At 69.6% G+C, this 56,564-nt stretch carries 52 protein-coding genes, 3 tRNA genes and 1 pseudogene; 13 read left to right on the forward strand and 43 right to left on the reverse strand.

From position 1 onward, the window contains the following. Positions 1-173: 173 nt before the first annotated feature. Positions 174-662, reverse strand: coding sequence for a hypothetical protein (locus tag IF188_RS06955; RefSeq protein ID WP_191171076.1), 489 nt, complete (start codon positions 660-662; stop codon positions 174-176). A gap of 78 nt (positions 663-740) precedes the next feature. Then, positions 741-1,349, reverse strand: a complete 609-nt coding sequence (locus IF188_RS06960; protein ID WP_191171077.1) for a TetR/AcrR family transcriptional regulator C-terminal domain-containing protein — start codon at positions 1,347-1,349, stop codon at positions 741-743. A gap of 42 nt (positions 1,350-1,391) precedes the next feature. Here IF188_RS06960 and IF188_RS06965 point away from each other — a divergent pair, with 42 nt between their 5' ends. Further along, a complete protein-coding gene (locus IF188_RS06965; protein WP_191171078.1) occupies positions 1,392-1,799 on the forward strand; it encodes a nuclear transport factor 2 family protein in 408 nt (135 codons plus the stop codon). A gap of 100 nt (positions 1,800-1,899) precedes the next feature. Here IF188_RS06965 and IF188_RS20115 read toward each other — a convergent pair. The 15 genes and pseudogenes from IF188_RS20115 to rplU form a co-directional block, all read right to left on the reverse strand. Next, positions 1,900-2,354 (reverse strand): annotated as a pseudogene (locus IF188_RS20115) (DoxX family protein). A 102-nt stretch (positions 2,355-2,456) separates the two neighbouring features. Further along, complete coding sequence (locus tag IF188_RS06970) at positions 2,457-3,425, reverse strand: hypothetical protein (RefSeq protein ID WP_191171079.1); 969 nt, start codon at positions 3,423-3,425, stop codon at positions 2,457-2,459. Next, complete coding sequence (locus IF188_RS20355; protein WP_263575370.1) at positions 3,418-3,552, reverse strand: hypothetical protein; 135 nt, start codon at positions 3,550-3,552, stop codon at positions 3,418-3,420. The genes IF188_RS06970 and IF188_RS20355 overlap by 8 nt, the downstream gene beginning before the upstream one ends. 529 nt (positions 3,553-4,081) lie before the next feature. Continuing rightward, positions 4,082-5,278, reverse strand: a complete 1,197-nt coding sequence (locus IF188_RS06975; protein ID WP_191171080.1) for a site-specific integrase — start codon at positions 5,276-5,278, stop codon at positions 4,082-4,084. Positions 5,279-5,349: 71 nt separating this feature from the next. Then, positions 5,350-5,583 carry a helix-turn-helix transcriptional regulator gene (locus IF188_RS06980; RefSeq protein ID WP_191171081.1) on the reverse strand — a complete coding sequence of 78 codons (234 nt, stop codon included), beginning with the start codon at positions 5,581-5,583 and terminating at the stop codon, positions 5,350-5,352. A gap of 157 nt (positions 5,584-5,740) precedes the next feature. After that, positions 5,741-5,816 (reverse strand) — tRNA-Ala (locus IF188_RS06985). Between the two features lie 71 nt (positions 5,817-5,887). Further along, on the reverse strand, positions 5,888-6,268 hold the full coding sequence (gene rsfS / locus IF188_RS06990; RefSeq protein ID WP_191171082.1) for a ribosome silencing factor: 381 nt from the start codon (positions 6,266-6,268) through the stop codon (positions 5,888-5,890). Beyond that, positions 6,265-7,542 carry a hypothetical protein gene (locus IF188_RS06995; protein ID WP_224751595.1) on the reverse strand — a complete coding sequence of 426 codons (1,278 nt, stop codon included), beginning with the start codon at positions 7,540-7,542 and terminating at the stop codon, positions 6,265-6,267. The genes rsfS and IF188_RS06995 overlap by 4 nt, the downstream gene beginning before the upstream one ends. Further along, positions 7,539-8,135 carry a nicotinate-nucleotide adenylyltransferase gene (gene nadD, locus IF188_RS07000; RefSeq protein ID WP_191171083.1) on the reverse strand — a complete coding sequence of 199 codons (597 nt, stop codon included), beginning with the start codon at positions 8,133-8,135 and terminating at the stop codon, positions 7,539-7,541. Before nadD ends, IF188_RS06995 begins: the two co-directional genes overlap by 4 nt. Before the next feature lie 11 nt (positions 8,136-8,146). Beyond that, entirely contained in the window at positions 8,147-8,371 is a 225-nt protein-coding gene (locus tag IF188_RS07005; RefSeq protein ID WP_191171084.1) for a hypothetical protein, read from the reverse strand. A 56-nt stretch (positions 8,372-8,427) separates the two neighbouring features. Continuing rightward, positions 8,428-9,687, reverse strand: coding sequence for a glutamate-5-semialdehyde dehydrogenase (locus IF188_RS07010; RefSeq protein WP_191171085.1), 1,260 nt, complete (start codon positions 9,685-9,687; stop codon positions 8,428-8,430). A gap of 30 nt (positions 9,688-9,717) precedes the next feature. Then, positions 9,718-10,542 (reverse strand): glutamate 5-kinase, encoded by an 825-nt coding sequence (gene proB, locus IF188_RS07015; protein ID WP_191171086.1) that lies wholly within the window; start codon positions 10,540-10,542, stop codon positions 9,718-9,720. After that, positions 10,539-12,056 (reverse strand): GTPase ObgE, encoded by a 1,518-nt coding sequence (gene obgE, locus IF188_RS07020; protein WP_191171087.1) that lies wholly within the window; start codon positions 12,054-12,056, stop codon positions 10,539-10,541. Before obgE ends, proB begins: the two co-directional genes overlap by 4 nt. 90 nt (positions 12,057-12,146) lie before the next feature. After that, positions 12,147-12,404: a 50S ribosomal protein L27 gene (gene rpmA, locus IF188_RS07025; protein WP_191171088.1), complete on the reverse strand. Its 258-nt coding sequence runs from the start codon at positions 12,402-12,404 to the stop codon at positions 12,147-12,149. A gap of 18 nt (positions 12,405-12,422) precedes the next feature. After that, complete coding sequence (gene rplU, locus IF188_RS07030) at positions 12,423-12,731, reverse strand: 50S ribosomal protein L21 (protein ID WP_026305464.1); 309 nt, start codon at positions 12,729-12,731, stop codon at positions 12,423-12,425. A 178-nt stretch (positions 12,732-12,909) separates the two neighbouring features. Here rplU and IF188_RS07035 point away from each other — a divergent pair, with 178 nt between their 5' ends. Next, complete coding sequence (locus tag IF188_RS07035; RefSeq protein WP_191171089.1) at positions 12,910-13,176, forward strand: DUF4031 domain-containing protein; 267 nt, start codon at positions 12,910-12,912, stop codon at positions 13,174-13,176. Between the two features lie 7 nt (positions 13,177-13,183). Here IF188_RS07035 and IF188_RS20515 read toward each other — a convergent pair whose 3' ends face one another. Then, positions 13,184-14,272, reverse strand: a complete 1,089-nt coding sequence (locus tag IF188_RS20515) for a glycosyltransferase (RefSeq protein WP_191171090.1) — start codon at positions 14,270-14,272, stop codon at positions 13,184-13,186. 68 nt (positions 14,273-14,340) lie between these two features. After that, entirely contained in the window at positions 14,341-16,770 is a 2,430-nt protein-coding gene (locus tag IF188_RS07045; RefSeq protein ID WP_191171091.1) for an Rne/Rng family ribonuclease, read from the reverse strand. A 327-nt stretch (positions 16,771-17,097) separates the two neighbouring features. Between IF188_RS07045 and IF188_RS07050 the strand changes: the two genes are divergently transcribed. Beyond that, positions 17,098-17,706 (forward strand): vitamin K epoxide reductase family protein, encoded by a 609-nt coding sequence (locus IF188_RS07050; protein WP_191171092.1) that lies wholly within the window; start codon positions 17,098-17,100, stop codon positions 17,704-17,706. 70 nt (positions 17,707-17,776) lie between these two features. Here the strand turns inward: IF188_RS07050 and ndk are convergent, their stop codons facing one another. Genes ndk through ileS form a run of 4 tightly spaced genes read right to left on the reverse strand, consistent with a single transcriptional unit; the run spans position 17,777 to position 23,361 of the window. Beyond that, positions 17,777-18,190, reverse strand: a complete 414-nt coding sequence (gene ndk / locus IF188_RS07055; RefSeq protein WP_191171093.1) for a nucleoside-diphosphate kinase — start codon at positions 18,188-18,190, stop codon at positions 17,777-17,779. A gap of 34 nt (positions 18,191-18,224) precedes the next feature. Next, positions 18,225-18,641, reverse strand: coding sequence for a DUF4233 domain-containing protein (locus tag IF188_RS07060; protein WP_318152825.1), 417 nt, complete (start codon positions 18,639-18,641; stop codon positions 18,225-18,227). Beyond that, positions 18,638-19,996: a bifunctional folylpolyglutamate synthase/dihydrofolate synthase gene (locus IF188_RS07065; protein WP_191171094.1), complete on the reverse strand. Its 1,359-nt coding sequence runs from the start codon at positions 19,994-19,996 to the stop codon at positions 18,638-18,640. Before IF188_RS07065 ends, IF188_RS07060 begins: the two co-directional genes overlap by 4 nt. After that, positions 19,993-23,361 carry an isoleucine--tRNA ligase gene (ileS, locus tag IF188_RS07070; protein ID WP_191171095.1) on the reverse strand — a complete coding sequence of 1,123 codons (3,369 nt, stop codon included), beginning with the start codon at positions 23,359-23,361 and terminating at the stop codon, positions 19,993-19,995. The genes IF188_RS07065 and ileS overlap by 4 nt, the downstream gene beginning before the upstream one ends. Before the next feature lie 332 nt (positions 23,362-23,693). Between ileS and IF188_RS07075 the strand changes: the two genes are divergently transcribed. The 4 genes from IF188_RS07075 to IF188_RS07090 all read left to right on the forward strand — a co-directional run bounded on the left by IF188_RS07075 (position 23,694) and on the right by IF188_RS07090 (position 29,604). Further along, entirely contained in the window at positions 23,694-25,184 is a 1,491-nt protein-coding gene (locus IF188_RS07075) for a GH1 family beta-glucosidase (RefSeq protein ID WP_191171096.1), read from the forward strand. 62 nt (positions 25,185-25,246) lie between these two features. After that, positions 25,247-26,602, forward strand: coding sequence for an MFS transporter (locus IF188_RS07080; protein ID WP_318152826.1), 1,356 nt, complete (start codon positions 25,247-25,249; stop codon positions 26,600-26,602). Between the two features lie 175 nt (positions 26,603-26,777). After that, a complete protein-coding gene (valS, locus tag IF188_RS07085) occupies positions 26,778-29,363 on the forward strand; it encodes a valine--tRNA ligase (RefSeq protein WP_191171097.1) in 2,586 nt (861 codons plus the stop codon). A 1-nt stretch (position 29,364) separates the two neighbouring features. Beyond that, positions 29,365-29,604, forward strand: coding sequence for a hypothetical protein (locus IF188_RS07090; protein ID WP_191171098.1), 240 nt, complete (start codon positions 29,365-29,367; stop codon positions 29,602-29,604). A gap of 57 nt (positions 29,605-29,661) precedes the next feature. On the opposite strand, the gene IF188_RS07095 is transcribed toward IF188_RS07090, so the two are convergent. Genes IF188_RS07095 through IF188_RS07105 form a run of 3 tightly spaced genes read right to left on the reverse strand, consistent with a single transcriptional unit; the run spans position 29,662 to position 31,879 of the window. Beyond that, a complete protein-coding gene (locus IF188_RS07095) occupies positions 29,662-31,020 on the reverse strand; it encodes an MFS transporter (protein WP_191171099.1) in 1,359 nt (452 codons plus the stop codon). Then, a complete protein-coding gene (locus tag IF188_RS07100; protein WP_191171100.1) occupies positions 31,017-31,247 on the reverse strand; it encodes a hypothetical protein in 231 nt (76 codons plus the stop codon). The genes IF188_RS07095 and IF188_RS07100 overlap by 4 nt, the downstream gene beginning before the upstream one ends. Next, positions 31,244-31,879, reverse strand: a complete 636-nt coding sequence (locus tag IF188_RS07105; protein WP_191171101.1) for an ArsR/SmtB family transcription factor — start codon at positions 31,877-31,879, stop codon at positions 31,244-31,246. Before IF188_RS07105 ends, IF188_RS07100 begins: the two co-directional genes overlap by 4 nt. Before the next feature lie 106 nt (positions 31,880-31,985). On the opposite strand from IF188_RS07105, the gene IF188_RS07110 reads away from it, so the two are divergent. Further along, complete coding sequence (locus IF188_RS07110) at positions 31,986-34,037, forward strand: M3 family metallopeptidase (RefSeq protein ID WP_191171102.1); 2,052 nt, start codon at positions 31,986-31,988, stop codon at positions 34,035-34,037. A 61-nt stretch (positions 34,038-34,098) separates the two neighbouring features. Here IF188_RS07110 and IF188_RS07115 read toward each other — a convergent pair whose 3' ends face one another. The 7 genes from IF188_RS07115 to IF188_RS07145 form a co-directional block, all read right to left on the reverse strand. Then, a complete protein-coding gene (locus IF188_RS07115; RefSeq protein WP_191171103.1) occupies positions 34,099-35,217 on the reverse strand; it encodes an epoxide hydrolase family protein in 1,119 nt (372 codons plus the stop codon). A gap of 34 nt (positions 35,218-35,251) precedes the next feature. Then, positions 35,252-36,226: a serine hydrolase domain-containing protein gene (locus IF188_RS07120; RefSeq protein WP_191171104.1), complete on the reverse strand. Its 975-nt coding sequence runs from the start codon at positions 36,224-36,226 to the stop codon at positions 35,252-35,254. 27 nt (positions 36,227-36,253) lie between these two features. After that, positions 36,254-37,522 carry an ATP-dependent Clp protease ATP-binding subunit ClpX gene (clpX, locus tag IF188_RS07125; protein WP_191171105.1) on the reverse strand — a complete coding sequence of 423 codons (1,269 nt, stop codon included), beginning with the start codon at positions 37,520-37,522 and terminating at the stop codon, positions 36,254-36,256. 211 nt (positions 37,523-37,733) lie between these two features. Further along, the gene (locus tag IF188_RS07130) at positions 37,734-38,411 is read right to left on the reverse strand and encodes an ATP-dependent Clp protease proteolytic subunit (protein ID WP_018171011.1); all 678 of its coding nucleotides are present in this window, start codon (positions 38,409-38,411) and stop codon (positions 37,734-37,736) included. 32 nt (positions 38,412-38,443) lie between these two features. Next, positions 38,444-39,046, reverse strand: coding sequence for an ATP-dependent Clp protease proteolytic subunit (locus IF188_RS07135; protein WP_191171106.1), 603 nt, complete (start codon positions 39,044-39,046; stop codon positions 38,444-38,446). Positions 39,047-39,214: 168 nt separating this feature from the next. Beyond that, positions 39,215-40,729 carry a trigger factor gene (tig, locus tag IF188_RS07140; protein ID WP_191171107.1) on the reverse strand — a complete coding sequence of 505 codons (1,515 nt, stop codon included), beginning with the start codon at positions 40,727-40,729 and terminating at the stop codon, positions 39,215-39,217. Between the two features lie 78 nt (positions 40,730-40,807). After that, a tRNA-Pro gene (locus IF188_RS07145) sits at positions 40,808-40,881 on the reverse strand. A gap of 149 nt (positions 40,882-41,030) precedes the next feature. Between IF188_RS07145 and IF188_RS07150 the strand changes: the two genes are divergently transcribed. Together IF188_RS07150 and IF188_RS07155 are read left to right on the forward strand one after the other, a co-directional pair. After that, positions 41,031-41,101: transfer RNA gene (locus tag IF188_RS07150), tRNA-Gly, on the forward strand. Between the two features lie 100 nt (positions 41,102-41,201). Then, entirely contained in the window at positions 41,202-42,101 is a 900-nt protein-coding gene (locus IF188_RS07155) for an alpha/beta fold hydrolase (RefSeq protein ID WP_191171369.1), read from the forward strand. 13 nt (positions 42,102-42,114) lie between these two features. On the opposite strand, the gene IF188_RS07160 is transcribed toward IF188_RS07155, so the two are convergent. Both IF188_RS07160 and IF188_RS07165 read right to left on the reverse strand, forming a co-directional pair. Next, on the reverse strand, positions 42,115-42,654 hold the full coding sequence (locus IF188_RS07160) for a gamma carbonic anhydrase family protein (protein WP_191171108.1): 540 nt from the start codon (positions 42,652-42,654) through the stop codon (positions 42,115-42,117). A gap of 16 nt (positions 42,655-42,670) precedes the next feature. After that, entirely contained in the window at positions 42,671-44,818 is a 2,148-nt protein-coding gene (locus IF188_RS07165; RefSeq protein WP_191171109.1) for an acyltransferase family protein, read from the reverse strand. A 164-nt stretch (positions 44,819-44,982) separates the two neighbouring features. On the opposite strand from IF188_RS07165, the gene IF188_RS07170 reads away from it, so the two are divergent. Next, complete coding sequence (locus IF188_RS07170; protein ID WP_191171110.1) at positions 44,983-45,465, forward strand: Dps family protein; 483 nt, start codon at positions 44,983-44,985, stop codon at positions 45,463-45,465. A gap of 53 nt (positions 45,466-45,518) precedes the next feature. On the opposite strand, the gene IF188_RS07175 is transcribed toward IF188_RS07170, so the two are convergent. From IF188_RS07175 to IF188_RS07210, 8 genes are all read right to left on the reverse strand, one after another. After that, the gene (locus IF188_RS07175) at positions 45,519-46,202 is read right to left on the reverse strand and encodes a response regulator transcription factor (RefSeq protein WP_191171111.1); all 684 of its coding nucleotides are present in this window, start codon (positions 46,200-46,202) and stop codon (positions 45,519-45,521) included. A 20-nt stretch (positions 46,203-46,222) separates the two neighbouring features. Then, the gene (locus tag IF188_RS07180; RefSeq protein ID WP_191171112.1) at positions 46,223-47,620 is read right to left on the reverse strand and encodes a sensor histidine kinase; all 1,398 of its coding nucleotides are present in this window, start codon (positions 47,618-47,620) and stop codon (positions 46,223-46,225) included. Next, entirely contained in the window at positions 47,601-49,199 is a 1,599-nt protein-coding gene (locus IF188_RS07185; protein WP_224751596.1) for a multicopper oxidase family protein, read from the reverse strand. Before IF188_RS07185 ends, IF188_RS07180 begins: the two co-directional genes overlap by 20 nt. Before the next feature lie 87 nt (positions 49,200-49,286). After that, positions 49,287-50,801, reverse strand: coding sequence for an amidohydrolase (locus tag IF188_RS07190; protein WP_191171113.1), 1,515 nt, complete (start codon positions 50,799-50,801; stop codon positions 49,287-49,289). Further along, a complete protein-coding gene (locus tag IF188_RS07195) occupies positions 50,798-51,439 on the reverse strand; it encodes an FMN-binding negative transcriptional regulator (protein WP_191171114.1) in 642 nt (213 codons plus the stop codon). Before IF188_RS07195 ends, IF188_RS07190 begins: the two co-directional genes overlap by 4 nt. 93 nt (positions 51,440-51,532) lie before the next feature. Then, complete coding sequence (locus IF188_RS07200) at positions 51,533-52,531, reverse strand: Fpg/Nei family DNA glycosylase (RefSeq protein ID WP_191171115.1); 999 nt, start codon at positions 52,529-52,531, stop codon at positions 51,533-51,535. A 3-nt stretch (positions 52,532-52,534) separates the two neighbouring features. After that, positions 52,535-53,080 carry a ribose-5-phosphate isomerase gene (locus tag IF188_RS07205; RefSeq protein ID WP_191171116.1) on the reverse strand — a complete coding sequence of 182 codons (546 nt, stop codon included), beginning with the start codon at positions 53,078-53,080 and terminating at the stop codon, positions 52,535-52,537. 80 nt (positions 53,081-53,160) lie between these two features. Beyond that, the gene (locus IF188_RS07210; protein ID WP_191171117.1) at positions 53,161-54,360 is read right to left on the reverse strand and encodes a ferrochelatase; all 1,200 of its coding nucleotides are present in this window, start codon (positions 54,358-54,360) and stop codon (positions 53,161-53,163) included. Positions 54,361-54,414: 54 nt separating this feature from the next. On the opposite strand from IF188_RS07210, the gene IF188_RS07215 reads away from it, so the two are divergent. Both IF188_RS07215 and IF188_RS07220 read left to right on the forward strand, forming a co-directional pair. Continuing rightward, positions 54,415-54,777, forward strand: coding sequence for an ArsR/SmtB family transcription factor (locus IF188_RS07215; RefSeq protein ID WP_191171118.1), 363 nt, complete (start codon positions 54,415-54,417; stop codon positions 54,775-54,777). Beyond that, entirely contained in the window at positions 54,774-56,471 is a 1,698-nt protein-coding gene (locus tag IF188_RS07220; protein WP_191171119.1) for a SulP family inorganic anion transporter, read from the forward strand. The genes IF188_RS07215 and IF188_RS07220 overlap by 4 nt, the downstream gene beginning before the upstream one ends. The last annotated feature ends 93 nt before the right edge of the window (positions 56,472-56,564 follow it).

Genomic DNA, 56,564 nt, shown 5'->3' on the forward strand with positions numbered 1-56,564 from the left:
CCACAACACCCTCTGGATCGAGACCGGCGAGGTCAACATGCGCGAACACACCGCCGCGGCCGGCTGAACTCGGGCCGGTGAGCGTCGCGCCCACGGGAGTGGCGCTCACCGGCAATACCGGTGGCCCCGAGAGTGAATATCGACTGGCGCTCAACCGCAATAATCAGTGGCGCTCACGACTCCAAATACTCACCGGGGCCACCCACGAGAACGAAGTCCATCATCATGGCCGCACGGGGCTCCGTGCGTAACTCGCCGGCAGATTCAAGATAGGCCCGGAGTACTAGCGCCTGGGCGAGCGAGTCGGAAAGGTTCCAGTTGATCGTGGCGTGCCTGCCACGGGCAGACTCAAGGGTGGCCTCGGCAACCACCGCCTTGAGCTTGGCATTGGCTCCGCCAGTCGTCTCTACGGACTTGCTGAAGGTATCGATCGCACCTAGCTTGCCGAGGAACCGATCCCCGAGGCGCTTCTGATTCAGGTAGAGGTTCGGATAGCCGGTCTGAGGAAACGTCAATTGATTAAGCGTTTCCTGAACTGACTCATACCAGGGCGACATCACGTTCCTCCCAGACAGTGCGCACAGTCTCCCATTACCCGGCGAGGTCAGCAATGGATGCAAGCGCGCAACGCTGCCGCGCTCGTGGCGCTCCGCTTCGGGCATTGCCCGGATGGGGATCCCGGCCGGAGGCTCGCCTGGGTATGTCAGTCACCGCGGCTCATAGTCGTCTGGCGGAACCGTTCAGGTTCCGAGGATGAGGCGCAGTCCGATGACGAATCGGTCTTCCGTTTCTCGTCGTCCGAGGTCGGACATCGCCTCCCTGACGAGGGGCGAGTCGATGGCAAGCCCCGGCGCGATCTTCCGCGGCATGAGTTCTTGCAACACCCATCCGAGCATGTAGGCGACCGCGGTGACGTGCCGGTCGGTCGCCTCCCTCAGCGGCATCCCACTGTCCGTGAGCAACGTGAGAGATCTCTCGGTGAGACGCGCGCTCGCCTGGGTGAGTCGTGGAAACTCCAGGATGAGCAAGGCGGCCTCTGAGTGGTCGAGCAGCGCCCGCCGGTACGCGACGAATGCGGCCACCAGGTCCGGAGACGGCGGTAACCGCACCCCGTCGAGAACGCGTTCGACGACCAGTTCGATCAGGTCGTCCTTGCCCGCGACGTGGAAGTAGAGGGACGCAGCTGTCACATCGAGGTCCTGTGCCAGCCTGCGCATCGTCAGAGCCTTGCGTCCCTCGCGATCGAGCAGCGCAACGGCGGCGTTCGCCACGCTGTCGCGAGTGATCCCGCGATGCCACTCTCGCTTGGCCCGCGGACTGCGGTCGGCGCTCTTGACAGGATCATCCATGAACGACAACCTAACATCGTTAAGTTTACCTGAGGAGGAGACATGGCGTCGAACATCGAAATCGTGCAGCAGCTGTACGGGGCATTCATGCAGGGTGACATCGACGGTGTCCGTGACCGCCTCTCTGCTGACGTGGAGTGGCGGGAGCCGGCTTATCAAGGCGACGGGGGCGCGTACACCGGCCCGGACGACGTGATCGCCCACCTCTTCGAAGGCGAGCCCGTCGTCGAGGACTACCGGCTCGAGATCGTCGACATGCTCGCCAGCGATCACCGCGTCGCGATCGTGGCCGCGACCTCCGGAACCCGCGACGGGCGTCCCCTCACAAACGAGTACATCCAACTCGTCACCATCGCCGACGGACGAGTCAGCGCCGTCCGCAACTACTGCTGGGACCCCCAGGCTCTCCGCGAATTCTTCGCGCCCGCACCCGACCCCGCGAACGTCTGACCGACTCCGAGCGAGCAGACACCCTCCATCGCGCAACCCCGTCACGGTCCCCTTAGTGCGCAATGCTCGTTTGCGGATCGTGACGACGTGGTGGTGTTGGTCAGCTTCGCCTGCGCCTGGGCCCGCGCGGACGTAGCGCCGCAGTCGTCGCTTGCGACCATGGCCCCGCGGACCACAGCGCCCACCCGATGAGGATCGGCTGGAGAACAGCCTGTTGAAACGGGCCCGATCAGTGCGCAGCAGCGGCGCCGAGCGTCCTGTTCGCCAATGGTGCACGTTTCCCGGGAACACCGCGACGAAGAACGCCGCCGTCAGCGCCCCGACGGTGCGCCGCTCACGCGGAAGTGCGATCAGCGCCCCGCCGAGCATGATCTCGACAACGCCTGAGGCCACGACGATCGCGTCCTTGTCGAGGCCAGATGGACGAGTGGCCCAGTCCGGGACGGCGATCTGGAAGCCTCGCCTCGCCCAGAACAGGTGCGCAAGCCCCATGTAGACGAGAAACCCGCCGAGAAGCATCCGAGCGCCAGTCCGCGCGGTCAGTCCCACCGTCATCGCGTCAGTCTGACAGGCTTCCTCCGCTTCGGATCGGATCGATCATCCACACCGACAGCGCGCAACGGCCCCGGTTGCGCGCAATGCCCGCATAGGGATCGATCAGAGCGAAAGATCGGGCCCGCGACTGGCCCGATCCGTCGTCAGCCAGCGGAAGACCGTCAGCGACGATGTCGGGGACGCGACGCTTGCACGGCGGTAGCCACGACTCGCGAACTCAAGCGCGTGACGGCGCGGCTCCGTGTACACGTCGAGGGGCAGCATCCCGCCCCGGAAACGCGCGCGCGAGACCTCAGCGACCCGCGCCCGCAACTCGACCTCATGCTCGGCGAAGTACTCGTCGGCGATCGCGAGGATCTCGCGCACCACACGACGGTTCTCCGAACGCTCCTGAAGAGCCTGGACCAGGCCGGGAGGAGTCGGCTGGTCCTGAGCACGGATACGAGCGACGTCCTCACCCGTACGTTTCCGCGCGAAGAAGGCGTCGGCCACGGCGTCGTTGTGGCGCCGCTCCGGCGCGTGCACGCGGTGCAACTGGCGTTCTGGAAGCCCGGCCCGCGCGCGACGACGTGCCTGGCGCCTCGCTTCGTTTTCGCGTTCGCGATACGTCGCCCGCTGATCTGGAGTGGGCGACCAAGTCGAATCGCGGCCGACCTCCCGGGCACGGTCGACCGCGCGCCGACGAGCCTCGTTCGCCTTGTCCGGGTCAGCAGCCTCCCGAGCACGCCGGCGCTCCGCAATCGAGTCACGGTTCCGGTAGTAGTAGTCACGCTGAGCCTGCTTGTACGCCCCAGGATGCTTCTGCTTGTACCGTTCACGTGCTTGCTGACGCTCCTCTGGGTGCTCCTTCGCCCACGCCTTCGCGCGCTCGATCCCCTTCTGACGCCGCTCCGTCTCGTCGCGCTTGCGCTGAGCCTGACCGCGCATGTACTCGCGGTTCTTGCGGCGGATCTCCTCACGGTTTCGGTCACGGTACTCGGCGTAGTACGTCGGGTGCGCGTCGTTCCATGCCTTGCGCTGCGCGGCGAGCCGCGCCGCACGCTCGTCATCGCGCGATTGCGCGTCACTCATGGCCATCCGCCGCGAGCACGCCGTCGAGCTCCGCGAGCGCCGTGAACAATTCCTCACGCGTCGCCGTCGGGTCGGTAATCGCTCGCGCGAAGAGCCCGCTCATCCGTTCGCGTTCGGCGTCGGACACGTCACCGAGCCGTACGAGACATCATTCGATGTCCTCGGCGAGGCTGTAGCCCGGATCATGTGCCTCGATGCCGGGGTAGTACAGAAACGCGAGCACAGCCACGTGCTCCAGGACAGCGTCAACGCGCTCACGATCGCTCATGGCGGAAAGGTGCGTGTGCCGCGCCCACGAGCCGGTCGGTGATGTCTGGGACCCGTTCTGCGCTCATCCGTGTTCGGCCGGAGGGAGGACGCTTGTGGCCGAACGGAGCCGGTGGCACCCGCTTCTTGCAGCGCAGGAAGGTCCGACGGGCACGTGGAGCTTGGTGGACGCGTTCGACCGCGTTTACGGAACGCATTGAGCTGCGTCGTGTGAGCGCCACCGTCCTCCGGTATCGCGTCAGCTTCCGCGGCGAGCTCATTGGCTGGTCAACAACCCTCCGCTTCGCGTGTGAGCGAGTGCACGCCGAGTTCCTACGCAGCCACGGCCCCAACGGCGGACCGATCGCCACCTGTGGCACGGACGAACGGGAGCGATAGGCCGAGAAGCCCTACGCCGCTTCGATGTCTTCGTGATCAAGGAAGTCGAGAGCGGGGAACTCGGCCACGCCATCATCGTTCGAAAGAAGCGAAGCATCGGGGCTCTCGCGGCGCAGGGTCCGCTCGAGAATTCCTGCCGGCGCCCGATCCACGGTGCGGTCGGGCTCGATGTAGTGCCCTTCGGTGATCGCGGTCGAGCCGTGGCCGAGGAAGGTGGCGGCGGCATCGGCGCTCGACCCGCGCGCGATGACCGTCGCGCCAGTTCGGCGATACCAGCGAAGTGTGATCCCCTCCCCCGCGAGATCTGCCAGCTCGAGGAACGCGCGGAAGGTCCGTCGAACGTTGAACGGGCTGAGAGGCTTGCCCGCGCGATTTGCGAAGATCGTCCGTTGCGGGTCGCTGGTCGGGATGCCGGCGAGCCGTGCGCGCAGCACGGCAGCTGCGAAGTCGGGTACGGCGATGCGGCGGATGGAGTGCTCGGTCTTGGGGTGGTCCTGCCTGACCGCGCCGCTGCCGGTGCGCAGGACGACGGTTCCTGTCACGGAGATCGTCATACCGCCAGGACCGTCGTCGACATCGCCTACGCGAAGAGCCAGGCACTCGCCGATGCGCAGCGCGGTGCCGAGGAGCACTTCGATGATGTCGCGCACCTGACCGTCGGGCTTGGGTCCCTTGACGTCCGGACCGGTGCGCCAGCGACTGGCGGCGTCGCGGATTGCACGAATCTGCTCGATGTTCAGCGCCTGTCGCTCGCCCTTCGGTCTCCGCAACGGACTCGTCCCCTGAACGGGATTCCGCGGGATCGCATCGTGTCGGAGCGCAAAAGCGAAGAGCTGGTTGAGGACGGTTCGCGAGTGGTGCGCGCGAGAGAAGGACACTGCGCTCTCCGATCTGAGGAACCACTCCACGCGACCCGTGGTGATCTCGCCGAGCGAGAAGTGCTCGAACTGTGGCCTCACTCGGAGCCGGAGATCGTCGCGATAGTTCTTCTTCGTCCCGTCCGACAGCTCGCGCAGCTCCAGGTCCTCGAGCCAGAGATCTGCGAGGTCTCGGAAGGAGCTGCTGAGGTCGAGGAGACCGCCGGCTCCAAACCCGGGCCTGTCGAGGAGGCGCTCCTTCAAACGGGCTCGAGCCGCCGATTCGGTGCGCGCAGCACCGGTGACTCTGCGCAGTCGCCCGTCGGCGTCGCGAATACGCGCCAGCGCCACGTACGACCCGCCGCGCCTCGTGACGCTGATGGTGCCGTACGAGCCGATCAGGGTGCGCGGCCGTCCGCCGTTCACAACGCGCCGCCATTGTGGCGCTGCTCATCGGCCTGTTCCATGCGCTCGACCCACGCGTCGATCTCGGTCTTGCGAAACCTCAACTGGGTGCCCACACGGAATCCATGCGGCCCGCGCCCCTTGCTTCGGAGGTCGTAGATCGTCTGAACGGAAACCTTCAGCTCGGCGGCAAGTTCGGCCAGCGAGACGAAGTTGCCGAGTCCCGACTCTGAGGTGCCGCTGCTGTCCATACAGCGAAGGTGCGCGGGCGTCACCGCGTACCTTCCAGATAGTTCTAGGAGGCTCGAAAGCGCCCCGTGACTACTCGGCGAAGTGTCCAGTAAACGACTACCAAACATTCAAGCTCCCTTATCGGGGAGTGAAGTTTCGGTGCTTTACCGGGAGTTTTGGTGGACCTGAGGGGACTCGAACCCCTGACCCCCTGCATGCCATGCAGGTGCGCTACCAGCTGCGCCACAGGCCCTGACCGTTCCCCCGCTCTCGCGGGGCAACTCGTCTAGCTTACAACACTCCGAGGGGTGCTCCGAACCACGGTCACTCCTCGGCGCCCGCGCGCGCCGGCAGCTGGACGGGGACGACGGGGCAGTCCTTCCACAGGCGCTCCAGCCCGTAGTACACGCGCTCCTGCTCGTGGAACACGTGCACGACGAGGTCGCCGAAGTCGATCAGCACCCAGCGGGATTCCTGGCGTCCCTCTCGGCGCAGGCGCTTGTGGCCCGCCTCGAGCAGCTTGTCCTCGATCTCGTCCGCGATGGCGGCGACGTTGCGCTCATTGCGCCCCGTCACCAGCAGGAAGATGTCGACCAGCGGCAACGGCTCGGACACGTCGAGGGCGATGAGATCCTCGCCGCCCTTCGCGTCCGCGGCGGTCGCCGCGATCTGGAGCATATCGAGCGACTGAGGGGTCGCGGTCATGAGAAGACTCCCGTCACGAAGGCGAGGATGAGGACGCCCACCAGGGCGAGGGCGAGCACGCCCGCAGTCACGGCGAGCGACATCATGAGCTTGCCGCCCTTCTCGGGCGCCGGCGGCTTGATGACCTCGCCGGGCATCTTGACAGTGCTCACCGCGGCGCTGGCGGCGATCGGTGTGGGCGACGAGTGGACCGGAAGCTCGCCGTCGACCAGCGTCGCGTCGATCTCCTTGCCGTCCGCGGTGCCCTTCGCGTGGCCGGTGGAACCCAGCCCCTCGGGAAGGTTGAACGTGCCGGTCACGATGACTTCGCCGGTCGCGGTGACCGGGGCGACCAGCGGTGACACCTCGGGCGCCTGCGCGACGATCAGCGCACTCGGCAGCCCGATCGCGCCGGTGGAACGCGAGAGCAGCTGATCGAACGACGGCGGGAACTCCGCCGCGGGCTCGCGCTCGGGCTCGGGAGCCGGTTCAGGGACCGCGTGGGCATCGGCCTCGAGCAGGCCGGCGCCCAGCAGAGGGCTCACGACGGCCTTGGACTCCTCGGCGATCGGGCTCTCGACGCCGGCGAGCGCCTGGTCGAAGGAATCCACAGCGGCATCGTCGGCGAGCGGCTGGATCCACGAGACCTGCGGAGCGCTCGGGGCCGCGGCGACGGGGGCGGGTGCGGGTGCGGCTGCGGGAGCTGCGGCCGCGGGAGCGACAGAGGCAGCATCCTTCGCCTCGGTGTCGCGCGGCAGACCGAACAGCGCATGCATCCCGCTGTCCGTGCTGACCTCTTCGGAGTCGTCGGACTCGACGAACAGGGAGGGCGTCGGCGTCGCGGCGGAGACAGGTGCCGGCTCCGCGAACTGCGGCTGGTCCGTCGGCGGTGCGGGGGACGGCGAGAAGGCGAACGCGGGTGCGCCGGTCGCCGCGGCGTGCGCGGCGATGACCTCGGGGGTGATGACCGGCACCGAGGCGGTCCGGATGCGTTCCTGCTGGCGGGCCTGACGACGCGTGAGCGGCGAAACGCCCAGGTCGACGGCGGAGTCGGCGACGGGTGCCGGGGGCACGACGGCGGGTTCGGCGGGGCGCGGGAACGGCGCAGCGCTGACGGGCACGACGGCGGGGGGCGGCGTCGGCACGGGCGCCGCCGGGACGGCGGACACAGGAGCCTCAGGCGCCTCGTCGGCGACCGGCGCTTCGGTGATCACGGGAGTCGCACCCGTGTTCCGCAGCTCGCGGATCTGCTTGCGGGTGAGGGCGGGCGATGCCGGTTGCTCGGGTGTACTCATTCCTTGCTCCGGTAGAGATGATGCTTCGCAATGTATTGGACGACCCCGTCGGGCACGAGGTACCACACCGGGTGTCCTCGCTGGACCCGGTCGCGGCAGTCCGTCGACGAGATGGCGAGGGCGGGGATCTCGAGCTGACTGACGTCGTCGCTGGGCAGGCCGTCCGTGCTCAGCACGTGTCCGGGGCGAGACACAGCGACGAAGTGGGCGAGGTCCCACAACTCATCATGGTCTCTCCAACTGAGAATTTGCGCTATGGCATCTGCCCCAGTGATGAAGAAGAGCTCCGCGTCTGGGCGCTGGGCCTTCAGATCGCGGAGCGTGTCGATGGTGTAGGTGGGGCCGTCGCGGTCGATGTCGACGCGGCTGACCGTGAAGCGAGGATTGGATGCCGTCGCGATGACGGTCATGAGATACCGGTGCTCGCTGGGCGAGACGTCCGCCTTCTGCCACGGTTCGCCCGTGGGAACGAAGACGACCTCATCGAGGTCGAACCACTGGGCGACCTCGCTCGCGGCGACGAGGTGACCGTGGTGGATGGGGTCGAACGTCCCACCCATGACCCCGATCCTCGAGGCCCCGGTACCGACCATGCGGTGCTGCCTCAGTGGCCGTGCCCCGCTCGCTGCACGTCGTTCGCGTGGGCCTTGGCGTACGCCTCCGCCTTGTGCGCGTGGCGGTTGGCCACGTTGCGGTACGACAGCGTCACCAGAGCCAGCGCGGCGAACACGAGGATCGCCACGATGCCGTAGCCGACGGTCTCGAGGGCGACGTTGCCGGTGTGCTCCGCCTCTTCGGCGGCGATGGCGATGATCGTGGCGAGTGTCATTCGGGCTCCGTTTCGGGTTCGCCCTCAAGGGCGCGGGACTGATCCAGTGTATTCCGTCAGGCGCGGACTTGTCCGGCGCCGCGCGCCAGCCACTTCGAGCTGGTCAGCTCGGCGAGCCCCATCGGTCCCCGCGCATGCAGCTTCTGCGTCGAGATGCCCACCTCGGCGCCGAAGCCGAACTCGCCGCCGTCGGTGAACCGCGTCGACGTGTTTGCCATCACCACGGCTGAATCGACCTCGGCGAGGAAGCGGGCCTCGTTGGCGGCATCCTTCGTCACGATCGATTCGGTGTGGTGCGTGGAGTAGCGACGGATGTGCTCGAGGGCCTCGTCGAGATCGTCCACGACGCGCATAGCGAGGTCGAGGCTGAGATACTCGGTCGCCCAGTCCTCGTCGGTGGCCGGCGTGACGTCGGCGGCGAGCTCGGCGACGGTGGGGTCGCCGTGCACGGTCACTCCGCTGCGCTGCAGGGCTTCGACCACCGGGCCGACGAGTCGCGCGGCGGCGTCGCGGTGCACGAGCACCGTCTCCACGGCATTGCATACGCTGGGGCGCTGCGTCTTGGCGTTCACCACGATGTCGCGGGCCCAGTCCAGCGGCGCGCTCTCATCGAGCACGATGTGGACGACGCCCGCGCCGGTCTCGATCACGGGCACCGACGACTCGGTGACGACGGTCTCGATCAGCTGAGCGCTGCCACGCGGCACGAGCACGTCGACGATGCCGCGAGCGTGCATGAGCTCGCGCGCACCTTCGCGGCCGAACTCGTCGACGGTCTGGATGGCCTCAGGGTCGTGCCCGAGGTCGGCCAGCGCGCCGCGCATCGCGCGCACCAGTGCGGCGTTGGTCAGCTCGGCGGCCGTGCCGCCTCGCAGCACGACGGCGTTCCCCGAGCGCAGCGCGAGCGCGGCGATGTCGACCGTGACATTCGGGCGTGCCTCGTAGATCGATCCCACCACGCCGAAGGGGACGGCCACCTTGGTCAGAGACACGCCGTTTGCGAGCGTGCGCTCGTCGAGGACGCGTCCGACCGGGTCGGGGAGTGCGGCGATGTCACGCACAGCGGCCGCCAATGCTGCGACACGCGGCTCGTCGAGTCGCAGCCGGTCCTGCAGCGCCGTGGACAGACCGTTCTCGGTGCCGCGCCGCAGGTCCTCGAGGTTCGCCGCCACGATGTCTGACGACGCCGCTTCGATCGCCTCCGCGATCGCGAGCAGTGCATCGCGCTTCGCGTCGTCGGCGAGCAGTCCGATGCTGCGCGCGGCGTCCTTGGCGAGGAGCATCCGTTCCCGGGCCGTGGTGGCGGTGGTGGTCATCCGTCCAGTTTAGGGCGACCGAACCTCTTGTCAGCCGACGCGGACGGCACCGGTGACCGGCGACGCGGCGGGCGCCGGGTTCGCCTCGAACCAGGTGCCGATGTCGTCGCCCGCGAGCGCCTCGCCGACGAGATCGGCGCTGGTCACGAGGACGCCGATGCCGGATGCCGCGGCCAGGCGCGCCGCCGAGACCTTGGTCGCCGCTCCCCCGGTGCCGACGCTGTTCACGACGACGGAGCCGAACTCGAACCCGTCGAGGTCGTCGCCGTAGGCGACGCGCGGGATGGGCACAGCGCCGGGCTCGTCCGGCGGACGCGTGTACAGGCATTCGATATCGCTCAGGAGCACGAGCGCGTCGGCTCCGATCAGCTGTGCGACGAGGGCCGCGAGCCGGTCGTTGTCGCCGAAGCGGATCTCGTGCGTGGCGACGGTGTCGTTCTCGTTGACGACCGGCAGGATGCGCAGGCCCAGCAGCCGCTCCATCGCCCGTCGCGCGTTCTCTCGGTGCGTCGCGTTCTCGAGGTCGCCGGCGGTGAGCAGCACCTGCCCGGCCACGATCCGGAAGGGTCGCAGCGCTTCCTGATAACGGTAGATCAGGATGTTCTGACCCACCGCCGCGGCGGCCTGTTGTGTGGCGAGGTCGCTCGGGCGCTCGTCGAGCAGGAGGAACGGCATGCCCGTCGCGATCGCGCCGGACGACACCAGCACGACTTCGACGCCGCGCCCGTGCGCTGCGGCCAGCGCGTCGACGAGCGGACGGATCTTGTGTGCGTTGTCGCCGCTGATCGACGAGGAGCCCACCTTGACGACCACGCGCCGGGCGGTGGCGATGTCTGCGCGTTCGAGGGCGCTCACTCGTCGTCCTCGTCGTCCCACGGATTCGGACCGCGCTCGGCGAGTCGTTCGGCCTCGAGCTCGGCGCGCGCCTCGGCCTTCGCGTCCATCATGTCGTGGTACATGTCGCGGCGTTCGGACGTCGTGCGGCGCGTGCTGCGGAGCAGGCGCGGGTCGGTGCCGCGCGGCGCCGTCATGAGCTCGGCCGTCGACGAGACCGACGGCTCCCAGTCGAAGACGATGCCGTCGCCCTCGCCGATGACGACGGTCGCTCCGGGGACGGCGCCGGCGCGGTACAGCTCGTTCTCGACGCCCAGCTTCTCCAGCCTGTCGCCGAGATAGCCCACGGCCTCCTCGTTCTGGAAGTCGGTCTGCTGCACCCATCTGAGCGGCTTGTCGCCGAGGATGCGGTACACGTTGCCGTACGTCCCGCCCTCGACGCGGATGCTGAACTCCTTGTCGGCGCCCTTGGGGCGGATCACGACGCGCTCGGGGGCCGGAGCTGCGGCCTGCTCCACCCGGTGGGTGGACACGATGTCGCCGAGGGCGAAGGTGAGCTGTCGCAGGCCTTCGTGGCTGACCGTCGAGATCTCGAAGACACGGAAGCCGCGCTCTTCGAGATCGGGACGCACCAGATCGGCGAGATCCTTGGCCTCGGGGACGTCGACCTTGTTCAGCGCCACCAGCTGCGGCCGTTCGAGCAGCGGGAGCTGCCCGTCGGGAACCGGATACGCGGCGAGCTCGGCGAGGATCACATCGAGGTCGCTCAGCGGGTCGCGGCCGGGCTCGAGCGTCGCGCAGTCGAGCACGTGCACGAGAGCCGTGCAGCGCTCGACGTGGCGCAGGAACTCCAGACCGAGTCCCTTGCCCTCGCTCGCGCCCTCGATGAGGCCGGGAACATCGGCGACGGTGAACCGCACGTCGCCGGCCTGCACCACGCCGAGGTTCGGATGGAGCGTCGTGAACGGGTAGTCCGCGATCTTGGGCCGGGCGGCCGAGATCGCCGCGATGAGGCTCGACTTGCCGGCAGACGGGTAGCCCACCAGAGCGACGTCGGCGACGGTCTTCAGCTCGAGCAGGACGTCGCCCGTCCAACCGGGGGTGCCGAGGAGCGCGAAGCCGGGCGCCTTGCGCTTCGGCGTCGCGAGCGCGGCGTTGCCGAGACCGCCGAGACCGCCCGGCGCGGCGACGAAGCGCATGCCGGGCTCGATCATGTCGACGAGGGTCTCGCCGGACGCGTCCTTCACCACCGTGCCCACCGGCACCGGCAGCTCGAGCGACTCGCCGGCCGCCCCGGAGCGGTGGTCGCCCATGCCGAAGCCGCCGTTGCCCGCGGAGCGGTGCGGCGAGTGGTGGTAGGAGAGGAGGGTCGTGACCTGCGGGTCGGCCACGAGGACGACATCGCCGCCGTGACCGCCGTTGCCGCCGTCGGGGCCGGCGAGCGGCTTGAACTTCTCGCGCTTGACCGACACGCAGCCGTTGCCGCCCTTGCCGGCGCTCAGATGCAGCGTCACGCGATCGACGAACGTGACCATGCGGTCCCCCTCAGGCCTGGGTGCTCCCCAGAGTAAAGGGAAGGGGCGAGCCGAAGCCCGCCCCCTCCTCGAAGTGTGAAACCCGGTGGATTACTCCGCCGCCGCCACGATGTTGACGACCTTGCGGCCGCCCTTGTGGCCGAACTCGACCGAGCCCGCGGCCAGCGCGAACAGGGTGTCGTCGCCACCGCGGCCGACGTTGGCGCCGGGGTGGAAGTGGGTGCCACGCTGGCGGACGAGGATCTCGCCGGCGTTGACGGCCTGGCCGCCGAAGCGCTTCACGCCGAGGCGCTGAGCGTTGGAGTCACGACCGTTGCGGGTGGAGCTTGCGCCCTTTTTGTGTGCCATCTCTGCGTCTCCTGTGGCTTACTTGATGCCGGTGACCTTGACGCGCGTGAGGTCCTGACGGTGCCCCTGGCGCTTCTTGTAGCCGGTCTTGTTCTTGAACTTCTGGATCACGATCTTCGGACCGCGCTCTTCACCGAGCACCTCGGCGGTCACGGTGACCTTCGCGAGCTTCTCGGCATCGGTCGTCACGGCGTCGCCGTCGACGAAGAGCACCGCGGGGAGCTCGATCTTGTCGCCGACCTTCGCGGCCTGGCGGTCGAGAACGACGATCGTGCCGACCTCGACCTTCTCCTGCCGGCCGCCGGCGCGCACAACTGCGTAAACCACTTCACACCTGTTTCTTCTGGGAGCACGCGCACGCGCTCAGGACGTCAACAAAGACTTGGTGCGGATATCTCGACGCACCAAGGGTCTACTTTACCAGATGCCCGAAGGCTCCGCGAAAGCATGCGGCCCCGTGTCGCTGTATCACTGCGTCGCCGCATCCCATGAATAGTATCTGGACGTGACGATCCTGATCGACGACCCCCGCTGGCCCGCGCACGGCCGGCTGTGGGCGCACCTCGTCAGCGACGCGTCGATCACCGAGCTGCATGAGTTCGCGGCGGCGAACGGGATCCCCGCGCGGGGTTTCGACCTCGACCACTACGACGTCCCCGAAGAGGCGCACGCCCGGCTGATCGCCGCGGGAGCGGTGCACGTGGACGGGCACGAGCTGGTGCGCCGGCTCATCGCCTCAGGACTGCGGGTGCGCGCCCGGGACCGGCGCTGACCCCGGCTCACGCGGCCGCGGACATCTCCAGCACCTCGGCCGCGCGTGCCGGACCGTCCAGGGTGCGCACGGCATGCCCCAGCCTCTCCGCCCGCTCGTGCACGGCGCGATCGGCGAGCAGTGCCAGGATCGCCGACCGGATCGCGTCGGGCTCCGAGCGCCGGGACATCGTCGCGCCGACCCCTGCGCGCGCGATCGCGCGCCCGACGCGGGGCTGGTCGGACGCACCGTCCAGCGGCAGCGTCAGCACCGGGACCCCGTGCGCGAGCGCGGCGAGCGTCGTGCCGTGCCCGCCGTGGCCGACGACGAGCGAGGCGGACGGGAACAGCTCGTGGTGCGGCATCCACTTCCTCACCTCGATGTCGTGCGGAATGCGCAGCTCGTCGGGCGAGACGGCCGGACCGAGCGTGGCGACGACATGGGCGTCCAGCCCGTCGGCCGCGTCGAGGACCCGCTGCCACGTCACCACGAGATCGGGGAAGCGGAACGTGCTCAGGCTGAGCACCACCGTCGGCTCGGTGGGGTTCGCGGCCACCGCGGCAGACATCGACCCGGCATAGACGACGGTCCCCGGGTGCGCCGACAGCGCCGGCTGCGGGGCGAAGGGGGCGACCAGAGCCGGGACGGAGGCCACCACGATCGGCATCGCGTGCGCCCGCGCCGCGCCGACCTTCACACCGCGGGTCCAGCCGATCGCCGCCAGTGCGCGCATGCCCGACGCGAGGAAGTCGTGCAGCGTGTGCTCCAGGACCGCGTAGCGGCGGCCCATCCGGTCCAGCGCGTCGAGCACACTCACCAGCAGGCAGTCCACGACCACGACGTCGGCCGGGTGCTCGACCAGCAGAGCGAGGGTGTCTTCGGCCATGCCGCGGTCGAAGACGAGGCGCAGCAGGCCCCGCGGACCCGAGTCGAGAACGAACCCCGGCGCGCTGGCGTACGCCGTGAAGTCCAGCCCTGCGCCGCGGTAGGCGTCGGCCTGCGAGTCGTGACCGAGCACGCGAACCTCGTGGCCGCGCCGCAGGAGGGCGCGCGCGATCGCGATGGTCGGCATGCGGTTGCCGCCGCCATCCCACGTCACGAACACATAGCGCGCCACGGCGCCTCCCCAGGTCCCCGTCGCCAAGATTAGCGACCGGGAACCCGAGGCGACAATGCTCTGTGCGATCAGTCCTCGGCGGGAGTGTGCGGCACCGGCGTGCCGGTGAGCGCCGCCGTCGTCACGCGACGACGCGAGCGACCCTGACCGGGCGCCTTCGGCTCGGGCAGAGCGTTGAGCACCGAGTCCAGGAGCATGTCCTTCTCGGTCTTCGACTCCTTCTTCGCCGCGGGCTGCTTCGCACCGGAGTCCGAGCGCTTCTTGCGCTGCTTCTTCGGCCGCTCGACAGGGACCTCCTCCACCGCCGCGGCAGCCGGCGCCTCGTCGGTGTGATGGATGGTGGATGCCGCGATCTGGGCGAGGGCGGACTTCATGCCCTCGGTGATGACATGAGTGCCTGTCGAGCCGTTCGAGGCCGGCGGCGTGCTGCTGCCGCTCCCGCCGCGCGAGCGGCGTCCGCCGCCGGACGGCGCGGCGCCTGCGCCGGGCGCACGGTGCTTGACGACCGGGTCGTGGTGGACGATGAGGCCACGGCCCGCGCACACCTCGCACGGCTCGCTGAAGGTCTCGAGCAGGCCGAGACCGAGCTTCTTGCGGGTCATCTGCACGAGGCCGAGCGAGGTCACCTCGGCGACCTGGTGCTTGGTGCGGTCGCGGCTCAGGCACTCGACCAGACGTCGCAGCACGAGGTCGCGGTTGGACTCCAGCACCATGTCGATGAAGTCGACGACGATGATGCCGCCGATGTCGCGCAGGCGCAGCTGCCGCACGATCTCTTCGGCCGCCTCGAGGTTGTTCTTGGTGACGGTCTCTTCGAGGTTGCCGCCGGAGCCCACGAACTTGCCGGTGTTGACGTCGACGACGGTCATCGCCTCGGTGCGATCGATGACGAGCGACCCGCCCGACGGCAGCCAGACCTTGCGGTCCAGCGCCTTCTCGATCTGCTCGGTGACACGGAACTCGTCGAACGGGTCATGGTCGCCCTCGAAGCGCTCGACGCGCTCCAGCAGGTCGGGAGCCACGGACTCCAGGTACTTCGTGATCGTGTGGTGCGCGTCCTCGCCCTGGATCAGCATCTTCGAGAAGTCCTCGTTGAAGACGTCGCGGACGATCTTCACGAGCAGGTCGGGCTCGGAGTGCAGAAGCGCGGGGGCCTGGATCGTCTCGACCTGCTTGGAGATGTGCTCCCACTGGTTGGTGAGGCGCTGCACGTCGCGGGTGAGCTGATCCTCGGTGGCGCCCTCGGCGGCGGTGCGCACGATGACGCCCGACGACTCAGGGAGCACCTCCTTGAGGATCTTCTTCAGGCGCGCACGCTCGGTGTCGGGGAGCTTGCGCGAGATGCCGTTCATGTTGCCGCCCGGCACGTACACGAGGTAGCGGCCCGGGAGCGAGATCTGGCTGGTCAGGCGGGCACCCTTGTGTCCCACCGGGTCCTTCGTGACCTGCACGAGAACGCGGTCGCCGGTCTTGAGCGCGAGCTCGATGCGACGCGGCTGGTTGCCCGTCTCGACGGCATCCCAATCCACTTCACCCGAGTACAGCACCGCGTTGCGGCCTCGGCCGATGTCGACGAACGCCGCCTCCATGCTCGGCAGGACGTTCTGCACGCGGCCGAGGTACACGTTGCCGATGAGCGACGCGTCCTGGTTGCGGGCGACGTAGTGCTCGACCAGCACGTTGTCTTCGAGCACGGCGATCTGGATGCGGCCGTTGCGCGAACGGACGATCATGTCGCGGTCGACGGCCTCTCGGCGCGCGAGGAACTCGGCCTCGGTCACGACGGCGCGGCGGCGGCCAGCCTCGCGACCGTCGCGGCGGCGCTGCTTCTTCGCCTCCAGCCGCGTGGAGCCCTTGATGCGCTGCGGCTCGGTGATGAGCTCGACGGCGCGCTGGCGCGGCTGCGACGGCTCGGCGGAGGTGGATGCCTCGTCACGGCCTTCTCCCCCGCGACGGCGGTTGCGCCGACGCGAGGTGCTCGACGTGGCCGCTTCCGGCTCGGGCTGCGGCTCGCGACCAGGGCGGGCCGGCAGCAGCGTGATCGCAGGCGCGTAGAAGTGGAGGTCCGTCGACACCGCCGACACGAAGACCTCGGGCAGCAGGCCCAGGCTCACCGCGGTCGCGGGGCCTTCGGCCTCGGTCGGGGCCGCGTCGGTCGGAGCGGCGTCGGCCTCGATCGACGCAGAGTCGGCCGCGGCGTCGCCTTCGGGCGCGGCCGCCGCCTCGGGCGCGTCGTCCGCGGCGGCGGGCGCGTCGTCCGCGGCTTCGGGCGCGTCAGGCCCGGCCTCGGGCGCGACAGGGTCCGGCTCCCCCTCGACGGGTGCCTCTTCGGCAGACGCCTCCGCGTCTTGCTGCGGTGCGGCATCCACCGCGTCCGTCTCGGCGACCGTCTCATCGGCGGGCGCCGCCTCAGCGGGCGCCTGCGACGCGGCGTCCGCGTCTAGCGGAGCGTCCGAGTCGGTCTGAGGGGTGAATTCTGCATCGGTTCCATCAGCCATCACTGGCGTACTCCTAGCGGGACGACACCGCGCGTCGCCCGGCGAAATCTCGTGCGGCGCCGCCCGTGCCCTCTGGCGGGGCGGTGCCGCGAACTCACTCGGTCTGCAGCGGAGGTCCGGCGCTAGGCGGATGCTCGCGCTGCCAAGGGCATTCGTCGCCCTGAAGTCTTCTGGTGATGATCGGTGCGGCGCGGCCGCTCGTCATCGACGCCTATTATCGCACTTCCCCCGGCAGAATGCCCATTCGCGCCGCGCCGCGCATTTCGCAGAGCTTTCCCACGGCGCCCTGCGAAGCGTCCGCCAAGGCGTCGATGCCATAATCCGAGCATGGTGACTACCCCCGCCGAGCGCCCGGAGGCGCGGACGCCCTACGCTCTCGCCATCGTGCTGATCGTGGGCGGTCTGCTGGGCCTGCTGGCGTCGTTCGCGCTGACGATGGACGACATCAACCTGCTGAAGAATCCGGACGCGGCGCTCAGCTGCAACGTGAACTCCGTGGTCAACTGCGGCAAGAACATCGACTCATGGCAGGGCAGCGTCTTCGGCTTCCCCAACCCGATCCTGGGGCTCATGACCTTCCCCGCGCCCGTGGTCGTGGGCTTCGCGCTCATCGCGCGAGCGCGCTTCGCGGCCTGGTTCTGGTGGATCTTCAACGCGGGCCTGCTGTTCGCGATCTCGTTCGTCTACTGGCTGGCGTTCCAGAGCATCTTCGACATCGGCACGCTGTGCCCGTGGTGCTCGCTCGTGTACCTCGTGACGATCCCGATGTTCCTCATGGTCACGGTGCGGAACCTCCGCGCGGGTCTCGCCGGCGACGCGCTGCGACGCTTCGGCGACGCCATCGCGGGCTGGGTGCCGCTCATCGTGATCGCGGGCTACGTGATCATCTTCGGGGCGGCTCAGCTGCACCTCAACATCCTGGCCACGCTGTTCTGACGCCGGTCGCCGCGATATACGAAGGGGCGGGGCGCATTCTTCCGAATGCGCCCCGCCCCTTCGCGCAGGCTCAGAACCAGATGTCGAGCTCCCGCGCGGCCGACTCGGGGCTGTCCGAGCCGTGCACCAGGTTCTGCTGGACCTTCAGTCCCCAGTCGCGACCGAGATCGCCGCGGATCGTCCCCGGTGCTGCCGTCGTGGGATCGGTGGTGCCCGCGAGCGAGCGGAAGCCCTCGATCACGCGGTTGCCCGCCAGGCGGATCGCGACCGACGGGCCCGACATCATGAACTCGAGCAGCGGCTCGTAGAACGGCTTGCCTTCGTGCTCGGCGTAGTGACGCTCGAGAGTCTCGCGGTCGGGCTCGACCAGACGGATGTCGACGAGGGAGTACCCCTTCGCCTCGATGCGGGCGAGGATCGCGCCGGTGAGGCCGCGCGCGACGCCGTCGGGCTTGACGAGGACGAGGGTCTCTTCGGTGGCCATGGGAGTCTCCGTTCGGATCGGACTTCTTCTGGGACTATTCGGGGTGATCGGCCGCGAGGCGGGCGTTGCGTCGGTCGAGGGCGGCCCCCTTGATGGTGGCATACCCGTACATGACGCCGAAAACGACGGCCACGATCGCGAGCGCCGGCACCAGGAACGCGCCGAGCAGCACGACGAGCTGCAGCGCCCAGCCGAGGACGATCCCCCACCGGTACCGCGTGACGCGGGTGGTCGCGATCATGAGGAGCGCGACCACTGCGCCGGTGACGATCCCCCACCACGGGGGGATGCTCGCCGGCAGCGCCTTCAACCCGTAGACGACGAGCCCGCCGAGGAACGCGATGATCGACTCGAAGCCGAGCACGATGGTCGCGAGGGACTCCTCGGCGCCGCGGGCGCGACGCTGCTTCAGCGGTGGCTCGCCCGCGCCGGACGGCCCTGTCTCGCTCACTCGCTCCACCCCGCCTTCCAGTCCTCGGCGACCGACAGCGCGAGTGCTTCACCCGCGAGCACGACCGACCCCGCGATGACGACGGCGCGGCGGTCGGATGCCGCGGCCCACGCCCGTGCCGCGTCAGCGGCCTCGGAGAGGTCCCGGTGCACCGAGACGCGCAGGTCGTGCGCTTCCGCGAGATCGGCGATGGCGTCGGCGTCCTCGGCACGCTCGGAGTCCGGCGCGGTGGCGAACATGTGGGCCGCCACCGGCGCGAGGGCGTCGACGATGCCTGCGGCGTCCTTGTCGGACAGGACGCCCAGCACGACACCCCACTCATCGAAGTCGAACGACTCGCGCAGCGCGGTGACGAGCGCGCGGGCGCCGTGCGGATTGTGCGCGGCGTCGACGAGCACGGTCGGGGCCGCACCGACCAGCTGCAGACGGCCCGGCGACGTGACGCCCCCGAGCCCTTCGGCGAGGACGTCGCCGGCGATCGGCTGCGTGCCCCCGCCCACGAGCGATTCGACCGCGGCGATCGCGAGCGCCGCGTTGAAACCCTGGTGTGCGCCGTACAGCGGCAGGTACTCGTCCTGGTAGGTGCCGGCCAGACCGCGCACCGTGATCTGCTGCCCGCCCACGGCCAGACGCTGCTCGGCGAGCGCGAACTCGCCGCCCTCGAAGGCGATCGTGGCTCCGCGCGCGTCGGCGGCGGCGCGCAGCACGGCCTCGGCGGCCGCATCCTGCCGTGCCGACACGACGGCCGCGCCGTCCTTGATGATGCCGGCTTTCACCGTGGCGATCTCAGCGATCGTGTCGCCCAGCCGATCGGCATGGTCGACGTCGATGGGAGCGAAGACCGCGACGTCGCCGTCCGCCGTGTTCGTGGAGTCCCACGCGCCGCCCATGCCGACCTCCAGCACGAGGACGTCGATGGGCGCATCGGCGAACGCCACGAAGGCGAGCACGGTCAGCAGCTCGAAGAAGGTGAGCGGCGCGTCGCCGGCAGCCTCGAGCTCGGCATCGACGATCCCGACGAAGGGCACGATCTCGTCCCACGCCTCCGCGACCGCCGCATCGTCGATCGGCTCGCCGTCGACCATGATCCGCTCGGTGAACCGCTCGAGATGGGGGCTCGTGAACAGGCCGGTGCGCAGGCCGTGCGCGCGCACGAGACTCTCGATCATGCGGCTGGTGGACGTCTTGCCGTTGGTGCCGGTGACGTGGACCACGCGGTACGTGCGCTGCGGGTCGTCGAGCAGTTCGAGCACGCGGCGCGTCCGATCGACACGCGGCTGCACCCAGCGCTCACCCTGGCGCTGCAGCAGCGCCTCGTACACCGCGTCGGCGCGCCGGCGGTCGCGATCGCTCACTTCGAGACCTCCGCCTTCGACACGGCCACTGTGAACTCGCCCCGGTTGGCGTAGGTGCCCGCGGGGAAGGTGGCTTGGTGGTCGTGGCTGTCGACGAGCGCATCGGGCGCCACGAGCACCGCGTGCTCGACCGCGAGCGTCTCCCCCGCGACGTCGGCGGAGACGAACGCCGACTGCACCGCGTCGCCGTCGGCGGCGTCGTCGAACACCAGGGTCAGGCGGATGCGGTCGCTGACATCGAACCCGGCCGCCTTGCGCGTGTCCTGCACGGCGCGGATGACGTCGCGCGCCAGCCCCTCGGCCTCGAGTTCGGGGGTCGTGGTGGTGTCGAGCAGCACGAAGCCGCCCTCGGCCAGGAGCGCGATCGCGGTTCCCTCGTCGACGCCGCCCGCCTCGAGGGTGAGCTCGTACTCGCCCTCCTGCAGGGCGATCCCGTCGACGACGACCGCGCCGTCGCGCTCCTCCCACACACCCGACTTCGCGCCGGCGATGACGTGCTGCACCTGCTTGCCCAGGCGCGGCCCTGCAGCCCGTGCGTTGACGCTCAGCCGCTTGCTGATGCCGTAGCGCGCGGACAGGTCGTCGGCGAGCTCGAGCACCTCCACCGACTTGACGTTGAGTTCGTCGCGGAGGATGCCGTCGAACTGTGCCAGGGCGGCAGCATCCGAAACAGCGACCGTGAGCCGCGGCAGCGGGAGCCGGACGCGGCGTCCCTCCTTCTTGCGCAGCGCGTTCGCGACGCTCGACACCTCGCGCACGGTGTCCATGGCCGTGCGGATGTCGGCGGCCGCGGGGAACTGCGACGCGTCGGGCCAGTCCTGCAGGTGGACGCTGCGGCCGCCCGTCAGCCCCTGCCAGACGCGCTCAGAGATCAGCGGGATCATCGGAGCGGCCACCCGCGTGAGCGTCTCGAGCACCGTGTAGAGCGTGTCGAACGCCTCGGTGCTGCGGGGGTCGTCCTCGGTCACCCCGACCCAGAACCGGTCGCGCGAACGGCGGATGTACCAGTTGGTCAGCGCCTCGGCGAAACCGCGCAGGCGGGCCGCCGCAGCCGGCGAGTCCAGCCCGTCCAGGTCGTCGGCCACGTCGCGGACGAGGTCGCCGGTGAGGGCGAGGATGTACCTGTCGAGCACGTCGGTCGAATCGGTCCGCCAGGACGCCTGGTAGCCCTCGCCGCCCGGGCCGGTCGCGGCGTTGGCGTAGGTGGCGAAGAAGTACCACGCGTTCCACAGCGGCAGCAGGAACTCCCGCACCCCGGATCGCAGCCCCTCTGCGGTGACGATGAAGTTGCCGCCGCGGAGGATCGGACTCGCCATGAGGTACCAGCGGGTCGCGTCGGAGCCGTCGGATTCGAAGGTCTCGTTCACATCGGGGTAGTTGCGCCGCGACTTGGAGGCCTTGAACCCGTCGTTGCCGAGGATGATCCCGTGGCACGACACGCCCGTGAACGCGGGGCGGTCGAACAGCGCCGTCGACAGCACATGCATGACGTAGAACCACCCGCGGGTCTGCCCGATGTACTCGACGATGAAGTCCGCGGGCGAGTGCTCGTCGAACCAGTCATGGTTCTCGAACGGGTAGTGCACCTGGGCGAACGGCATCGACGCGGAGTCGAACCACACGTCGAAGACGTCCTCGATGCGGCGCATGGTGCTCTTGCCGGTGGGGTCGTCGGGGTTGGGGCGCGTGAGGTCGTCGATGTACGGGCGGTGCAGGTCCACCTCGCCCTCCGCGTTGCGCGGCAGACGCCCGAAGTCGCGTTCGATCTCTTCCAGCGAGCCGTAGACGTCGATGCGCGGATGCTCGGGGTCGTCGCTCTTCCACACCGGGATCGGCGACCCCCAGTAGCGGTTGCGGCTCACCGACCAGTCACGGGCGCCCTCGAGCCACTTGCCGAACTGTCCGTGCTTGACGTTGCCGGGCACCCAGGTGATGAGCTCGTTGTTCTCGAGCATCCGGCTCTTGATGTCGGTGACGCGGATGAACCAGCTCGATACGGCGCGGTAGATGAGCGGGTTGTGGCACCGCCAGCAGTGCGGGTACGAGTGCTCGTAGCTCGCCTCGCGCAGCAGGCGCCCCTCCTGGCGCAGCAGGCGGATGAGCGGGCGGTTCGCGTCCATCCAGAGCTGGCCGGCGACGTCGGTCACCTGCGGCAGGAAGCGTCCACCGTCGTCGAGACTCATGATGAGGGGGATGCCGGCGGCCGCGGTGACCCGCTGGTCGTCCTCGCCGTAGGCCGGTGCCTGGTGCACGATGCCGGTGCCGTCCGCGGTGGTGACGTAGTCGTCGACGAGGATGCGCCAGGCCGAGCCCGTGCCCCAGGTGGCGGCATCCGCGTAGTAGTCGAACAGGCGGTCGTAGGTGACGTCCTCGAGGTCGGCGCCGAGCAGGGTCTGCTCGACGGCGGCGCGGGCATCTTCCGCCGACTCGTAGCCGAGGTCCTTCGCGTACCCGGCGAGCAGCTCCTCCGCGAGCAGGTAGCGGTGCGCCGTGGCGCCCTCGGGGTCGTCGCCCGCGGGCACGTCGGCGGCACCGGCCGGTCCGCCCGGCACGACGACGTAGCGGATGTCAGGCCCGACGACGAGCGCGAAGTTCGTCGGGAGCGTCCACGGTGTCGTCGTCCAGGCGAGCGCCCGCACGCCGGTGAGCCCGAGCGCCTCGGCCTTGACTCCCGTGAGCGGGAAGGTGATCGTCACCGACGGGTCCTGGCGCATCAGGTACACGTCGTCGTCCATGCGCAGCTCGTGCGCCGACAGCGGCGTCTCGTCGCGCCAGCAGTACGGCAGCACGCGGTGGCCCTCGTAGGCGAGGCCCTTGTCGTAGATGGTCTTGAACGCCCACAGGACGGATTCCATGTAGGTGAGGTCGAGCGTCTTGTAGCCGCGGTCGAAGTCGACCCAGCGCGCCTGACGGGTGACGTAGTCCTCCCACTCGCGCGTGTAAGCGAGCACCGACTCACGGGACTTGGCGTTGAACGTCGCGATGCCCATCGCCTCGATCTCGCTCTTCTCGGTGATGCCGAGCTGCTTCATGGCCTCGAGTTCGGCCGGAAGGCCGTGCGTGTCCCACCCGAACACGCGGTCGACCTTCTTGCCGCGCATGGTCTGGAACCGCGGGAAGAGGTCCTTCGCGTAGCCGGTCAGCAGGTGGCCGTAGTGCGGCAGTCCGTTGGCGAACGGAGGACCGTCGTAGAAGACCCACTCCTCCGCGCCCTCGCGCTGCGAGATGGAGGCCTGGAAGGTCTGGTCGGCCTCCCAGAAGGCGAGCGTCTCCTGCTCGATGTCGGGGAAGCGGGGGCTCGGGACGAGGGGGGCAGGCGCCGCGTCGGCGGCGGGGCCGAAGGCGGAGGGGCGGGGGTAGGTCATCATCTCTCGCAGGTGCTCGCTCGTGTGCTTCCTGCCGGGACGGCCGTCCCGGATGCGGATCCAGGTCTGCCGCGGTACCACCCTGCATTGATGGATGCCGGTGGCCCGGCATCCATCCCCTCTCACTGCGGCTGTGACGGGCCTGACCCGTTCGGTTCTAGTGACGGTGCCCGTCCGATGACGGACGAGCACCGCGTTCTTCCGAAGACTCCCCGGTGATGGCCGGATCGATGTCGCTGGACTTGATTCTACCCGGCGGCGATGCGGTAGGCTGTGCCGAGCGTGGGAGCGCTCCCACGCGTGACCCCCGACTCCCGCACACGAAGGCGACGATGCCCACTCCCCTGCGCCCCGACGGCGATCTGACCCGCCGGACCTTCCTCCTCGCCGCCGGCGGGGCCACCCTGACCGCGGCCCTGGCGGCCTGCACCCCGGGAGGCTCGACACCCGCCCCGACGTCGAGCTCCACCCCCGCCCCGTGGGCGCCGCCCGCGGAGCCGATGGCCTTCCCGAAGGGCTACACATGGGGCGCGTCCACCAGTGCCTTCCAGATCGAGGGCGCACTCACCGCGGACGGGCGGGGCGCCTCGGTGTGGGACACCTTCGCCGCGCTCCCCGGCAAGATCGTGGACCGCTCCACCGGTGACCCGGCAGCGGACCAGTACCACCGGTATGCCGACGACGTCGCCCTGATGAGCTCGCTCGGCCTCGGGGCGTACCGGTTCTCGATCTCGTGGTCGCGCGTGATGCCGACCGGGACGGGTGAGGTCAACCAGCCCGGCCTCGACTACTACCGGCGCCTGGTCGACGCCCTCGTCGGCGCCGGCATCCAGCCCACGATCACACTGTTCCACTGGGATCTGCCGCAGACCCTGCAGGATGCCGGCGGCTGGACCTCGCGTGATACCGCTGCGCGATTCGCCGACTACGCAGCGGTCTGCTTCGACGCGCTCGGCGACGCGAACGCGGACTGGCTGACCGTCAACGAGCCCAAGACGCACGCGTTCGTGGGTCACTGGTACGGCACGCACGCGCCCGGGCTGCGCGACGCCGACACCGCCGCAGCCGCCGTCCATCACCAGCTGCTGGCGCACGGGCTCGCGGTACAACGCTTCCGAGAGAGCGGCGTCCCCGGCCGCATCGGGGCCGCGCTCAACCTCATCCCGGTCATCGCGACCGAACCCGACTACCCCGAGGCGGCCACGTTCACGGACGCGCGCGAGAACCGGCTGTTCCTCGATCCGATCCTGAAGGGCGCCTACCCCGACGACGCGCTCGGCGACGAGCCCGGGCAGCTGCCCGCCGACGCGACCGCCTTCCTCGCGCTGCAGCAGCCCGGCGACCTCGACATCATCTCGGAGCCGTGCGATCTGCTGGCGGTCCAGTACTACGGCGTGACGGGCGTGGACGGCATCGGCAACACCGTCGAGGTCGCGCCGACCTCCGCCGCCTCGTGGCAGCAGATCGATCCGCAGGGACTGTACGACCTGCTGATGCGCCTGAAGGACGAGTACCCCGCGATCCCGCTGATCATCACCGAGAACGGCATCCCGGACCCGACCGCCGACCTGACCGTCGACGATCCCGACCGCGTCGAGTTCCTGCGCGCGCACTTCCAGCAGGCTGCGCGAGCGATCGGCGACGGCGTCCCGCTCGAAGGCCACTACGTGTGGTCGCTGCTCGACAACTTCGAGTGGGCGGAGGGCTACACGCAGCGGTGGGGCATCGTCGCGGTCGACTTCGAGACGCAGGAGCGCACGCCGAAGAAGAGCGCCGGGTACTTCGCCGACGTCATCGCCGCCAACGCGGTCTCGAAGGACTGAGGCGCGGCGGGAATGCGGGCCCACCGCATGGGGTTTCTGGACTCGTGCCAAGATTGACGTCCGTGACCGCAGCCGCACCCGCATCGCCCGAGAGCCCACGGGCCGCCATCGTTCCCGAAAGCTCGCCCACACGCCGTGTCGCGTGGGCCTCGATGGTCGGCACGTCCCTCGAATCCTTCGACTTCTACCTGTACGCGTACTTCTCGGCGTTCTTCGTCGGACCGCTCTTCTTCGACCCGCTGGGCGAGATCGGAGCAACGAGCGTCGCGTTCCTGACGATCGCGCTCGCGTTCGTGGTGCGCCCGATCGGTGCGCTGATCTTCGGCTACATGGGCGACCGCCTGGGCCGCCGCGCCACGCTCCTGTGGACGGTAGGGATCATGGGCGTCGCGACGGGCCTCATCGGCCTGCTGCCCACGTATGCCCAGGCGGGCTGGCTCGGAGCCGTGCTGCTCATCGTCCTGCGCATCGTGCAGGGCCTGTCGCTCGGCGGCGAATGGGGTGGCTCCATCCTCATCGCGACCGAGAACTCCGGTCCCCTCAAGCGTGCGTTCTACGCCGCCGTCCCTCAGCTCGGCTCGCCGGTCGGATCCATCCTGTCGGCCGTCGTCTTCATCGTCATGACCGCTGTCCTCCCGGCTGAGCAGATGGCAGCGTGGGGTTGGCGCATCCCGTTCCTCCTCGCAGTCCCGCTGCTGCTGGTGTCGCTGTACCTGCGCTGGTCGATCACCGAGACGCCGGTGTTCACCGGACTCGTCGCGGAGGGCCGCCGCGACCGCGTGCCGTTCGTGACGATGTTCGCCAAACGTCCCGGCGCCATGGCGATCGCCATCGGCGCGGCGCTTCTGGGCATCGGCTCGTACTCGCTGATGAACACCTACACCGTCAACTACGGCGTCACCGAGCTCGGCTTCAGCTTCCAGGACCTGCTGATAGCCACGACGATCGGAGGACTTCTGCAGCTCGTCACGATCCCGCTGTTCGGTGCGTGGGCGAACCGCATCGGCTCGGCCCGCGTCGTGCTGTGGGGCGCGCTCGGCACGCTCGTCATCACGTTCCCGATGTACTTCCTGCTGCAGTTCGCGACCTTCCCGATCCTGGTGGCGACGATGATCGTCGGCGGCATCCTGCCGACCATGGCGTGGGCGGCGCTCGGCGGGCTCATGAACGACCTGTTCCCCGATCACTTCCGCTACTCGGCACTGTCGTTCGCCTACGCGCTCGCGGCCACGATCAGCGGGTTCGTGCCGTATCTCACCCTCCAGCTCGGGTCCGCGACCGAGTTCGCGTGGTGGCACCCCGGCGTGATCCTCGCGATCATGTCGGTGATCACGCTCGTGTCGGCGTGGCTCGCCACCCGCCGGCCCGTCGAGCCCGAGCTCGAGACGCAGCCCGAGACGGCGACCGTCGCCGCCTGACGATGAAGACGAGTGGATGCCGCCCACGCCTCGCCGCGGCGCGTGGCCCGGCGGCGCCGACGGCCGCCGGCATCCGCTCGTTCAGCTGCCGAGGGATCGCACCCCTGTAGAATCGATCGACATCCCACACTCAGGCACGCTCACACAGTGCCGCACATATCGATCGAGGAGATCCATGTCCGACGCGCAGATTCCGGAGAAGCCCGCACTGGAGGGCCTCGAGAGCAAGTGGGATGACGCGTGGCGCGCGCAGGGAACCTATCTGTTCGATCGCGCCCGTGCCGCCGAGGTCGGCCGTGACGGCGTCTTCTCGATCGACACCCCGCCGCCCACGGCCTCCGGATCGCTGCACATCGGTCACGTCTTCTCGTTCACCCACACGGACCTCAAGGTGCGCTTCGAGCGCATGCGAGGCAAGACGGTGTTCTACCCGATGGGCTGGGACGACAACGGTCTTCCGACCGAGCGGCGCGTGCAGAACTACTACGGCGTGCGCTGCGACCCGTCGCTGCCGTACCAGGCCGACTTCACCCCGCCGTTCGAGGGCGGCGACAACAAGTCCAGCCGAGCTGCCGACCAGCTGCCGATCAGCCGCCGCAACTTCATCGAGCTGTGCGAGAAGCTCACCGTCGAGGACGAGAAGCACTTCGAGGCGCTGTTCCGTCAGCTCGGCCTCAGCGTCGACTGGACCCAGACCTACCGCACGATCTCGGACGACACGATCCGCACCAGCCAGCTCGCGTTCCTGCGCAACCTCGAGCGCGGCGAGGCGTATCAGGATCTCGCGCCCACCATGTGGGACATCGACTTCCGCACTGCGATCGCGCAGGCCGAGCTCGAGGAGCGCGAGCAGCCCGCCGCTTTCCACCGCGTGGCGTTCCACCGCACCGACGGCGCCGGCGACGTGCACATCGAGACCACCCGCCCCGAGCTGCTCCCCGCGTGCGTGGCCCTCGTGGCGCACCCCGACGACGAGCGCTACCAGCCGCTGTTCGGCTCGACCGTGCGCACGCCTCTCTTCGACGTCGAGGTGCCCGTGCTCGCGCACCCGCTCGCGCAGCCCGACAAGGGCTCCGGCATCGCCATGATCTGCACGTTCGGCGATGTGACCGACATCGTCTGGTGGCGCGAGCTGCAACTGCCGAACCGCACCATCCTCGGCCTCGACGGCCGCGTCCTCACCGACGCGCCTGAGGTGATCGTGACGGATGCCGGCAGAGCGGCGTACGCCGAGCTCGCGGGCAAGACCGTGTTCAGCGCGAAGAAGCGCATCGTGGAGCTGCTGCAGGAGTCGGGCGAGCTGATCGGCGCCCCGAAGCCGTTCACGCACGTCGTGAAGTTCTACGAGAAGGGCGATCGCCCGATGGAGATCGTCTCGACGCGCCAGTGGTACATCCGCAACGGCGCCCGCGACGAGGCGCTGCGCGAGAAGCTCATCACGCTCGGGCAGGGCATGTCGTGGCATCCCGACTTCATGCGCGTGCGATACGAGAACTGGACCAACGGACTGACCGGCGACTGGCTCGTGTCGCGCCAGCGCTTCTTCGGCGTCCCGATCCCGCTGTGGTACGCGCTCGACGAGAACGGCGAGCGCGACTACGACCGCGTGCTCGTCCCCGATCTGTCGTCGCTGCCGGTAGACCCGTCCACCGACGTACCGCCGGGGTACACCGCCGAGCAGCGCGGCATCGCAGGCGGCTTCGACGGCGAGAAGGACATCTTCGACACGTGGGCCACGTCGTCGCTGACGCCGCAGCTCGCCGGCGGCTGGGAGCGCGATCCCGAGCTGTGGAACCTCGTCGCACCGTTCGACGTGCGACCGCAGGGTCAGGACATCATCCGCACCTGGCTGTTCTCGACGATGCTGCGCAGCGCCCTCGAGGACGACCGCGCCCCATGGACGGATGCCGCCATCTCGGGCTTCATCGTCGACCCCGACCGCAAGAAGATGTCGAAGTCGAAGGGCAACGTGGTCACGCCCGCCGACATCCTGTCGCAGCACGGCTCGGACGCGGTGCGGTACTGGGCGGCGTCGAGCCGCCTGGGCACGGACGCCGCGTTCGACCCGCAGAACCCGACGCAGATCAAGATCGGCCGGCGACTGGCGATCAAGGTGCTCAACGCCGCCAAGTTCGTGCTGTCGTTCCCGGTGCCTGAGGGCGCCGAGGTCACTCACGCGCTCGACGCGTCGATGCTCGCGACGCTCCACGGCGTGGTGCGCGAAGCGACCAAGGCGTACGAGAACTACGACCACGCACGCGCCCTCGAAGTGACCGAGTCCTTCTTCTGGACGTTCTGCGACGACTACCTCGAACTCGTCAAGGAGCGCGCGTACAACCAGACCGACGCGGGTCAGGCCTCGGCCGCCCTTGCGCTGCGACTGGCGCTGTCGGCGCTGCTGCGCCTGCTCGCGCCGGTGCTGTCGTTCGCGACCGAAGAGGCGTGGTCGTGGTTCAACGTCGGTTCCGTGCACACGGCCGAGTGGCCGGTCGCTCCCGACGAGGAGTGGGGCGACCCCGCGGTCCTGACCTCGGCCAGTGCGGCGCTCATCGGCATCCGTCGCGCCAAGACCGAGGCGAAGGCATCCCAGAAGACGCCGGTGACGACCCTCACCCTGCGTGCCGACGATCGGACCATCGCGAACCTTCGGCTCGCCGAGGGCGATCTGCGTGCAGTCGGACGCATCGAGACCCTCGAGCTTCTCGACGGCTGGAACGAGCTCGTGATCGATCGGGTCGACCTCGCCCCGCAGGAGGCCTGACATGCAGCTCGGCACGCGCTGGACCGCAGGCGACCAGCCTCCCGCCGCCGTCCCGCAGGAGCTGCACGAGCAGCTCACGGCCGTCGAGCGGGATCTGCCGCCCGGAACCCCCGCGCCGCGGTGGACCCTGACCTGGCTCGAGGGCCGCCCGGTCGCCGAGCTCGACACCGGCGTCATCGTGACGGTCGACCGGTCCGGCGCAGTCGTGGTGCGCCACGACGACGAGGACGAGTTCGCCTGACCGTCGCCGCATACGACGAGGGCCCACGAACCGCGGTTCGTGGGCCCTCGTCGTAGGTCAGGCGGCCGGGACCGCCCCGGCCTCGGCTCCCGCCTCGCGGGTGCCGACGATCAGCAGCCGCAGTGCGACGAGCGTGGCGACTGCGACGATCACCCCGGAGATCACGAAGGGCAGCTGAAGGCTGATCCTCGACACGAGCCCGCCCAGGAGCGTCGCGATCGGGAAGATCCCCCACGTCAGCATGCGCGTGATGCCGAGCACCCGGCCGAACAGGTGCGGTGGGATGATCTGCTGGCGCAGCGCGCCCCACGGCACGTTCCAGGTCGACACCGCGAAGGCCATGAGCGCGTACGCGGCGATCGCGAGGCCCACGTTCGGGGCGAGCCCGACCAGCACGGACGAGACCGCGACGATGGCGTTGGCGGCGACCATCACCGGACCACGTCCGATCCACGCGACAAGGCGCGAGGCGAGCAGCGATCCGACGAGCGCGCCGATGCCGATGCCCGCGGTCACGAAGCCGATCGCCACCGGGTCGACATGGTGGACGTCGAGGAAGAACAGCACCGTGACGGCCTGCGCGAACGACAGGCAGCATCCGACGACGGACGTGAACACGACCATCGACCGCAGGTAGGTGTGGTGCCACAGGAATCGGATCGCCTCGTGCGCCGATACCGAGGTCTGCGCGACCGGAGCGGGCACAGGCTCGGACGTCGCTCCGGCGGGGGCGACATCGGGGGCGGTGGGGTCGGGCACGGTCTCGGGTGCGGGCTCGCGCAACGGCCGCGCCGCGGAGAGCGGCAGCATGAGAGCCAGCACGATGGGGATCAGGTAGGCGGCCCCGTCCACCCACAGCGGCACCGCCAGGGCGATGCCGAAGAGCACGCCGCCGATGGGCGTGGCGATGAAGCTGTCGATCGTGATCTGCGCGGCCTGCATCCAGCCGTTCGCGCGGTCGAGCTGCTCGCGCTTCACGACGCCGGGGATGACCGCGTTCGTCGCATTGTCGAACAGCGTCTCGCCGAGTCCGAACACGAGTGTGCCGGCGAACAGCGCCCAGATCGACAGCGTGCCGGTGACCGTGAGGACGGCGAGAGCGAGCGCTGACGCGCCACGGAAGGCGTTCGCGATCGCCATCACGATGCGGCGATCGAAGCGGTCGACGATCATGCCGGCAGGCAGGCCGAAGAGCAGCCATGGCAGGAAGGCGAGGGCGCCGAGCACCGAGATCATCAGCGGATCGTGGGTGAGTGTCGTGGCGATGAGCGGGACGGCGGTGCGCCCGATGCCATCCGCCAGGTTGCTGAACGCGGCGGCGGTCCAGAGCTTGCCGAAGTCGCGGCCGAGCGGGACCCTGCGTGCCCGCCCGGCCGGCGACGCGGTCTTCGACGCGATGCCGACGGAGTCGCTCATCGCGGAAGCAGCCCCAGGGCGCCGCGTGCTTCGGCGGCTCCGCGGGTGGTGGCTGCGGCATCCTGAGCGACGATGGCCCGGCGCCGGCCGACGCTCGCGCGGCGCTCGAGGCGGGCGACGACGAACGCGTCGAGAGCGGATGCCGCCTGCAGCAGCGCACGATCGAACGCGGTGGTGCGGACGACGGCGCGGGGCGAGGCGACGCGGTGGGCGGTGATGGTGGTCATGACAGCGCTCCTTGGTCTTCGAGCTCCGGAAGCGGGAAGAGGTCGGCCCGGATGGTCACGGGACGGACGTTCTCGCCGGTCTGCGTGCGGTACTTGTCCACGGCGTCGTCGATCAGCGCCATGATGTTGCGGGAGAGTTCGGCGGACTGCTCCGGGGTGAGGCGGGCGGTGGCGGTGGAGATCATGCTCCCCTCCTGCCACTCCTCCTCCTCTTCGGCGAGACCGCGATCGATGAAGTGCATGAGCTGCTCCTGGCGGAGCTTGAAGAACTCGCCCATGACGATCTGCGTCGCGGCCCGGCCGGACGGTGTCTTGATGGCTTCGGCGTTCGCGAACGACACGCCACCCCTCGGACGTTCCCACCAGCGCTCGCGGCCCGAGCCGCGCCCGTCCACCTCATGGATGAGGTCCTGCTTCGCGAGAGCGCGCAGGTGGTAGCTGGTCGAGCCCGAGGACTCCCCCAGCCGCTCGGCCAGCGAGCTCGCGGTCTGCGGGCCGTACTGGCTGAGGATGTCGTAGATCTTGACCCGCAGCGGGTGCGCCAGCGCCCGCAGAGCGCCGGCGTCGAGGACGCGGTCGCCGCGGGGATTCTCGGCTGCATCCTCCGCGGTGCGGGGGTTCTCGTCTTCCATGGCTCGACTGTAGCGAATGCAAAGACTTCTTTGCAAGTACTTCTTTGCAACTGTTTGTTTGCAAAGTTCTCTCGGGAAGATCTGCACGGGAAGTAGGCTGGCGTCCATGGCGACCGACAACCCGCTCCTGTCCCCCAGCACCCTTCCGTACGGCCTCCCCGATTACGGCGCGATCCGCCCCGAGCACTACCTTCCGGCCTTCGAGCAGGCGTTCGACGAGCACAAGGCCGAGGTGTCTCGGATCACCGTGGTGCGCTCTATGCCGACGTTCGAGAACACGATGGTGCCGCTCGAGGCGAGCGGCCGGTTGCTGGGTGATGTGGCCCGCACGTTCTACACGGTGTCCTCGGCCGACGCGACCGACGAGATCCAGGCGATCGAAGAGCAGCTCGCACCCCTGATGTCGGCACACCAGGATTCGATCCAGCTCGACTCCGCGCTGTTCTGGCGGATCAAGACGCTGCACGAGCAGCTCGACCAGCTCGATCTCGACGCCGAGCAGCGATACCTCGTGCAGCGGCACTTCACGGAGATGTCGCACGCCGGTGCCGGTCTCGACGACGCTGCGAAGCAGCGGCTCACCGAGCTCAACCGGCGGCTGTCGACGCTGACCACTCAGTTCGAGAAGAACCTGCTCGCCGACACGAACGATCTGGCCGTCGTGTTCGACGACGCGGCCGAGCTCGACGGGCTCAGCGAGGGCGAGCTGTCGGCTGCCGCACAGGCCGCCACGGACCGCGGCCTCGACGGCAAGTGGGTCGTCACGCTGACGCTGTTCACCGGGCACCCCTACCTGTCGAGCCTCACCGACAGGTCCTCGCGCGAGCGCCTGCTGGCGGCATCCTGCTCTCGCGGATCGCGCGGGAACGACCACGACAACCGTGCCACGCTGCTCGAGATCGTTCGGCTGCGGGCCGAGCGCGCCGCGTTGCTGGGCTACGACTCGCACGCCGCGTACATCACATCGGACGAGACCGCCGGCTCCCCCGCTGCCGTCCACGACCTGCTGCGCGAGCTCGCCGTGCCCGCGGCACGCAACGCCGTCCGCGAGCAGCGGAAGCTGCAGGCGATCGTCGACGCGGAGTCCGCGCCGTTCCCCATTGCGGCGCACGACTGGGCTTTCTACACCGAGAAGGTGCGTGCCGCCGAGTACGACCTCGACCGCGCCGCGCTGCGTCCGTGGTTCGAAGCCGAGCGCGTGCTGCAGGACGGTGTGTTCCGCGCGGCCACCGATCTGTACGGCATCACGTTCACGGAGCGCCACGACCTGCACGGCTACCACCCCGACACCCGCGTGTTCGAGGTGCACAACGCCGACGGATCGCCGCTCGGGCTGTACGTGCTCGACCTGTACACGCGCGACACCAAGCGGGGCGGCGCCTGGATGAACTCGATCGTGCTGCAGTCGCGTCTGCGGGGCACCGCCCCGATCGTGGTCAACAACCTCAACGTGCCGAAGCCGGCCGCCGGGCGGCCGACCCTGCTGAGCCTCGACGAGGTCACGACGCTGTTCCACGAGTTCGGGCACGCCCTGCACGGGCTCTTCGCGACCGTGACCTACCCGCACTTCGCAGGCACGAACGTGTTCCGCGACTTCGTCGAGTTCCCCAGCCAGGTCAACGAGATGTGGATCTACTGGCCCGAGATCCTCGCGTCCTACGGGCGCCACATCGACACCGACGAGCCGCTGCCGGCCGACGTCGTCGAGAAGCTGCATGCGTCCGAGGCGTTCAACCAGGGCTTCGCGACCAGCGAGTACCTCGCCGCCGCCTGGCTGGACCAGGCATGGCACTCCCTGTCGTCCGCCGAGGCGGCAGCCGACATCGACGTCGCCGCGTTCGAAGCCGCTGCGCTCGCAGACATCGGTCTCGACAACCCGGCCGTTCCCACGCGGTACTCGTCGACATACTTCGCGCATGTCTTCTCCGGCGGCTACAGCGCCGGGTACTACTCGTACATCTGGAGCGAGGTGCTCGACGCCGACACCGTCGAGTGGTTCCGCGAGAACGGCGGGCTTCGTCGCGAGAACGGCGATCGCTTCCGCGACCGCCTGCTGGGCGTCGGCGGCTCGAAGGACCCGCTCGAGGCCTACCGCGACTTCCGCGGACGGGATGCCGACATCCAGCCGCTCTTGGAACGCCGAGGGCTCGCGGACTGATCCCGTTGGCGGGCGCTGCGGTGTGCACCGCCGCGCCCGCCTGCGGATCCGCCCGCCGCGTTCAGACGAGTGCGAGCTCCCGCGCGAAAGCACGCACGCGCTCGGCCATGGCTGCCGGCACTTCGGCGACCGTGAAATGGCCGCCTTCGTCCAGCCGCTCGAAGGCGCGCAGGTCCACGTAGAACCTTCGGGCGAGGGACTCTGGATAGTCCCACTCGTGCCGCTGGATGTGGACGGATGCCGGCACCTGGACAGCGGGCATCTCGTCGGGCTGGTCCGCGCCCTCGTAGTACGGGCGGAACGACGTGCCGATGCTCTGGGTGGTCCAGTAGATCATCGCCTCGGTGAGGATGCGGTCACGGTCGATGCGCCGTTCGACCATCCGCGGGTCGCCCTCGGGGGTGTCGCTCCACTCCACCAGCTTCTCGGCCAGCCACGCCACGAGTCCGGCGGGCGAATCGTTGAGGCCGGCTGCGAGCGTGTCGGGACGCGTGGCCTGCACGTGTCCATAAGCGCCGTTCGCCCCGCCCCAGCTGTCGAGACGCTCGAAGAACGCCACTTCGTCGGGCGCGGTGAGCAGAGGCCGCTCAGCCCGCGACGGGAAGTGCGAGTGCGTCGCGACGACTCCCGCGACCGCCTCGGGGTAGCTGCCCGCGATGAGGTCGTTGACGTTGGCCGACACGTCCTCGCCGTACGTGAGGTACCGGCGGTAGCCGAGCACCTCCGTCATGAGCGTGTGCATCGTCGCTGCGAGCCGCTTCTCGGTGATGGGCCCCTGCGCGTAGGCGGTCGAGAAGCCGAACCCCGGGAAGCTCGGCACCACCACATCGAAGTCCGGCAGAAGGTCGGCGAAGTCCAGCTGGAGGGCGAACGTGTGGGGCCAGCCGTGCATGAGCAGCAGCGCGGGCGCATCGGGGCGGTCCGACCGCAGGTGCACGAAGTGCAGAGTGGTGTCATCGATGTCGACGAGGAACTGCGGATGCGCGTTCAGCCACGCCTCACGCGCACGCCAGTCCCACGCGCGCCAGCTCGCGACGAGCTCGCTGAGGTAGTCCGCCGACATCCCCGCGGGCGGCCGCCGCGGCGAATCGGGCAGCGGCCGGAACCGGTCGAGGCGGTCGTTGAGGTCGGCGAGCTCGGCATCGGCGACGGTGATCGTGAACGGCTGCGGAGTGGACATGCGCCGACGCTACGCGCAGGCTCCGACATCCCTGTCAGCGCGACGACGACCGCACTGCTGCCATGAGCGACTTCACCCGGGCGAAGGTCGGCACCTCGACATTGGCGAGGCCCGTCACCGTCGCCGCGGTGCGCGGGTCGTGCCTGCTCGAGGCGGTGACCCCGTGGTCGCCGCCCGACAGCAGGAGGTCCTCGCCATCGAGCCAGATTCCCCGGCCGTAGCCCATCCCGTCGCCGGCGTCGTCCGTGACGGTCTCGGTGGCCAGGGCCGCGAGCTCTGCCGGCAGGATGCGCCCGCCGCGCAGAGCGAGCCAGAAGCGGTGCAGGTCACCCACCGTCGAGTGCGCCCCGCCGTCGCCTGACCCCTGCACCGGAAGCTCGAACACGTTGGTGCGCCCGTCGTCCTTGTACCCGGTCGCGGTCTGCGGCGGAAGGGAGTCGGAGCGCGGCATCGAGGATGCGGTCATGTCGGCGGGTGCGAACACCCGCTGCGCAACGAGCTCGGGGAACGGCGTGCCCGACACGCGCTCGGCGAGGATCGCGAGCACGACGTAGCCGCCGTTGCAGTATGAGAACCGTTCGCCCGCGCGGAACTTCGTCTCGAAGCCGTCGAGCACCGCGAGGTATGCGGGGGTCGAGTCGAGCTGCTGGACCGGCACCGTCATGGGAGCCAGGGCGTCGATCTCTTCGTCGAGGTAGTCGCCGATGCCGGAGCGGTGCGTCAGCAGGTGGTCGATCGTGACGTCGTCCGCGATGAGCGGAAGGTCGTCACGGAGGATCTCGCGCGCGGTCGTGCCGAGGCTCAGCAGACCGTCGCCGACGAGCGAGAGCACCGTGAGCGCCGTGAACGTCTTGGTGCCGCTGGCCAGCCCGAACCGCGTGTCGGGAGTGTGGGGAACGCTCCACGTCCGGTCGGCCATGCCCACGGCCCACTCGCCGAGCACCTCGTCGCCGCGGCGCGCGCTCATGACGCCGCTGAAGCCATCGAGGTCAGGTTCCAGATCGGCCATCGCGTACCCTCGTGGGAGCGGATCGGGTCAGGCGCTCTTGCGCTTCTCGCGCAGCACGAGCGTGGGCGGCGCCCCCTCGTCGACCGAGGCGCGCGTGACGATCACCTTGTCGACGTCGTCGGTCGACGGGATCTCGAACATGATCGGCCCCAGCACGTCCTCCAGGATCGCGCGCAGGCCGCGCGCACCCGTCTTGCGAGCGACCGCCAGGTCGGCGATCGCCTCGAGGGCCTCGCGATCGAACTCGAGCGTGACGCCGTCCAGCTCGAACATGCGGTGGTACTGCTTCACCAGCGCGTTCTTGGGCTCCGTCAGGATCTCCATCAGCGCCTCGCGGTCGAGCGGCGACACCGAGGCCACGACGGGCAGTCGGCCGATGAACTCCGGGATCAGACCGAACTTGTGGAGGTCTTCCGGCTGCACATCGCCGAACAGGTTGAGGTCCTCGTCCTTGCGGTGCAGCGAGGCTCCGAAGCCGACCCCGTGCTTGCCGACGCGCGACGAGATGATGTCTTCGAGTCCTGCGAACGCCCCGGCCACGATGAACAGCACGTTCGTCGTGTCGATCTGGATGAACTCCTGGTGCGGGTGCTTGCGCCCGCCCTGCGGCGGCACCGAGGCGACCGTGCCCTCGAGGATCTTGAGCAGCGCCTGCTGCACGCCCTCGCCCGACACATCGCGCGTGATCGACGGGTTCTCGGCCTTCCGGGCGATCTTGTCGACCTCGTCGATGTAGATGATGCCCGTCTCGGCGCGCTTCGTGTCGAAGTCGGCGGCCTGCAGCAGCTTCAGGAGGATGTTCTCGACATCCTCGCCGACGTACCCGGCTTCAGTGAGGGCGGTGGCGTCCGCGACGGCGAACGGGACGTTCAACCGCTTCGCGAGAGTCTGAGCCAGGTAGGTCTTGCCACAGCCCGTCGGGCCGAGCAGCAGGATGTTGCTCTTGGCGATCTCGATCTCTTCTGCCCGCTGCTCCGCGGACTGGATCGTGCCGTGCGCACGGACGCGCTTGTAGTGGTTGTACACCGCGACCGACAGCGCCCGCTTGGCGTCGTGCTGGCCGACGACGTACTCCTCGAGGAACGCGAAGATCTCGCGGGGCTTGGGAAGATCGAAGTCGGCCACGACGCCCGAGGACGACTCGGCCATGCGCTCTTCGATGATCTCGTTGCACAGCTCGACGCATTCGTCGCAGATGTAGACGCCGGGGCCGGCGATCAGCTGCTGGACCTGCTTCTGGCTCTTGCCGCAGAAGGAGCATTTGAACAGGTCGGCGCTCTCACCGATGCGTGCCATGAGGCTCCTCCTCGTCGCGTCCGGGGGAAGCCCCCCAGCTGTCCTCCGAGCCTAATAGCTGACGCCGACATGCGGCGGCATTGCGACGCACGTTGTGGACGACCGGGGGTTCGCGGTGAGCGGAACGCGCACGCCGCACAACGAAACGCCCCGCCGCCCGGACGATCCGGGAGGCGGGGCGTGACAGCATCCCGCTGAGCGCGCCGAAGGGCTACTTCGTCAGCGCCTGCTGTCCGCGCTTGCGGGTCGTGAGCACCTGGTCGACGAGACCGTACGCGACCGACTCCTCGGCCGAGAGGATCTTGTCGCGGTCGATGTCCTTGTTGACCTCTTCGACCGTCTTGTTGGAGTGCTTCGACAGCGTCTGCTCGAGCCAGGTGCGCATGCGGAGGATCTCCTGCGCCTGGATCTCGATGTCGGACGCCTGGCCGTGACCCGCCTCGCCCATGGCGGGCTGGTGGATCAGGATGCGGGCGTTCGGCAGCGCGAGACGCTTGCCCGGCGCGCCGGCCGCGAGCAGCACGGCGGCCGCGGAGGCCGCCTGGCCGAGCACGACCGTCTGGATCTGCGGCGACACGTACTGCATGGTGTCGTAGATCGCGGTCATGGCCGTGAACGAGCCGCCGGGCGAGTTGATGTACATGATGATGTCGCGGTCGGGGTCCTGGGACTCGAGCACGAGCAGCTGGGCCATGACGTCATCCGCCGAGGCGTCGTCGACCTGGACGCCCAGGAAGATGACGCGGTCCTCGAACAGCTTGTTGTACGGGTCCTGGCGCTTGTAGCCGTACGCCGTGCGCTCCTCGAACTGCGGCAGGATGTAGCGGCTGCCGGGCATCTGGAGGCCCTGGGGTGCCATCGGGGCACCTCCGAAGGTGGGGGTCTGCATTCCGGGTTCTCTCTCTTTCGCCTTCGGTGCCGTCACTCCGCCGCGCGGGCGCCGCCGTCGGTTCCGCCGCCGCCGATCACGTCGACCGCCGACTCGCGGATGTGGTCGACGAAGCCGTACTCGAGCGCCTCCTGCGCCGAGAACCAGCGGTCCCGGTCGCCGTCGGCGTTGATCTGCTCGACCGACTTGCCGGTCTGCGCCGCCGTGATCTCGGCCAGACGCTTCTTCATGTCGAGGATCAGCTGCGCCTGCGTCTGGATGTCGCTCGCGGTGCCGCCGAAGCCGCCGTGCGGCTGGTGCAGCAGCACACGGGCGTTGGGCGTGATGTAGCGCTTGCCCTTGGTGCCCGCCGTCAGCAGCAGCTGGCCCATCGAGGCCGCCATGCCGATGCCCACCGTGACGATGTCGTTCGGCACGAACTGCATGGTGTCGTAGATCGCCATGCCGGCCGTGATCGAGCCGCCCGGGGAGTTGACGTACAGGTAGATGTCCTTCTCGGAGTCCTCAGCGGCGAGCAGCAGGATCTTCGCGCAGATCTCGTTGGCGTTCTCGTCGCGCACCTCGGACCCGAGCCAGATGATGCGGTCCCTCAACAGCCTGTCGAAGACGCTCGTCGCGACAAGTGGTTCGGCCATGTGTACTCCTGATTCCGTGTCGGTGCCATCGAATCTACCGGCGCGGCACGACCGACCCGCCCGTGTTCGCCCTGGGCAGAGCGCGCCCTGGACGACGAAGAGGGTGGATGCCGCAGCATCCACCCTCTCGACGGTTCAGGTCGCTTCAACAGCAGCCGTCAGGCTGAGTCACTCCGCGTCGGCCGCCTTCTTGGCCGGGGCCTTCTTGGCAGCCGGCTTCTTGGCGGGAGCCTTCTCGGCGGCGTCGGCCTCGTCGGCCGCGGCCTTCTTGGCGGCGGGCTTGCGGGCCGGAGCCTTCTTGGCGGGCTTGGCCTCTTCGGCCTCGACGATCGCGTCGGCGTCGGCCGCGGCATCCGCGATCTCCTGCGCCTCTTCGACGACCTCTTCTTCCGCCTCGGCCTCGTCCTCGACGGCGATGAAGCCGGTCAGGTCGACGGGCTTGCCGTTCGTGTCGACGACGGTGACCTTGCCGAGCGCGACCGCGAGGGCCTTGTTGCGCGCGACCTCGCCGATGATGGCGGGCAGCTGATTGCCCTCCTGCAGCGCGTTGACGAAGTCCTGCGGAGCCATGCCGTACTGGGCGGCCGACTGCACGAGGTACTGCGTGAGCTCGTCCTGCGAGACCTGCACGTCGACCGACTCGGCGATCTTGTCGAGCAGCATCTGCGTCTTGAACTGCTTCTCGCTGGCCTCGGCGACCTCGGCGCGGTGGACGTCGTCCTCCAGGCGGCCCTCGTTCTCGAGGTGGTTGTGGACCTCGTCCTCGATGAGCTGCGGCGGGACCGGGATCTCGACCTGCTCGAGGAGCACCTCGATGAGCTTGTCGCGCGCCGCGGAGCCCTGCGTGAAGGCGCCCTGCTGGCCGACGCGCTCCTTGAGGCTGTCGCGCAGCTCGGCGATGGTGTCGAACTCGCTCGCGATCTGGGCGAAGTCGTCGTCGGCCTCGGGCAGCTCGCGCTCCTTGACGGCCTTGACGGTGACCGAGACCTCGGCCTCGTCACCTGCGTGGTCGCCGCCGACGAGCTTGGAGCGGAACGTGGTGTCCTCACCGGCGGTGAGCGAGTCGATGGCCTCGTCGATGCCCTCGAGCAGCTCGCCCGAGCCGACCTCGTACGAGACGCCCTCGGCGCGGTCGATCTCGTTGCCGTCGATCGTGGCGACGAGGTCCAGCTCGACGAAGTCGCCCGACGCGGCGGGGCGGTCGACGGTCACGAGCGTGCCGAAGCGGCCGCGCAGGCGGTCGAGCTCCTCGTCGATGGCGGCCTCGTCGATCTCGACGGCCTCGACCTCGACGGTCGTGCCCTCGAACGCGGGCAGGTCGAACTCGGGACGAACGTCCACCTCGACCTCGACCTCGAGGTCGCCCGAGAAGTCCTTCTCGTTCGGCCACTCGGTGACCTCGGCGGCGGGACGGCCGAGGACGCGCAGCTCGTGGGCCGAGACCGCCTCGCGGTAGAAGTTGTCGAGGCCCTCGCTGACAGCGTGCTCGAGCACCGCGACGCGGCCGATGCGCTGGTCGATGATGGGCGCGGGCACCTTGCCCTTGCGGAAGCCGGGGATCTGGACGTCCTGAGCGATGTGCTCGTACGCGTGCTTGATCGACGGCTTGAGCTCGTCGGGGCTGACCGTGATGTGCAGCTTGACCCGGGTCGGGGTGAGCTTCTCGACGGTGCTGTTCACCATGCCTGTTACTTCTCCTCTATCGGACCGCGCGAACGCGCGGCATGAAGGTCTGGGTTCGCAATTCTGTGGGCCGTGATGTCGGGGCGACAGGATTTGAACCTGCGGCCTCCCGCTCCCAAAGCGGGCGCTCTACCAAGCTGAGCTACGCCCCGGGCGGGTTCGCACGCATGCGTGCGCCCTTCTGCGCTCCGAGAAGCACAGTGGCCCCGAGAAGTCTAGCCGACCCGCCCGGGCACCGCCTGCGATGCGGGACCAAGCCGTCATATGCCCTAGACTCGTCCCCGGTCGCTGATGCGGCTGCGGGGATGTAGCTCAATGGTAGAGCCTCAGTCTTCCAAACTGATTACGCGGGTTCGATTCCCGTCATCCCCTCCGTACACCTGATCCGACACGCCTCTGCGTGGGTCTCCCGAACCGTGCCGTGGCGCGGCAGACTGGCTTCGCATCGTTCGAAGCACTGTGGGGAGCCGCGATGGACGCGTCACCGTCTGATCCCTCGGCTGTGCCGAGGAAGCTGCCGCGACGGCCGGCGTCCGCGCTGGCCGAGAAGTGGACCCGCGTCGACGGGGTCGACGTGTTCTACCGCGAGTCTCCGAATCCGCCGAAGGATGCCCGGGTCATGGCGCACGTGCACGGCTTCGGCCTCTCGGGGCGCTATCTGCTCCCCACGGCGGAACGGCTGTCGGACGAGTTCCACACGTACGTGCCCGACCTTCCGGGGTTCGGGCGCAGCGGCAGGGCGAAGGGCATGCTCGACATCCCCGATCTCGCTCGCGCCGCCGTCCGGTTCTTCGACGACCGTGGCATCGAGAAGGCGACTCTGGTGGGCAACTCGATGGGCTGCCCGGTGATCATCGAGTGCGCGCACCGCTACCCCGAGCGCGTCGATCGCGCCGTGCTCGTGTCACCGGCGGGCGGGGTCTACAACCAGCCGCTGCGGCGGGCGATCGGCCAGCTGTCGACCGACGCACCGCGCGAGCCGTTCAAGATGGCGACGGTCGCGGTCCCGGACTATGTGCGGTTCGGCATCCCGAGCACGCTGCGGATGTTCCGCTCGCTCACGCAGTACCCGTCGCTGCAGCGACTGCTCGAGCTGCGGATCCCCACCCTCGTCGTGCTCGGGCAGCGCGACCCGCTCCTGCCCCACGCGCACCGCATCGACGAGATCGCGAGCCAGACCGACAGCCACGTGCTGGTCGTGCTGCTGGAGGGCGCCGCTCACGCCATCAACTACAGCCACCCCGGCCAGCTCGCGCACGTGATCCGTGCGTTCATGGACGACAAGCCGATCGCGAACGACCCCGAGTGGCCGGGTCACGTGCGCCTCTACGAGGTGCACCGCGGGAAGCACCACCCGCCGGCGCAAGGCTGAGGCCGCGGGCGCGTCACGCGACCGAGATCGCGCCGCGGTGCTCCTCGATGTGCTGCAGGTAGTGCGAGGCGTTCCGCAGCAGGCCGGCGCGCTCGTCGTCGGTGAGCTCGCGCCGCACCTTCGCCGGAACGCCGGCCACGAGAGACCCATCGGGGATCTCGGCCCCCTCCAGGACGACGGCGCCGCCCGCGATGAGGCATCCGCTCCCGATCTTCGCGCCGTTGAGCACGACAGCGCCCATGCCGATGAGCGATCCGTCGCCGATGGTGCAGCCGTGGATGACGGCGTTGTGGCCGACCGAGACGTTCTCGCCGATGACGACGGGGTGGCCCGCATCGACATGCACCGAGACGTTGTCCTGCAGGTTGCTGTTCGCGCCTACCGTGATGGTGTCGCCGTCGGCGCGCAGCACCGCGTTGTACCAGACGCTCGCGCCGGGTCCGAGGACCACTCCCCCGACCACCCGGGCGCCGGCGGCGACGAACGACGTGGGATCGAGCTCCGGGGTCCTGCCCGCGGCGAAGAGGACCGATGCGCCCTGTGAAACCGTCATGAACACCTCGCGACCGTCATGGTGCGACCCTACCGGCCAACGCACCTTCGATGGCCTTGGTGTACCACGGTGCCAGTGTGTCGACGAACGTGACCGTCAAGTGGTCCTGGTCGCGGTAGATGTTCGCGCCGCCCACGACCGGGGCGCACGTGTCCGCACCGCAGAACACATCGGTGAAATCGAGCAGCGTCACCGAATCGAGGCCGGCTGCGGCATCCCTCAGCGGATCGTTCTCGACGAGCACGTCCGAGCGTGCGCCGTCGCACTCGGAGGCGTCACGCGTCCGCAGGCACTTGTTCGGATCGGTCTCCCACACCGGGTTGTCGACGACCGTGACGACCGGGATGCCGCGGTCGGTGACCGTGCTCCAGGCGTCGCGATAACCCGCGACCGCGGCGTCATGCGACGAGTCGTAGCCGGCCGACGAGTACGGGGTGTTGGCGATGGCGGCGGTGAAGACGACGTCGAGGTCGGTGTCGTCGATCGCGCGCTGCACGGCCTCTCGCCAGTCGGAGCAGGCCGCGCCGAACGCGCCCGGGGTCGACAGCGGCGTCGTGTTCCACGGGCACGCGCCCTTGAACCAGGTGGTCAGATGCCAGCCGTTCGCCTCAGCCATGCGCTGGAACGTCGGCAGCAGCTGGTAGGCGTGGCTGTCGCCGATCAGCGCGACCTGCGGCGCATCCGGGTCGTCCGAACCGAAGTGGCACGACACCGGACGCGAGTCGGTGAGCTGGACGAAGCACTGCGGGTCCTCGGGCCGGTCGATGCCGGCGAATCCCGGCGCCGGCAGGATCGTGTCGCCGAAGTCGCTGCCTTCGCACGAGGGATCGAGGACGGATGCCGCACCGAAGCACTCCGGCGGGTCCTGCTGCAGCTCGGCGATGTCGCGAGTGCCCTGGGTGTACAGCGGCGCGTTGACGAACCACGCCATCGCCGCGACGAGGGCGACGACGATCATCGCTGCCAGCGAGGACCACAGCGTGACGCGGGCGGGTCGCGTGGTGAGCACCTTCCATGCGCGCACCGGATCCTCGACGAACCGCTTGGTGAGCCAGGCCAGCACGAAGCAGATCACGAGCAGGGCGACGCGATGGTAGATCGTCAGCCCCCAGAACGGCACGGACGGCGCGATGATGATGAGCGGCCAGTGCCACAGGTACAGCGAGTACGAGATGTCGCCGACGAACTGGGCCGGCCGGATCGCGAGGACGCGTGTCGGATACCACCAGCGGTCGGTGTTCGACGCGGCGATGACGGCGGCCGCGCCCAGCGTCGGCAGTGCCGCCATGTACCCCGGGAACGGCGTCTGACCGTCGAACGTGAACGTGACGTAGACGAGCAGCAGGATGCCGGCCCAGCCGAGCACGAAGCTGCCGATCGCGTTTCGCACCCGCAGCATGGGCACGAGCGCGACCATCGCGCCCACGCCGAACTGCCACATGCGTCCGAAGGTGACGAAGTAGGCGGGAGCCGGGTTCGTGATCGTGAAGACGACGCAGAACGCGAACGAGACGACGGTCACGATGCCGAGCGCCACCAGGATCGCGCGACGCCGCGCGCCGCGGAAGAACTTCACGCCGATCCAGGCCGCCAGCAGCATGATGAGCGGCCACATCACGTAGAACTGCTCTTCCAGCGACAGCGACCAGTAGTGCTGGACGGTCGTCGGCGAGCCGGAGTGGTTGAGGTAGTCCGCCGAGTTGAGGGCCAGGTACCAGTTCTCGACGTAGAACGTCGACGACAGGATCTCGCGCACCTCGTTCGGCAGGGCCGAGGTCGGCATGAGGTACGGCGACATCACGACGATCGCGCAGAACAGCAGGACGAGAAGGGATGCGGGCAGCAGACGCCGTGCGCGACGCGCCCAGAACTGGCCGAGCTTGACGGTGCCCGTCGCGGTCATCTCGCGCATCAGGTGCGACGTGATGAGGAAGCCGGAGATCACGAAGAAGATGTCGACGCCGATGTAGCCGCCCGTGATGCGCCCGGGCCAGAAGTGGTAGAGCACGACGCACAGCACAGCGATCGCGCGCAGACCCTGCACGTGCGGCAGGAACCGCGAGGGCTCGGCGTGTTCGGGTGAGCGGTCGTTCGGCTCTCGGGTCACGGTCTTGGCGGGGACGCCCAGATGCTGCGGTCCGAGGTCGTGATCTGCGGAAGGCACGCAACGACGTTAGCCGCTCGCGGCCGGATGCCCGCATCGGCACCACGGAGCGCCCGTAAGCCCAGCCTTCTCTTGCTTGCGGAATGACTCCCCATGAGTAGCGTTGCAGTCACGGGAGGACGACCGCCGGATGGGCGGCACTCCCCACGATGGAGGCGAGAGACATGACCGACACGAACACCGTTCCCGCTACCGCTGCGAATCCCGATGTCGCCGCCGCGACCGCACAGTTCCTGACGCCCGTGGTGCTCGGCCTCCAGGCCCTCGCCGTGAACGGCAAGCAGGCCCACTGGAACGTCCGCGGTGCGAACTTCATCGCGATCCACGAGCTCCTCGATTCGGTCGTCGCGAATGCGCAGGCCGGCGCCGACCAGGCCGCGGAGCGGATCGTCGCGCTCGGGCTGCCGGTCGACGCGCGCGTCGGCACGGTCGCCGCGAAGGCGACGACGGCTGTGCCAGCCGGCTTCACGCAGTGGGACGCGCTGATCCGCAACGTCATCGCCGACATGGACGTCGTGATCCGCGACGTGCAGGAGGCGATCGACGGACTGGATGAGTTCGATCTGACCAGCCAGGACATCGCCATCGGCATCAAGGAGTCGCTGGAGAAGGACCGGTGGTTCCTCTTCGCGCACCTCGCCGAGTGACGCTGCGCAAGAACTGACGAAGGCCTCGGGTCGATCCCGGGGCCTTCGTCGTCTCAGGCGCTCTGGAGGAACGCGAGGACGGCGAGCACTCGCCGGTGCTCGGTGCCGGACTCCTCCAGGCCGAGCTTGGCGAAGATCGCGCTGATGTTCTTCTCCACCGCGCCCACGCCGATGAACAGCCGCTGTGCGATGCTGGCGTTGCTGCGACCCTCGGCCATCAGCGTGAGCACGTCACGCTCGCGCGGCGTCAGCGTCGACAGCGGGTCGGGCCGGGCTGACAGCAGCCCTTGCACCACGAGCGGATCGAGCACGGTCCCGCGCTCGCGCACCCGGCGGACGGCATCCGAGAACTCCTCGAGAGACGTGACCCGGTCCTTCAGCAGATAGCCGACGCCGCCCTCACCGCCCGCGAGGAGCTCGCGGGCGTACACGCCCTCGACGTACTGGCTGAGGACGAGGATGCCGACCTCGGGCAGCGCCGCCCGCAGCGCGAGCGCGGCTTTGATCCCCTCGTCGCGAAAGCCTGGCGGCAGTCGCACGTCGAGGATCGCGACGTCGGCGCGCGCCTGACGCACCCGGTCCACGACGTCGTCGACGTCGCCCCACGCGCCGGCGGTGACATACCCCGCCTCGTCGAAGAGGCGGATGAGCCCTTCGCGCAGCAGCACGGAGTCTTCGAACAGGACGACGCGCAGCGCGCCGGGATCGTGCGAAGGGGAATCGGACGGGACGGCCATCCCCTCAGGATAGAGACCCGTCACGGCACCACCGTGAGCGGGATGTGGGCGCCGACGGACGTCGGCCCGCCGACCGGACTCTGGACGACGAGGATCCCGCGCAGACCTGCGACGCGCTCGCGCAGGCCCTCGAGGCCGTGACCGCTGGAGAGGACGGCTCCCCCGCGTCCGTTGTCGACGACCCAGACGTCCAGGTGCGTCGGAGCTCCGGTGGTGCTGCGCCGAAGCGTCGCCCGGAGCGTCGCAGCCGTGGCCCCGGCGTGCTTGACGGTGTTCGTCATGAGTTCGGCGACCACGAAGTAGACCGTGCGCGCGACCTCCTGGCTGACGGCGCGGTCGATCGCGGGGTCGACCTCCACCTGCACCCACAGCGGCGAGCTGGTGGCCAGTGCGTCCAGCGCTGCGGCCAGACCGCGGTCCTGCAGCAGCGGCGGCGCGACGCCGCTCGACAGCGCGCGCAGCTCGTCCAGGGCCGCCTTCGCGTGTCCTCGGGCCTCCCGCGCAAGGTCGGCCGCGGCATCCGCTTCTCCGGCTTCCGCGCGGCGCTCGAGGGCGGCGAGATCCATCTGCAGTCGCACCAGGCGCTGCTGGGGGCCGTCGTGGATGTCGCGCTCCAGGCGCCGGAGGGCGATGTCCTCGGCGTGCACGGCGGCGCCTCGGGCGGCGGCTTCGGCGCGCACCTCGGCGGCCAGCTCGTCCGAGCTCCAACGGCCGAGCATCGCGTTCGCGATCGCGTGGTGCGCACGGGCAAGGCCGCCGAGCACCCAGGGCATGGTGAAGGTGAAGACGATGCCGGCAAGGAGGTACAGCACGACCTCGACCGCCCAGGCGTCCCACCCGCCGAACAGCCACGGCACGGAGGCCGAGACGTACTGCCCCCAGTCGCCGTTGTCGGCGCCGCTCGGCAGGAAGACGCCCCAGAACCAGTACGTGAGTCCGCCGAGGCCGAGACTGAGCCAGACGATCGTGATCGCGAACGAGATGGTGCTGATGATCGGCGTGACGATCATGCCGTGCGTGAGGTAGGTCCAGTAGTGCGCGTTGCGCAGGGGACGCGTGAGCGTCGCCCAGAAGCCGGTGCTCTCGGGGGCGTCCCTGTTCCACTCCGGTTCGGCGATCGGGGGCAGCCCGGTGAGCTGCAGCATGAAGCGGTCGGCGATGCCGAGCCCGCGCGCGATCAACAGGGTCAGCACCATGAGGGGCAGGCCGATGACGAGGACCAGCAGGCCCACGCTCGTCCAGAACAGCGAGGCCAGCACGCTCACAGAGATCATCGCCAGGACGAACACCGCGAGGAGGTACAGGGCGCTGCCGGGGGTTCGCAGCCAGGCGCGGCCGTAGGCCGCCCAGAAGCCGGTCGACGGGGCGCTCGACCCGTCGCGCTCGAGCGGCGCAGGATCAGTGGTCATGGTGGTCATCGGAATCTCCCTCGGGAAGTGTCAGTGCGGGCTGCTGGCCCGGCTCGACGACCAGGAACTGTCCCATCATGCCCTGGTCCTCGTGCCACAGCAGGTGGCAGTGGTACATGTACGGCGTGGTCGCATCGGCATAGTCGTCGAACCTCACGAGCAGGCGGTACTCACGGTCCGCCTCAAGAGCGATCGTGTCCTTGTAGCCGGCGAGCCTCGCCGGTGGCGGTGACCCGTCGATGCTCAGGATCCGGTACTGCATGTCGTGCACGTGGAACGAATGCGGCAGCGGGTTGTCGTTGCGGACGGTCCACACCTCGCTGGTGTCGACGGTGGCGACCACGTCCGCGCGACCGAGGTCCATCTGCGCGTCGTTGATGTTGTGCCCCGACATCACGAACGTCCGCTCGGCGACGGCGGAGCCCGCGTCCGGCGCCGGAATGTCGGCCAGGTGCGCGGGCGCGTCGGGTGAGGGATCCAGTGTCCCCGCGGCCCGCAGTTCCAGGACGTCGAAGGACGCGGACCCGGCGTGCAGTGCCGGATCGGGAGCGTTCGATCGCAAGGCGATGCGCTCGCCGGGCGCGAGCGACACGACGATCTCGGCGCGTTCGCCCGGCGAGAGGGGGATGTCCGTGGACGGCACCGGCGCTTCGAGCAGCCCGCCGTCGGTGCCGATGAGGTCGAACTCGCGGCCGTCGGCGAACCCGAAGTCGTACATGCGCGCGCTCGATCCGTTCAGCAGGCGCAGTCGCACCTTCTCGGTGGTGACATTGAGATACGGTGCGACGGTGCCGTTGACCAGGATCGTGTCGCCGAGCACTCCGTCGAACTGCATGCCGAGACCGCCCGCGAAGGACCCGTCGGCGTTGAACGAGCGGTCCTGAACGATCAGCGGGAAGTCGTCCACGCCGTAGTCGCGCGGCAGCGCGAGCGCAGCCTCTTCCTGGTCTCGCACGAGGAACATGCCGGCAAGCCCGGCGTCGACCTGCTCACGCGTGCGTCCGTGCAGGTGCGGGTGGTACCAGAGCGTCGCGGCCGGCTGGTCGATCTTCCAGGTCGGCTGCCAGACCGCGCCGGCGGCGATCGGCGTATGAGGGCCGCCGTCCATGGCCGCCGGAAGATGCATGCCGTGCCAGTGCACCGTGGTCGAGTCGGGCAGGGTGTTCGTGACGTCCACGCGCACCTGCTCCCCGTGATCGGCGACGAGCGTGGGGCCGAGGTACGAGCCGTCGTAGCCGAGCGTCGGGGTGTCGCCCTGCGAGACGAACGACGTGCGTCCCTGCTGCGCGGTGAGCGCGAACACGCGCACACCGTCCTCGAGGTGCGACGGAGCCAGCGGCGGGACCGCGACCGGGTTCTCGAACATCACCGTCCCGGCGGCGGGCGGTGTCGCGCGGACCGCGTTCGCGGCGAACCAGGCCGCTCCCGCGCCGATGAGCAGCACGACGACGGCGAGCGGCGCGACGACCAGTCCGATGATCAGACCGCGTCGGCGACGCCTGCCCGACGCAGGAGCGTCGACGGGCGCCGCGGCGGGCAGTCCGGCGCGCACCGGCGGCGCGGGAGGCGGAGGCACATCGGAAGTCATGACTCAAGCCTCGCGACGGCGCCGGCGTGACGGCATCCGACCCTCTCCCGAACCGGTACGGGGGCAGACCCCCGTACCGGTGACGGGTTACGCCCCGTGCGTCAGGCGACCGGCGACCAGCGTCGCAGCGACCTGCATGCCGCGCAGCGTCGCCTCGTCCGCGGTGAGCGGGTCGTGCGCACAGACCGCGAGATCGGCGATGTCGCCCGGCTCGATGCGCGCAGGGACGGCGGAGCCGCCCCGAGTGGATGCCGCAAGCGCCGTCGCCGCGTCGACCCGCTGCTGCGGCTGCCAGGGTTCGCGGCCGTCGCGCGTACGGAAGATCGCCGAGGCGAGGGCGGCCCACGGATCCAGCGGCGCGACCGGCGCGTCGGAGCCGAACAGCAGGTTCGCGCCGGTGTCCGCGAGCGTGCGCAGCGGATACGGCTGAGAGGTCTGCTCCGCCCACACCGTGTCGGTCAGGTCCCGGTCGTCGAGGGCGTGCTCGGGCTGCACGCTGGCGCCCACGCCGAGCCGCGCGAAGCGCGGGATGTCGGCGTGTGCGACGAGCTGGGCATGCTCGATCGTGCCCCACGCCCCCGTCGCCGCGAAAGCGTCCAGCGCGTGCGAGTTGGCGACGTCGCCGATGGCGTGGATGGCCGAGGCGATCCCCGCCCCGGTCGCTCGGGTCATCAGATCGACGAGCGTCGCCGCGTCCACGGTGAGCAGGCCGTGGTTGTGCGGGTCGCCGGGGTACGCGTGCGAGCAGGCGGCTGTGCGGGTGCCGAGCGAGCCGTCGGTGATCACCTTGAGCGGTCCGACGCGGACGAGGGGGGATGCCGCCGGCCCGGGCCCGTGCACCGCGTCGCCCGTCTGCAGCCGCTGCGCGATGGCGCGGTCGAGGAACTCGGGATAGATGCCGTACGAGACGCGCAGCGCGTCGAAGCCTGCGGCCAGGCGACGGGCCCAGGCCTCGTCGTTCCACGCCATGTCGAAGTCGACGAGGCCCACGACGCCTCGGGCGGCGGCATCCTGCGCCATCCGTGTGACGAGCGGATCGGACACCGCCGCGTCGACGGCGTTCAGACGCCGTGAGATCTCGAAGGCCGGCTCTTCGCGCAGCACGCCGGCGCCGTCCGGCTCGAAGCCCTCGCGGCGCAGGGCGGCGGAGTTCAGCCACACACTGTGCACATCGGCGTTGACGAGGTACGTCGGCATGTCGCCGGTGGCCGCGTCGAGCAGGGCGAGGTCGGGGGCATCCGGCCAGAACGCGTCGCGGAAGCCGGTGCCGATCCGGCGGCCGTCGGCGAGCGGCACCGTGCCGGCCATGATGGCCGCCGCGTGCGCGGCAGAGGTCGCGGCACCGAGCGGCACGCGCTGCGCCGACAGCGCCCACTGCACGACGTGCACGTGGTGGTCCCACAGCCCCGGGATCACCCGGCCGCCGTCCGCGTCGAGCACGAGTCCCCGCCGCGGCAGTGCACCCGCCGGCGCGATGTCGACGACGAGCCCTTCCGCGAGGTGCACATCGACGACATCCGCGCCGAACGGGTCGGTGCGCTCGGAGCCGGTCAGCCGTGCGTTCGCGATGACGTCGGGCTCATCGCCGCGCGCCGGGGTCACCGGGCAGCCTTGCGCGTCTCGAAGTCCCGCCGCATCTCGCCCGGCAGACGAGGGTCGGCATAGGGGCTGCCGCCGGTCTCGAGTTCGGCGATCACGGTCTCGACGACCTCATCCGGCTTGTTCTGGCTGAGCTTGCGCTTGCCGACGACCCGGGTCGGGGTGAGCCGGAACCCGACCGTGCCGCGTTCGAGGCGGCGGACGAAATCAGGGTCGTTGGGCGGCTGCCACATCAGCCGGGGCTGCGGCATCCCGCTCTCGAATCGCGCGACGAGGCGCTCGAGCACCTCGAGGTTCTCCTCTGGCGTCAGCAGCTCGGGGATGCCGCTCAGGTGCGCCGACACGAAGTTCCAGGTCGGAACGCTCTGCACGTCCCCGTACCAGCCGGGTGAGACATACCCGTGCGGCCCCTGCACGACGACCAGCAGCTCGCGCTCGCCGAGCCCGTGCACGAGGTCGTCGGGCTTGCCGACGTGACCGACGATCGTGAGGTCGTCGCGACCCTCGTCCAGGAGCACGGCGTAGTGCGAGGCGACCAGGCCCTGGTCGGCGTCGCTCACGATCGTGACCCACGGGTTCTGGTCGATGAGCCGGCGGATCTCGCCGACATCGGTCATCGCGAAGCTCGTGTTCTGGCGCATGCGCTCAGCCTATGAGCCCCACCGGCTTCGAATCGCGCACCTGGTGACGTCAGACGGCGTATTCGTGCAAAGTGCGCGATTCGAATCCGGGCATCACACCTGGCAGGACGGGCACCAGTACAGCTTCCGCCCCGCAGCCTCCTCGACGACGATCGAGGTGCCGCAGATGCGGCACGGCAGTCCCGCGCGGTGATAGACCCAGTGCCGGTCGTCGCGGCTGGCCATCGCCGCGCGGTACGCGTCAGGGTCGAGGTCGTCCATCGTCATCATCTGACCGGTCTCGACGCCGATCGCGAGCAGCCGCACCCAGTCGCGCCACAGCTCGCGCACGGTCTCTTCGGGCACGTCGCGTCCCGGGGTGTGCGGGTTCTGGCGCGCCCGGAACAGCAGCTCGGCGCGATAGACGTTCCCGATGCCGCTCACGACGGCCTGGTCCATGAGCAGCAGCCCGATGGCGGTCGGCTTTCGGCGCACCACCGCGGTGAAGCGCTCCTCCCCCTCGACGACGTCGTCGACGAGGGGGTCGGGCCCGAGCTTCGCGATCGTCGCGGCGACCTCGTCGGGAGTCTGCAGCTCACAGGCCGTCGGCCCCCGCAGGTCGGCGCAGGTCGTATCCGTCAGCAGCCGCAGCCGCACCTGCCCCACCACGGGCGGCGGCCACTGATCGCCATCGTCGGCGAGACCGGTGGTCTGCTCCGACATGCGCACGTGAACGCGCGCACGCCGTGGCGCGCCGATCGAGGTCAGCGAGTTCTCTCCCGCATCGTCGAGGATCGCGTCGCCGAGATCGGTGCCGCGCTGGTTCGTCTGTCCCATGCGGCCGTTCGCCGACGCGATCGTAGGGTCGACGAGGATCTCGCCCGCGAAGTCCCACGCTCCGTACATGCCGAGGTGCACGCGCAGCCACAGATCGTCGTCGAACTCGAGGAACATCTGCTTGCCGACCGCGCGCACCTCGGTCGCGGTACGACCGCTGAGGATCGCGGCGCCCTCGGCGAACCGGCCCTGCGGGCTGGACGCGACGACGGGGCGCCCGACGAAGATGCGGTCGAACTGGCGCGCGATGCGGTGGACGGAGTGTCCCTCGGGCACAGGTCAGCCGGCCTCGGGATCGAACGAGCTGCTGTCGTCCGCGAGGACGTCGGGTCCGGCGGCCGCGGCCCGCGGGTCCGGCTGCAGCGATCCGTCGGTCTCGTAGGCGGCGAGCTGAGCGATGCGGCGCGCGTGACGCTCCTCGCCCGAGAACGGCGTCGCGATGAAGCGGTCGATGAAGGTCGCCGCCTCTTCGAACGTGTGCTGGCGGGCGCCGATCGCGATGACGTTGGCGTCGTTGTGCTCACGGGCGAGCTCGGCGGTCGCGATGCTCCAGGCCAGCGCGGCCCGGACGCCCCGCACCTTGTTCGCCGCGATCTGCTCGCCGTTGCCCGAGCCGCCGAAGACCACGCCGAGGGTCTCGATGCCGGCCGCCTGGTCGCGGACGACCGCCTGCGCTGCGCGGATGCAGAACGCCGGGTAGTCGTCCAGCGGGTCGTACTCGACGGGGCCGTGATCGACGACCTCGTGCCCGGCGGCGGCGAGATGGTGCTGCAGCTGCGTCGAGAACTCGAGGCCGGCGTGGTCGGTCGCGATGTGGATGCGCATGGGCTCAATCCTAGAGAGGGGCGGGCGGGTGAAGACGGGATGCCGCAGGCCCCGGCATCCGCTCGGCCGAACGGGTGCGGTCAGGGGGCGATGCCGGCGGCGGCGGGCTTGAAACCGGCGCGCACGTTCTCGCAGCACGCCGGGCGGCACACGTCGAACCACGGGCCGAGGCCGGTGGCGTGCGGACGGTCGGCGGCCGGCGTGCCGTTCAGACGCTCCTGGACGAGGTCGACCAGACCCGACACGAACACCGGGTCCACGCCGGGTGTCGGCGTGCGCACCGCGCGGATGCCCGCTTCATCGGCGGCCTCCATCGCCTCGGTGTCGAGGTCCCACAGGACCTCCATGTGGTCGCTCATGAACCCGACGGGCACGATGGCGACGGCCTGGATGCCGGCGGCGGGGAGGTCTGCGATGACGTCGTTGACGTCGGGCTCCAGCCACGGCTGGCTCGCGGGGCCCGAGCGCGACTGGTACACGAGATCCCACCCGATGCGCTCGGCGCCGGGGATCTCCGCCGCGACGGCGGCCATGACGACCTCGGCGACCGCGAGGTGCTGCGCGGCGTACGCGCCGCCCTCGCCGAGATCGCGGTGCAGCTCATCCCCCTCGCGGGGACCCGAGCGCTCGGCATCGGCGGTCGGGATGCTGTGGGTCGAGAACAGTACGCGCACGGCCTCGGGAGCGACGCCGTCGGCGAGGAACGCCGCGACGGCTTCGCGCACGCCGTCGATGAAGGGCTGCACGAATCCCGGGTGGTCGAAGAACTGGCGCACCTTGTCGATCGTGACCGTGCCCGCCAGTTCCGTCTCGGTCAGCACGCGCGCGAAGTCCTCGCGGTACTGCCGGCAGCTCGAGAACGACGAGTAGGCGCTGGTCGCCAGCGCCAGGAGGGTCGTGTCGCCGGCGTCGGCGGCATCCCTCACCGCCTCGGCGAGGTACGGCGCCCAGTTGCGGTTGCCCCAGTACACCGGCAGGTCCAGCCCGCGGCGGGCGAGCTCGGCTTCGAGCGCGGCCTTCAGTGCGCGGTTCTGCGCGTTGATCGGGCTCACACCGTCGAAGTGGCGGTAGTGGTGCGCGACCTCTTCGAGGCGCTCGTCGGGGATGCCGCGGCCGCGCGTGACGTTGCGCAGGAACGGGATGACGTCGTCCTGTCCCTCGGGGCCGCCGAATCCCGCCAGCAGGATGCCGTCGTAGGCGACCGCCTGCTCGACGAACGGCGTGCCGGAGGCGGCGGCCGGAGAAGCGAACGGGACGGGGGGCTGTTCGACAGAGCTCACCCCTCCATCCTGACACCGTCACCGCGGACGTTCCGGCGATATGATGACTTCATCATGCCACTAACACGTCAGCAGCGTCCGCTGTACGAGGTCAAGGCCGGGCTCTTCAAGGGCCTCTCGCACCCGTTCCGGATCCGCATCCTCGAGCTCCTCTCGGCCGCCGACGAGATGAGCGTGGCCGACCTCCAGTCCGACACCGGACTGGAGGCGTCGCACCTGTCGCAGCATCTCGCTGTGCTGCGACGTCATCGCCTCGTCGAGTCCGAGCGTCGCGCGAGCCACGTCTACTACCGGCTCGCGGACGACAAGGTCGCCGAGCTGCTCGCGGTGGCCCGCGCGCTGCTGCTCGACGTGCTGGCGAACGACCGCGATCTGCTCGCCGACGCCGGGTCGCTGCCGACGCTCCCGGCCAGATGACCGACGTGGATGCCGCACCCGCGGCAGGGCCGGCACGCCGGATCGCGGCGACGCTGCGGGCGCTGCTGCCGTCGGGCGCGGACTACCGCGGACTGCGTCGCAACTGGCGAGCAGACCTCGTCGCCGGGGTCACGGTGGGGATCGTGGCCCTTCCCCTCGCGCTCGGGTTCGGCGTCAGCTCGGGACTCACCGCCGAGGCCGGACTCGTGACGGCCATCGTGGCGGGCGTGCTGGCTGCCGTGTTCGGCGGGTCGAACGTCCAGGTGTCCGGACCGACGGGCGCGATGGTCGTGGTGCTCGTGCCGATCGTCGCCTCGCACGGCGCCGGTGCCGTCGCCGCGATCAGCGTGCTCGCCGGAGTTGTCGTGCTGGCCGCCGGGCTGCTGCGCCTCGGACGGGCCGTGTCGTTCATTCCGTGGCCCGTCATCGAGGGCTTCACCCTCGGTATCGCCGTCATCATCTTCCTGCAGCAGGTGCCCCTGCTCGCCTCGCCGACGGTGCCCGAAGCGGGCGAGCACAGCTCCAATGCCGTGATCGCCGCCGCCCAGGCGCTCGCCGGCGCCGACCCGGTGTACCTCGTCTGGGCGCTCGGCGCGGTCGCGATCGTCGTCGCCTGCATGCTCGTGGCGCCGCGCATCCACCCCGCCGTCCCGGGGTCGCTCATCGGCATCGCGATCGTCACCGTGCTCGCGGTGGTGCTGCCGACACCGCTCGCCGTGATCGGCGCGCTGCCCGCATCACTGCCGGTTCCTTCGTTCCCCGTCGTGGACCCCGCGGCTCTCGGCGACCTCGCCGTGCCCGCGCTGACGGTCGCGGCGCTGGCGGCGATCGAGTCGCTGCTGTCGGCCCGCGTAGCGGCGTCCCTTGCCGACACCGGCCCGTACGACCCCGACCGCGAGTTGGTCGGGCAGGGCGTCGCCTCGATCGGATCGGGACTGTTCGGAGGGATGCCGGCGACCGGTGCGATCGCCCGCACCGCCGTCAACGTCCGCTCCGGCGGACGGTCGCGACTCGCCTCGATCGTCCACGCGGTCGTGCTGCTCGGTGTCGTGCTGTTCGCCGCGGGGCCCGTCGGCGCGATCCCCCTCGCCGCGCTCGCCGGGGTGCTGATGCTGACCGCCGTCCGGATGGTGCATGTCGGCACGGTGCGCTCGATCCTGCGCTCGACGCGCTCGGACGCGGTGGCGTTCGTGCTGACGGCGGTCGTGACGGTGTCGTTCGACTTGATCGTCGCGGTCGTGATCGGCGTGGTGTTCGCCGGCGTCTTCGCACTGCGGGGGCTCGCCCGGGCGACGACCGTGCATCGCGAACTGCCGCCGGGCGAGCCTCACCCCGAGGACGCTCACATCGCGGTGGTGAGCCTGGACGGTCCGCTGTTCTTCGCCGCGGCAGACAAGGTGTTCGACGCCGTGACCGGCCTCACCGGCATCACTGTGGTGGTGCTGCGCATGTCGCGGCTCGAGCTCGTCGACGCGACGGGGGCTCGCGTGCTGACCGAGATCGTGCAGACGCTCGAACGCCGTGGTGTGACCGTGCTGATCAAGGGCGTCCAGCCTGGGCACGAGGAGCTGTTCCGTACCGTCGGAGTACTGGACTCGCTCCGTCACCACAAGCATCTGTTCGACGACCTGCCCGCAGCGGTCGAGCACGCCCGAAACCACGTCAGACGGCAATTCGGGGCCCACACCACGTAGGCTGGGACGGTTGTCGTGGGCGCCAGCAGCGCTCACGTCGGCCGCCGGAACGGGCCTGCGCATCGCGGAGGCGTCGAGATCATCCGTCATCCT

This window comes from Microbacterium helvum (assembly GCF_014779795.1).
In the GTDB taxonomy this organism is placed as follows: domain Bacteria; phylum Actinomycetota; class Actinomycetes; order Actinomycetales; family Microbacteriaceae; genus Microbacterium; species Microbacterium helvum.

What these genes read in the sequence shown, in the direction of transcription:
- IF188_RS06955 (WP_191171076.1), bottom strand. Translation starts at nt 662, where the DNA reads ATGCCCGAAGCGGAGCGCCACGAGCGCGGCAGCGTTGCGCGCTTGCAT.
- IF188_RS06960 (WP_191171077.1), bottom strand. Translation starts at nt 1,349, where the DNA reads ATGGATGATCCTGTCAAGAGCGCCGACCGCAGTCCGCGGGCCAAGCGA.
- IF188_RS06965 (WP_191171078.1), top strand. Translation starts at nt 1,392, where the DNA reads ATGGCGTCGAACATCGAAATCGTGCAGCAGCTGTACGGGGCATTCATG.
- IF188_RS06970 (WP_191171079.1), bottom strand. Translation starts at nt 3,425, where the DNA reads ATGAGTGACGCGCAATCGCGCGATGACGAGCGTGCGGCGCGGCTCGCC.
- IF188_RS06980 (WP_191171081.1), bottom strand. Translation starts at nt 5,583, where the DNA reads ATGGACAGCAGCGGCACCTCAGAGTCGGGACTCGGCAACTTCGTCTCG.
- rsfS (WP_191171082.1), bottom strand. Translation starts at nt 6,268, where the DNA reads ATGACCGCGACCCCTCAGTCGCTCGATATGCTCCAGATCGCGGCGACC.
- IF188_RS06995 (WP_224751595.1), bottom strand. Translation starts at nt 7,542, where the DNA reads ATGAGTACACCCGAGCAACCGGCATCGCCCGCCCTCACCCGCAAGCAG.
- nadD (WP_191171083.1), bottom strand. Translation starts at nt 8,135, where the DNA reads ATGGTCGGTACCGGGGCCTCGAGGATCGGGGTCATGGGTGGGACGTTC.
- IF188_RS07005 (WP_191171084.1), bottom strand. Translation starts at nt 8,371, where the DNA reads ATGACACTCGCCACGATCATCGCCATCGCCGCCGAAGAGGCGGAGCAC.
- IF188_RS07010 (WP_191171085.1), bottom strand. Translation starts at nt 9,687, where the DNA reads ATGACCACCACCGCCACCACGGCCCGGGAACGGATGCTCCTCGCCAAG.
- obgE (WP_191171087.1), bottom strand. Translation starts at nt 12,056, where the DNA reads ATGGTCACGTTCGTCGATCGCGTGACGCTGCATCTGAGCGCCGGCAAG.
- rpmA (WP_191171088.1), bottom strand. Translation starts at nt 12,404, where the DNA reads ATGGCACACAAAAAGGGCGCAAGCTCCACCCGCAACGGTCGTGACTCC.
- IF188_RS07045 (WP_191171091.1), bottom strand. Translation starts at nt 16,770, where the DNA reads ATGGCTGATGGAACCGATGCAGAATTCACCCCTCAGACCGACTCGGAC.
- IF188_RS07050 (WP_191171092.1), top strand. Translation starts at nt 17,098, where the DNA reads ATGGTGACTACCCCCGCCGAGCGCCCGGAGGCGCGGACGCCCTACGCT.
- ndk (WP_191171093.1), bottom strand. Translation starts at nt 18,190, where the DNA reads ATGGCCACCGAAGAGACCCTCGTCCTCGTCAAGCCCGACGGCGTCGCG.
- ileS (WP_191171095.1), bottom strand. Translation starts at nt 23,361, where the DNA reads ATGACCTACCCCCGCCCCTCCGCCTTCGGCCCCGCCGCCGACGCGGCG.
- IF188_RS07075 (WP_191171096.1), top strand. Translation starts at nt 23,694, where the DNA reads ATGCCCACTCCCCTGCGCCCCGACGGCGATCTGACCCGCCGGACCTTC.
- valS (WP_191171097.1), top strand. Translation starts at nt 26,778, where the DNA reads ATGTCCGACGCGCAGATTCCGGAGAAGCCCGCACTGGAGGGCCTCGAG.
- IF188_RS07090 (WP_191171098.1), top strand. Translation starts at nt 29,365, where the DNA reads ATGCAGCTCGGCACGCGCTGGACCGCAGGCGACCAGCCTCCCGCCGCC.
- IF188_RS07095 (WP_191171099.1), bottom strand. Translation starts at nt 31,020, where the DNA reads ATGAGCGACTCCGTCGGCATCGCGTCGAAGACCGCGTCGCCGGCCGGG.
- IF188_RS07100 (WP_191171100.1), bottom strand. Translation starts at nt 31,247, where the DNA reads ATGACCACCATCACCGCCCACCGCGTCGCCTCGCCCCGCGCCGTCGTC.
- IF188_RS07105 (WP_191171101.1), bottom strand. Translation starts at nt 31,879, where the DNA reads ATGGAAGACGAGAACCCCCGCACCGCGGAGGATGCAGCCGAGAATCCC.
- IF188_RS07110 (WP_191171102.1), top strand. Translation starts at nt 31,986, where the DNA reads ATGGCGACCGACAACCCGCTCCTGTCCCCCAGCACCCTTCCGTACGGC.
- IF188_RS07115 (WP_191171103.1), bottom strand. Translation starts at nt 35,217, where the DNA reads ATGTCCACTCCGCAGCCGTTCACGATCACCGTCGCCGATGCCGAGCTC.
- IF188_RS07120 (WP_191171104.1), bottom strand. Translation starts at nt 36,226, where the DNA reads ATGGCCGATCTGGAACCTGACCTCGATGGCTTCAGCGGCGTCATGAGC.
- clpX (WP_191171105.1), bottom strand. Translation starts at nt 37,522, where the DNA reads ATGGCACGCATCGGTGAGAGCGCCGACCTGTTCAAATGCTCCTTCTGC.
- IF188_RS07130 (WP_018171011.1), bottom strand. Translation starts at nt 38,411, where the DNA reads ATGCAGACCCCCACCTTCGGAGGTGCCCCGATGGCACCCCAGGGCCTC.
- IF188_RS07135 (WP_191171106.1), bottom strand. Translation starts at nt 39,046, where the DNA reads ATGGCCGAACCACTTGTCGCGACGAGCGTCTTCGACAGGCTGTTGAGG.
- tig (WP_191171107.1), bottom strand. Translation starts at nt 40,729, where the DNA reads ATGGTGAACAGCACCGTCGAGAAGCTCACCCCGACCCGGGTCAAGCTG.
- IF188_RS07155 (WP_191171369.1), top strand. Translation starts at nt 41,202, where the DNA reads ATGGACGCGTCACCGTCTGATCCCTCGGCTGTGCCGAGGAAGCTGCCG.
- IF188_RS07160 (WP_191171108.1), bottom strand. Translation starts at nt 42,654, where the DNA reads ATGACGGTTTCACAGGGCGCATCGGTCCTCTTCGCCGCGGGCAGGACC.
- IF188_RS07170 (WP_191171110.1), top strand. Translation starts at nt 44,983, where the DNA reads ATGACCGACACGAACACCGTTCCCGCTACCGCTGCGAATCCCGATGTC.
- IF188_RS07175 (WP_191171111.1), bottom strand. Translation starts at nt 46,202, where the DNA reads ATGGCCGTCCCGTCCGATTCCCCTTCGCACGATCCCGGCGCGCTGCGC.
- IF188_RS07180 (WP_191171112.1), bottom strand. Translation starts at nt 47,620, where the DNA reads ATGACCACCATGACCACTGATCCTGCGCCGCTCGAGCGCGACGGGTCG.
- IF188_RS07185 (WP_224751596.1), bottom strand. Translation starts at nt 49,199, where the DNA reads ATGACTTCCGATGTGCCTCCGCCTCCCGCGCCGCCGGTGCGCGCCGGA.
- IF188_RS07195 (WP_191171114.1), bottom strand. Translation starts at nt 51,439, where the DNA reads ATGCGCCAGAACACGAGCTTCGCGATGACCGATGTCGGCGAGATCCGC.
- IF188_RS07205 (WP_191171116.1), bottom strand. Translation starts at nt 53,080, where the DNA reads ATGCGCATCCACATCGCGACCGACCACGCCGGCCTCGAGTTCTCGACG.
- IF188_RS07215 (WP_191171118.1), top strand. Translation starts at nt 54,415, where the DNA reads ATGCCACTAACACGTCAGCAGCGTCCGCTGTACGAGGTCAAGGCCGGG.
- IF188_RS07220 (WP_191171119.1), top strand. Translation starts at nt 54,774, where the DNA reads ATGACCGACGTGGATGCCGCACCCGCGGCAGGGCCGGCACGCCGGATC.